Annotated in this window: 52 protein-coding genes and 1 pseudogene; 33 read left to right on the plus strand and 20 right to left on the minus strand. The window is 42.2% G+C overall.

What is annotated here, in order from left to right; genetic code table 11:
• The first annotated feature begins 45 nt into the window (after positions 1-45).
• From ribF to G327_RS0114805, 10 genes are all read left to right on the plus strand, one after another.
• On the plus strand, positions 46-978 hold the full coding sequence (ribF, locus tag G327_RS0114750) for a bifunctional riboflavin kinase/FAD synthetase (protein WP_019615567.1): 933 nt from the start codon (positions 46-48) through the stop codon (positions 976-978).
• 28 nt (positions 979-1,006) lie between these two features.
• Positions 1,007-3,841: an isoleucine--tRNA ligase gene (ileS, locus tag G327_RS0114755; RefSeq protein ID WP_019615568.1), complete on the plus strand. Its 2,835-nt coding sequence runs from the start codon at positions 1,007-1,009 to the stop codon at positions 3,839-3,841.
• Between the two features lie 88 nt (positions 3,842-3,929).
• A complete protein-coding gene (gene lspA / locus G327_RS0114760; RefSeq protein ID WP_019615569.1) occupies positions 3,930-4,445 on the plus strand; it encodes a signal peptidase II in 516 nt (171 codons plus the stop codon).
• Positions 4,438-4,887: an FKBP-type peptidyl-prolyl cis-trans isomerase gene (fkpB, locus tag G327_RS0114765; RefSeq protein ID WP_019615570.1), complete on the plus strand. Its 450-nt coding sequence runs from the start codon at positions 4,438-4,440 to the stop codon at positions 4,885-4,887. The genes lspA and fkpB overlap by 8 nt, the downstream gene beginning before the upstream one ends.
• Positions 4,888-5,212: 325 nt before the next feature.
• Positions 5,213-6,157 carry a 4-hydroxy-3-methylbut-2-enyl diphosphate reductase gene (ispH, locus tag G327_RS0114775; protein ID WP_019615572.1) on the plus strand — a complete coding sequence of 315 codons (945 nt, stop codon included), beginning with the start codon at positions 5,213-5,215 and terminating at the stop codon, positions 6,155-6,157.
• A 689-nt stretch (positions 6,158-6,846) separates the two neighbouring features.
• On the plus strand, positions 6,847-7,380 hold the full coding sequence (gene pilV, locus G327_RS0114785; RefSeq protein ID WP_019615574.1) for a type IV pilus modification protein PilV: 534 nt from the start codon (positions 6,847-6,849) through the stop codon (positions 7,378-7,380).
• The gene (locus tag G327_RS0114790; protein ID WP_019615575.1) at positions 7,380-8,396 is read left to right on the plus strand and encodes a PilW family protein; all 1,017 of its coding nucleotides are present in this window, start codon (positions 7,380-7,382) and stop codon (positions 8,394-8,396) included. The genes pilV (G327_RS0114785) and G327_RS0114790 overlap by 1 nt, the downstream gene beginning before the upstream one ends.
• Positions 8,389-8,838: a hypothetical protein gene (locus tag G327_RS0114795; protein WP_019615576.1), complete on the plus strand. Its 450-nt coding sequence runs from the start codon at positions 8,389-8,391 to the stop codon at positions 8,836-8,838. Before G327_RS0114790 ends, G327_RS0114795 begins: the two co-directional genes overlap by 8 nt.
• A gap of 85 nt (positions 8,839-8,923) precedes the next feature.
• Positions 8,924-12,385 (plus strand): pilus assembly protein, encoded by a 3,462-nt coding sequence (locus G327_RS0114800; RefSeq protein WP_245542701.1) that lies wholly within the window; start codon positions 8,924-8,926, stop codon positions 12,383-12,385.
• 66 nt (positions 12,386-12,451) lie between these two features.
• Positions 12,452-12,766, plus strand: coding sequence for a TapY2 family type IVa secretion system protein (locus G327_RS0114805; RefSeq protein ID WP_019615578.1), 315 nt, complete (start codon positions 12,452-12,454; stop codon positions 12,764-12,766).
• A 79-nt stretch (positions 12,767-12,845) separates the two neighbouring features.
• Here G327_RS0114805 and G327_RS26140 read toward each other — a convergent pair whose 3' ends face one another.
• A complete protein-coding gene (locus tag G327_RS26140) occupies positions 12,846-13,364 on the minus strand; it encodes a GspH/FimT family pseudopilin (protein ID WP_019615579.1) in 519 nt (172 codons plus the stop codon).
• 436 nt (positions 13,365-13,800) lie between these two features.
• Here G327_RS26140 and pilV (G327_RS0114815) point away from each other — a divergent pair, with 436 nt between their 5' ends.
• From pilV (G327_RS0114815) to G327_RS0114840, 6 genes are all read left to right on the plus strand, one after another.
• Complete coding sequence (gene pilV, locus G327_RS0114815; protein WP_019615580.1) at positions 13,801-14,382, plus strand: type IV pilus modification protein PilV; 582 nt, start codon at positions 13,801-13,803, stop codon at positions 14,380-14,382.
• Complete coding sequence (locus tag G327_RS0114820; protein WP_019615581.1) at positions 14,379-15,380, plus strand: PilW family protein; 1,002 nt, start codon at positions 14,379-14,381, stop codon at positions 15,378-15,380. The genes pilV (G327_RS0114815) and G327_RS0114820 overlap by 4 nt, the downstream gene beginning before the upstream one ends.
• Positions 15,373-15,849, plus strand: a complete 477-nt coding sequence (locus G327_RS0114825; RefSeq protein WP_019615582.1) for a hypothetical protein — start codon at positions 15,373-15,375, stop codon at positions 15,847-15,849. Before G327_RS0114820 ends, G327_RS0114825 begins: the two co-directional genes overlap by 8 nt.
• Positions 15,850-15,932: 83 nt before the next feature.
• Positions 15,933-19,358: a pilus assembly protein gene (locus tag G327_RS24820; protein WP_019615583.1), complete on the plus strand. Its 3,426-nt coding sequence runs from the start codon at positions 15,933-15,935 to the stop codon at positions 19,356-19,358.
• 29 nt (positions 19,359-19,387) lie between these two features.
• Entirely contained in the window at positions 19,388-19,795 is a 408-nt protein-coding gene (locus tag G327_RS0114835; RefSeq protein WP_019615584.1) for a type IV pilin protein, read from the plus strand.
• 69 nt (positions 19,796-19,864) lie between these two features.
• On the plus strand, positions 19,865-20,179 hold the full coding sequence (locus G327_RS0114840) for a TapY2 family type IVa secretion system protein (RefSeq protein WP_019615585.1): 315 nt from the start codon (positions 19,865-19,867) through the stop codon (positions 20,177-20,179).
• A gap of 53 nt (positions 20,180-20,232) precedes the next feature.
• On the opposite strand, the gene G327_RS24825 is transcribed toward G327_RS0114840, so the two are convergent.
• The gene (locus G327_RS24825) at positions 20,233-20,739 is read right to left on the minus strand and encodes a pilus assembly FimT family protein (protein WP_019615586.1); all 507 of its coding nucleotides are present in this window, start codon (positions 20,737-20,739) and stop codon (positions 20,233-20,235) included.
• Between the two features lie 143 nt (positions 20,740-20,882).
• On the opposite strand from G327_RS24825, the gene G327_RS0114850 reads away from it, so the two are divergent.
• A complete protein-coding gene (locus G327_RS0114850; RefSeq protein WP_019615587.1) occupies positions 20,883-21,221 on the plus strand; it encodes a P-II family nitrogen regulator in 339 nt (112 codons plus the stop codon).
• 68 nt (positions 21,222-21,289) lie between these two features.
• Here the strand turns inward: G327_RS0114850 and G327_RS0114855 are convergent, their stop codons facing one another.
• Complete coding sequence (locus G327_RS0114855) at positions 21,290-22,078, minus strand: outer membrane protein assembly factor BamD (protein ID WP_019615588.1); 789 nt, start codon at positions 22,076-22,078, stop codon at positions 21,290-21,292.
• A 172-nt stretch (positions 22,079-22,250) separates the two neighbouring features.
• Between G327_RS0114855 and rluD the strand changes: the two genes are divergently transcribed.
• The 3 genes from rluD (at position 22,251) to clpB (ending at position 26,727) form a co-directional block, all read left to right on the plus strand.
• Positions 22,251-23,219 carry a 23S rRNA pseudouridine(1911/1915/1917) synthase RluD gene (gene rluD / locus G327_RS0114860; protein ID WP_019615589.1) on the plus strand — a complete coding sequence of 323 codons (969 nt, stop codon included), beginning with the start codon at positions 22,251-22,253 and terminating at the stop codon, positions 23,217-23,219.
• Positions 23,212-23,973 (plus strand): peptidoglycan editing factor PgeF, encoded by a 762-nt coding sequence (gene pgeF / locus G327_RS0114865; RefSeq protein ID WP_019615590.1) that lies wholly within the window; start codon positions 23,212-23,214, stop codon positions 23,971-23,973. Before rluD ends, pgeF begins: the two co-directional genes overlap by 8 nt.
• Positions 23,974-24,153: 180 nt before the next feature.
• On the plus strand, positions 24,154-26,727 hold the full coding sequence (clpB, locus tag G327_RS0114870) for an ATP-dependent chaperone ClpB (protein ID WP_019615591.1): 2,574 nt from the start codon (positions 24,154-24,156) through the stop codon (positions 26,725-26,727).
• Positions 26,728-26,816: 89 nt separating this feature from the next.
• On the opposite strand, the gene G327_RS0114875 is transcribed toward clpB, so the two are convergent.
• The 4 genes from G327_RS0114875 to G327_RS0114890 form a co-directional block, all read right to left on the minus strand.
• Positions 26,817-27,224: a cytochrome c3 family protein gene (locus G327_RS0114875; protein WP_019615592.1), complete on the minus strand. Its 408-nt coding sequence runs from the start codon at positions 27,222-27,224 to the stop codon at positions 26,817-26,819.
• A 41-nt stretch (positions 27,225-27,265) separates the two neighbouring features.
• Positions 27,266-27,442, minus strand: a complete 177-nt coding sequence (gene nrfD, locus G327_RS26885; protein WP_019615593.1) for an NrfD/PsrC family molybdoenzyme membrane anchor subunit — start codon at positions 27,440-27,442, stop codon at positions 27,266-27,268.
• A 46-nt stretch (positions 27,443-27,488) separates the two neighbouring features.
• Positions 27,489-28,067 (minus strand): multiheme c-type cytochrome, encoded by a 579-nt coding sequence (locus G327_RS0114885; RefSeq protein ID WP_019615594.1) that lies wholly within the window; start codon positions 28,065-28,067, stop codon positions 27,489-27,491.
• Positions 28,068-28,234: 167 nt separating this feature from the next.
• On the minus strand, positions 28,235-29,281 hold the full coding sequence (locus tag G327_RS0114890) for an ethylbenzene dehydrogenase-related protein (RefSeq protein WP_019615595.1): 1,047 nt from the start codon (positions 29,279-29,281) through the stop codon (positions 28,235-28,237).
• A 554-nt stretch (positions 29,282-29,835) separates the two neighbouring features.
• On the opposite strand from G327_RS0114890, the gene G327_RS0114900 reads away from it, so the two are divergent.
• Positions 29,836-30,750, plus strand: a complete 915-nt coding sequence (locus tag G327_RS0114900; RefSeq protein WP_019615597.1) for a hypothetical protein — start codon at positions 29,836-29,838, stop codon at positions 30,748-30,750.
• Positions 30,751-30,812: 62 nt separating this feature from the next.
• Here G327_RS0114900 and G327_RS0114905 read toward each other — a convergent pair whose 3' ends face one another.
• Entirely contained in the window at positions 30,813-32,408 is a 1,596-nt protein-coding gene (locus G327_RS0114905) for an ABC-F family ATPase (protein WP_026339375.1), read from the minus strand.
• A 235-nt stretch (positions 32,409-32,643) separates the two neighbouring features.
• Between G327_RS0114905 and G327_RS0114910 the strand changes: the two genes are divergently transcribed.
• Both G327_RS0114910 and G327_RS0114915 read left to right on the plus strand, forming a co-directional pair.
• Positions 32,644-33,930 (plus strand): DEAD/DEAH box helicase, encoded by a 1,287-nt coding sequence (locus G327_RS0114910; protein ID WP_019615599.1) that lies wholly within the window; start codon positions 32,644-32,646, stop codon positions 33,928-33,930.
• Positions 33,931-34,052: 122 nt separating this feature from the next.
• On the plus strand, positions 34,053-34,529 hold the full coding sequence (locus tag G327_RS0114915) for an NYN domain-containing protein (RefSeq protein ID WP_019615600.1): 477 nt from the start codon (positions 34,053-34,055) through the stop codon (positions 34,527-34,529).
• 91 nt (positions 34,530-34,620) lie between these two features.
• On the opposite strand, the gene G327_RS0114920 is transcribed toward G327_RS0114915, so the two are convergent.
• The 5 genes from G327_RS0114920 to G327_RS0114940 all read right to left on the minus strand — a co-directional run bounded on the left by G327_RS0114920 (position 34,621) and on the right by G327_RS0114940 (position 39,137).
• Complete coding sequence (locus G327_RS0114920) at positions 34,621-35,943, minus strand: CoA-disulfide reductase (RefSeq protein WP_019615601.1); 1,323 nt, start codon at positions 35,941-35,943, stop codon at positions 34,621-34,623.
• An 80-nt stretch (positions 35,944-36,023) separates the two neighbouring features.
• Positions 36,024-37,424 carry a cation:dicarboxylate symporter family transporter gene (locus tag G327_RS0114925; RefSeq protein WP_019615602.1) on the minus strand — a complete coding sequence of 467 codons (1,401 nt, stop codon included), beginning with the start codon at positions 37,422-37,424 and terminating at the stop codon, positions 36,024-36,026.
• Positions 37,425-37,456: 32 nt separating this feature from the next.
• Entirely contained in the window at positions 37,457-37,840 is a 384-nt protein-coding gene (locus G327_RS0114930) for a RidA family protein (protein ID WP_019615603.1), read from the minus strand.
• Positions 37,841-37,869: 29 nt separating this feature from the next.
• Positions 37,870-38,571: a helix-turn-helix transcriptional regulator gene (locus G327_RS0114935; protein ID WP_019615604.1), complete on the minus strand. Its 702-nt coding sequence runs from the start codon at positions 38,569-38,571 to the stop codon at positions 37,870-37,872.
• A 386-nt stretch (positions 38,572-38,957) separates the two neighbouring features.
• The gene (locus G327_RS0114940; RefSeq protein WP_019615605.1) at positions 38,958-39,137 is read right to left on the minus strand and encodes a hypothetical protein; all 180 of its coding nucleotides are present in this window, start codon (positions 39,135-39,137) and stop codon (positions 38,958-38,960) included.
• A 76-nt stretch (positions 39,138-39,213) separates the two neighbouring features.
• Here G327_RS0114940 and G327_RS0114945 point away from each other — a divergent pair, with 76 nt between their 5' ends.
• The 4 genes from G327_RS0114945 to bamJ all read left to right on the plus strand — a co-directional run bounded on the left by G327_RS0114945 (position 39,214) and on the right by bamJ (position 43,180).
• On the plus strand, positions 39,214-39,912 hold the full coding sequence (locus G327_RS0114945; RefSeq protein WP_019615606.1) for a DNA alkylation repair protein: 699 nt from the start codon (positions 39,214-39,216) through the stop codon (positions 39,910-39,912).
• A gap of 318 nt (positions 39,913-40,230) precedes the next feature.
• Positions 40,231-41,400 carry an amino acid permease gene (locus G327_RS0114950; RefSeq protein WP_019615607.1) on the plus strand — a complete coding sequence of 390 codons (1,170 nt, stop codon included), beginning with the start codon at positions 40,231-40,233 and terminating at the stop codon, positions 41,398-41,400.
• 393 nt (positions 41,401-41,793) lie between these two features.
• Positions 41,794-42,549, plus strand: coding sequence for an FCD domain-containing protein (locus G327_RS0114955; RefSeq protein WP_019615608.1), 756 nt, complete (start codon positions 41,794-41,796; stop codon positions 42,547-42,549).
• Between the two features lie 175 nt (positions 42,550-42,724).
• Positions 42,725-43,180, plus strand: a complete 456-nt coding sequence (bamJ, locus tag G327_RS0114960; protein ID WP_425413793.1) for a BamJ family beta-barrel-assembly machinery protein — start codon at positions 42,725-42,727, stop codon at positions 43,178-43,180.
• A 56-nt stretch (positions 43,181-43,236) separates the two neighbouring features.
• Here the strand turns inward: bamJ and G327_RS0114965 are convergent, their stop codons facing one another.
• From G327_RS0114965 to G327_RS0114975, 3 genes are read right to left on the minus strand one after another with little or no spacing between them, the layout of a single operon-like run.
• Positions 43,237-44,607 carry an L-serine ammonia-lyase gene (locus G327_RS0114965; RefSeq protein ID WP_019615610.1) on the minus strand — a complete coding sequence of 457 codons (1,371 nt, stop codon included), beginning with the start codon at positions 44,605-44,607 and terminating at the stop codon, positions 43,237-43,239.
• Positions 44,608-44,627: 20 nt separating this feature from the next.
• Complete coding sequence (locus G327_RS0114970) at positions 44,628-45,674, minus strand: nickel/cobalt transporter (RefSeq protein WP_019615611.1); 1,047 nt, start codon at positions 45,672-45,674, stop codon at positions 44,628-44,630.
• Entirely contained in the window at positions 45,664-46,368 is a 705-nt protein-coding gene (locus G327_RS0114975; RefSeq protein ID WP_019615612.1) for a DUF1007 family protein, read from the minus strand. Before G327_RS0114975 ends, G327_RS0114970 begins: the two co-directional genes overlap by 11 nt.
• Positions 46,369-46,599: 231 nt before the next feature.
• Between G327_RS0114975 and G327_RS0114980 the strand changes: the two genes are divergently transcribed.
• A complete protein-coding gene (locus tag G327_RS0114980) occupies positions 46,600-47,589 on the plus strand; it encodes a phosphotransferase (protein WP_019615613.1) in 990 nt (329 codons plus the stop codon).
• A 31-nt stretch (positions 47,590-47,620) separates the two neighbouring features.
• Here G327_RS0114980 and G327_RS0114985 read toward each other — a convergent pair whose 3' ends face one another.
• Positions 47,621-48,520: a LysR substrate-binding domain-containing protein gene (locus G327_RS0114985; protein WP_019615614.1), complete on the minus strand. Its 900-nt coding sequence runs from the start codon at positions 48,518-48,520 to the stop codon at positions 47,621-47,623.
• A gap of 126 nt (positions 48,521-48,646) precedes the next feature.
• Between G327_RS0114985 and G327_RS0114990 the strand changes: the two genes are divergently transcribed.
• A complete protein-coding gene (locus G327_RS0114990) occupies positions 48,647-49,594 on the plus strand; it encodes a glutathione S-transferase family protein (RefSeq protein ID WP_019615615.1) in 948 nt (315 codons plus the stop codon).
• A gap of 16 nt (positions 49,595-49,610) precedes the next feature.
• Positions 49,611-50,324: a pirin family protein gene (locus G327_RS0114995; RefSeq protein ID WP_026339376.1), complete on the plus strand. Its 714-nt coding sequence runs from the start codon at positions 49,611-49,613 to the stop codon at positions 50,322-50,324.
• 19 nt (positions 50,325-50,343) lie between these two features.
• On the opposite strand, the gene G327_RS0115000 is transcribed toward G327_RS0114995, so the two are convergent.
• The 3 genes from G327_RS0115000 to queG form a co-directional block, all read right to left on the minus strand.
• Entirely contained in the window at positions 50,344-50,745 is a 402-nt protein-coding gene (locus G327_RS0115000; protein ID WP_019615617.1) for a DUF2750 domain-containing protein, read from the minus strand.
• A 119-nt stretch (positions 50,746-50,864) separates the two neighbouring features.
• The gene (locus G327_RS0115005; RefSeq protein WP_019615618.1) at positions 50,865-51,194 is read right to left on the minus strand and encodes an antibiotic biosynthesis monooxygenase family protein; all 330 of its coding nucleotides are present in this window, start codon (positions 51,192-51,194) and stop codon (positions 50,865-50,867) included.
• 141 nt (positions 51,195-51,335) lie between these two features.
• Positions 51,336-52,520 carry a tRNA epoxyqueuosine(34) reductase QueG gene (gene queG / locus G327_RS0115010; protein ID WP_019615619.1) on the minus strand — a complete coding sequence of 395 codons (1,185 nt, stop codon included), beginning with the start codon at positions 52,518-52,520 and terminating at the stop codon, positions 51,336-51,338.
• A 24-nt stretch (positions 52,521-52,544) separates the two neighbouring features.
• Here queG and G327_RS0115015 point away from each other — a divergent pair, with 24 nt between their 5' ends.
• The 3 genes and pseudogenes from G327_RS0115015 to G327_RS24830 all read left to right on the plus strand — a co-directional run.
• Complete coding sequence (locus tag G327_RS0115015; protein WP_019615620.1) at positions 52,545-54,047, plus strand: NAD(P)H-hydrate dehydratase; 1,503 nt, start codon at positions 52,545-52,547, stop codon at positions 54,045-54,047.
• On the plus strand, positions 54,047-54,505 hold the full coding sequence (tsaE, locus tag G327_RS0115020; RefSeq protein ID WP_019615621.1) for a tRNA (adenosine(37)-N6)-threonylcarbamoyltransferase complex ATPase subunit type 1 TsaE: 459 nt from the start codon (positions 54,047-54,049) through the stop codon (positions 54,503-54,505). Before G327_RS0115015 ends, tsaE begins: the two co-directional genes overlap by 1 nt.
• Positions 54,502-55,839 (plus strand): annotated as a pseudogene (locus tag G327_RS24830) (N-acetylmuramoyl-L-alanine amidase); the annotation flags it as partial. The gene tsaE and the pseudogene G327_RS24830, both read left to right, overlap by 4 nt.
• Between the last annotated feature and the right edge of the window lie 639 nt (positions 55,840-56,478).

A 56,478-nucleotide genomic window follows, 5' to 3' on the forward strand; every position in this document is an offset into this window, starting at 1 on the left:
TCGGCTGAAGTGCATTTTTAGTGCAGAGAATAATGGTTAAATAGCATGAAATTACTGCGTGGTATTCACAATCTAAAAAATGAGCACCGAGGCTGTGTATTAAGTATCGGTAACTTTGATGGAATACATTTAGGCCATCAAGCGGTTCTGAATCGTTTACTAATAGAGGCGCAGCGCCTTAATGTACCAGCCGTTGTTTTGACTTTTGAACCTCAGCCGGCGGAGCTGTTTGCTGGAGATAATGCACCGGCGCGTTTAAGCCGCCTGCGTGATAAGTTCGTGCAGTTAGATAAACAAGGCCTAGACCGTTTATTATGCGTCTCTTTTACGCATCATTTTGCCAATTTAAGTGCTGAAGATTTTATTGCAGAACTACTGATTAAGAAACTGGATATAAAATATCTGGTGGTTGGTGATGATTTCCATTTTGGTTATCAGCGTAAAGGTGATTTTGCACTGCTTCAAGATGCCGGTAAAAAGTATGGGTTTGAAGTGATTGATACACAGAGTTTAATGCAGAGCGAGCTGCGTATCAGCAGCACCCGTATTCGTGATGCTTTAGCGCAGGGGGACTTACAGCGTGCCTCTGAAATGCTGGGACGGAAATACAGCATTGCCGGCAGAGTTGTGCATGGTCAGAAGCTTGGCCGTACAATCGGTGTGCCGACTGCAAACCTGCTTTTAAAGCGTCGTGTTTCGCCTGTCTCCGGCGTTTACGTTGTATCGGTTGCGGGTATAAATGAAAAAGTTTATCAGGGCGTTGCTAATATCGGCCAGCGTCCGACTGTACAGGGAGTTCGCCAGCAGTTAGAAGTGCATCTGTTTGACTTCAACGCGGATCTCTACGGACAGCAGTTAGAAGTAATATTAGAAGAAAAACTGCGTGATGAAGTACGTTTTGATTCATTCGCAGAATTAAAAATTCAAATAGATAAAGATATTGAGCTGGCCAGACAGTGGCACAATAAAAAATCGTAATTACACATTATGTTAATGGAAAATTAAAATGAGTGACTATAAAAAAACGTTAAACCTACCTAAAACAGGTTTTCCGATGCGTGCAAACCTTGCCAATCGTGAACCAAATATGTTGAAAAACTGGTACAGCAAGGATCTTTACGGAAAGATCCGTGCAGCGAAAAAAGGTAAAAAAACATTCATTCTGCATGACGGTCCTCCGTACGCAAATGGTGATATCCATATCGGTCACTCGGTTAACAAAATTCTTAAAGATATTATTATCAAATCAAAAACGCTTGCTGATTTTGATGCGCCGTACATTCCCGGCTGGGATTGTCATGGTCTGCCGATCGAATTAAAAGTAGAGCAGAAACACGGTAAGCCGGGTAAAAAATTAACGCCGGCTCAGTTCCGTATTAAGTGTCGTGAATATGCCGCTCGTCAGGTTGACGGTCAGCGTAAAGACTTTAAACGTCTTGGTGTGTTAGGTGAATGGGAAAACCCATATCTGACCATGAATTTTGACACAGAAGCAAATATTGTACGTGCTTTGGCTAAAATTATTGAAAATAAACATCTGCACAAAGGCTCTAAACCTGTGCACTGGTGTACAGACTGCGGCTCTGCCTTAGCTGAAGCAGAAGTTGAATACGAAGATAAAAAATCACCTGCGATTGATGTTGCATTTACAGCGGTTAATCCGGATCAGGTTGTCAGCGGCTTTACTCCTCAAGCCGATGACTTAGGTACAGGTGATGTTTGTCTGGTTATCTGGACTACAACACCGTGGACACTGCCGGCTAACCGCGCAGTGGCACTGGCTGAAAAAGTTGAATACTCATTAGTTCAGGCAGGCGAGCGCCGTTTAGTGTTAGCATCACATTTAGTTGCTGACTGTATGGCGCGTTATGAGATTGATGATTTTAAAGTATTAGCTATCTGTACTGGTATTGATTTAGAGAAAAAACTATTCAATCATCCGTTCCTTAAAATCGAAGTACCTGCGATTGTAGCCGATCACGTTACTATTGAAGCGGGTACGGGTTGTGTACATACCGCTCCCGGCCATGGTCAGGACGATTACTCGGTTGGTTTACGTTACGATTTAGAAGTGGCGAATCCGGTTGGTGATAACGGTGTATTTAGAGAAGATACTGAATTCTTTGCCGGTTTACATGTATTTAAAGCAAATGACCGTGTTGTTGAAGTACTGCAGGAACATAATGCATTGTTATGTCATAAGCCGTTATTACACAGCTACCCGCACTGCTGGAGACATAAAACGCCAATCATTTTCCGCGCTACGCCGCAGTGGTTTATCTCAATGGATCAGAAAGGCCTGCGTGACAGTGCATTAGGCGAAATCAAAGATGTTAAATGGATCCCGAGCTGGGGCCAGAACCGCATTGAGAAAATGATCGAAAACCGTCCTGACTGGTGTATCTCTCGCCAGCGTACCTGGGGTGTGCCGATTACACTGTTTGTAAATAAAGAAACAGACGAGCTGCATGAAAACAGTGTTGAGATGATGGAGCTTATTGCCCGTAAAATTGAAAAAGAAGGTATTCAGGCATGGTGGGATTTAGATCCTGAATCACTGCTTGGTTTTGAAGCTGACCAGTACCGTAAAGTAACCGATACCTTAGATGTATGGTTCGACTCAGGTACAACACACTCTGCTGTAGTTGGTGTGCGTGATGAATATACTCAGGAATCCGGCGAACAGTCTGACATTGATCTGTATCTTGAAGGTTCAGATCAGCACCGCGGCTGGTTCCAGTCGTCGCTGATGACCAGTATGGCAATTAAAAATAAAGCGCCGTACAAAGAAGTATTAACACACGGTTTTGTGGTTGACGGACAAGGCAAAAAAATGTCGAAGTCTTTAGGCAATGTAATGTCTCCGCAGACGGTAATGAACGAGCTGGGCGCCGATGTGCTGCGTTTATGGGTTGCATCAACTGACTATACTGGTGAAATTACTGTTTCTGATGAGATCTTAAACCGTAGTGCAGACAGCTATCGTCGTATCCGTAATACATCACGTTTCTTACTGGCAAATTTAAACGGTTTTGAGCCGAGCACGGATATTGTACCTAGTGACGAGATGGTGGCATTAGACCGCTGGATCGTTGCACAGACGCTAACACTGCAAAATGAAGTGATCGAAGCGTACGAAAGTTACAACCTGCATGTGGTTTACCAGAAACTGATGCACTTTTGTTCAATTGAACTGGGCAGTTTCTATCTGGATATCATTAAAGATCGCCAGTACACAGCAAAAACTGACAGTAATGCACGCCGCAGCTGTCAAACGGCATTGTTCCATATTGCTGAAGCACTAGTACGTTTAATGGCGCCGATCTTAAGCTTTACGGCTGATGAGATCTGGGGACGTATGCCGGGTGAACGTGATGAATTTGTTTTCACTGATGTCTGGTATGATGGTTTATTTGGCCTTTCTGATAATGAAGCATTAAGTAATGATGCCTGGGCAAACCTGATTTCTGTGCGTGCAGAAGTGAATAAAGCATTAGAGCTGGCACGTAAAGAAAATGTAATCGGCGGCGGTCTTGAAGCTGAAGTAACACTTTACGCATCACCTGAACTGACCACATTATTAAACACTCTGGAAGATGAGTTACGTTTTGTTCTGATTACTTCTCAAGCTGAGATTAAACCGTTAACGGATGCACCTGACAGTGCAGTTGAAACTGAAGTAGAAGGTTTATCTGTTGCTGTTGCTAAAAGTGCCGCTGAGAAGTGTGACCGCTGCTGGCACCATAATGAAGAAGTAGGTAAGCATGAAGCTCATCCTGAATTATGCGGCCGTTGTGTAACAAATATTGACGGCGCTGGTGAAGTACGTAAATTTGCTTAATCAGTAATAAAGAAAAATTGAATTTAGACGCCTTAGTTATGAAAATGATTTAAGGCGTTTTTTTTAGCTGATTTAATTGAGATAAAAAATGACTGAGATAATACAAAAATCGGGACTGCGCTGGTTATGGCTTTCAGCTGTTATGCTGATACTGGATCAAGCAACGAAATACTGGACAGTACAGGCATTAGATTTATATGAATCCTATGAGGTGCTTTCGTTTTTTAATTTTACCTATGCCCGGAATTACGGGGCGGCTTTCAGCTTTTTAGGTGATGCCGGCGGCTGGCAGAAGTATCTGTTTACCGCTATCGCTTTTGTCGTTTCATCTTTTTTAATTTATTCGCTAAAAAAGAACAGTCAGACGCAGCGCTGGACAAATATTGCTTATGCACTGATTTTATCGGGGGCTGTTGGTAACGTCATGGATCGTTTGATGTTTGGTTATGTTGTTGATTTCTTAGATTTTGATTTAGGTTTTTACCGCTGGCCTACTTTTAATGTTGCGGATATCGCTATTTTTATCGGTGCCGCCATGATTATATTAGAGTCCATTTTTGTACCAGAAACAAAAGAAGAGAATAAAGGGCAGGAAAATGAGTGAGATTAAAAGTAAATCCATTACACAAGACAGTGAAGTTCTGATGCACTTTTCAATTCGCCTGGCTGACGGTTCGGCTGTTGACAGTACCAAGGTTGACAATAAACCGGCAAAGTTTGTGATGGGTGACGGCAGTTTAACGCCTGGTTTTGAAGACTGTTTAGTCGGCTTAAATGAAGGCCAGTCAGAGACTTTTACACTTGCGCCGGAATCTGCATTTGGTCTGCCTAATCCAGATAATATCCATCATCTTGAACTGAGCAAGTTCAGCAGTGATGTACCGGCTGAAGTCGGTACTATTATCAGCTTTACTCAGCCGGACGGCAGCGAAATTCCAGGTATTATTCGTGAAGTGATTGCTGACAGTGTGACGGTGGATTTTAATCACCCGCTTGCAGGGCAGACATTAACATTTGAAGTCGACGTATTAGAAGTTTTAAACTAACGTGCGTTCTGTGTGGCTGTTGATTTTAATCAAGCTGTACCGATGAGTCCGGCCAAGTCGTAATAATTAAAGTAGGCGTGTTAAAAGTTATAAACTAAAGCGTGTGTGCTGTGGCTATTGATTTTAATCAAGCTGTACCGATGAGTCCGGCCAAGTCGTAGTAATTAAGGTAGGCGTGTTAAAAGTTTTAAACTAAAGCGTGTGTGCTGTGGCTATTGATTTTAATCAAACGATGCCGATGAGTCAGGCCAGTTATAATACTGAAATCGATGTGTTAGAAATTTTAAACTAAAGCCTAGTGCTGTAGTTAATTTAGAGGTTACCCATGAAAATAATTTTAGCTAATCCGCGCGGTTTTTGTGCCGGAGTGCACCGTGCGATTTCAATCGTTGAGCGTGCTTTAGATCTGTTTACTCCGCCTATTTATGTTCGCCATGAGGTGGTACATAACCAGTATGTGGTGGACGGTTTAGAAGCGCGCGGTGCTGTTTTTGTGGAAGAGTTAGATGATGTGCCCGATGACCAGATTGTTATTTTCAGTGCTCATGGTGTTTCGCAGGCGGTACGTAATGAAGCCAAGCGTCGAGAATTAAAAGTTTTTGATGCAACCTGTCCCTTAGTAACTAAAGTGCATATGGAAGTAACGCGCGCCAGCCGCCGCGGTCAGGAATGTATTTTAATCGGTCATCATGGTCACCCGGAAGTGATTGGTACCATGGGCCAGTATGATAATCCGGCTGGTGGTATTTATTTGGTTGAGTCGCCTGAAGATGTAGCAAAACTGAAGGTTAAAAATACAAAAAGCCTCTGTTACAGCTCGCAGACCACTTTGTCTGTTGATGATACCGCGAGTATTATTAATGCGCTGCGTGAAAAATTTCCGGAGATTGAGGGGCCGCGCAAAGATGATATTTGTTATGCGACACAGAACCGTCAGGATTCAGTGAAAGATCTGGCACAAAAAGCGGATCTTGTTTTAGTGGTCGGCTCTACTAACTCATCAAACTCTAACCGCCTGCGTGAAAAAGCCAGCTGTGTTGGTGTCAATGCCTATCTTATTGACAGCGATAAAGATATTCATCCAGGCTGGCTTGAAAATGTTAATGTTGTCGGCGTTACAGCAGGAGCATCTGCCCCGGAAGTATTGGTTCAAGCAGTGGTTGATAAGCTCAAAGAACTGGGGGGAAGTCTAGTTGTTGAGAACCCGGGGGTCGAAGAAAATACAGTTTTTGAAGTTCCGGCTGAGCTGCGTGTTAAACAGATCGACTAGAAATAATATAAGAATCAGGTCTTTGTTATGGAAGGCCTGATAAATAATACAGCAAAAATTTTATATCAATATTTTTAACCAAATAGGTCTCGAAAGGAGATTATTCACGATGCTGAATAACTCTTTTTTACTATGATTTAATGTGCAACAAGTCATCGCTAAAACAAATTTAGTTATCTTGTTGTTTTAGCTGAAAATATTTTACCTCTTATCCAGACCAATTATTTCATTAGTATTTCCCCTGCTTAGGCGCCTATAAATGCATGTGCCTATTTTTCTTTACAGCTTACAGTATCTGTTAACTTAATCAGATAGTTAGATGGTAAAGCACTGCTTCGCATAATGATTTGTTGAACAGGTTGTTACTAACTTTTTCTATTGTCATTGAGCGGTTAAGTATTTCACTGTTATTCTATGTTTTGTTATTACCCATAAATAAAATGCTGTTTTTTTCGCCGCTGATTAATAAAAGTATGATGTGTAACATTAAAACCAGATAACTTACTCGATAATATTGGTTTTACATCTGATAAAATTCGAATATATTTATCAACTGCTGTTTGGCCGGGATGTAAAAAGGAATTTTCATCAGCATCTTGATTCTGCTTTTATCAATACTCATTTTACCTGTATTTACAGATTAATATTAAATTTCGCTGTCAATAATGATTGATAGACAAGGATGTTATATGAAAGAAAAGGGATTTAGCTTAATTGAAATAATGGTCAGCTGCTTCATTTTTGCGATCGGCTGCTTAAGTTTGGCCGGTATGCAGTCAGTGGCTGTTAAATCATTAATTGAAGTAGAACAGCGCGCACTTGCAGACTCATTACTGGTTGATATTACGGAACGTATGCAGATGAACAGAGCCTGGTTATCGAACAGTGCCAACAATTACATTGTCAGCAGTGTTCAAGATGATACGTCTGTTCAGCCCGATTGTGCCAAAAAGGGGGCTTTGAGTGATTGTGCCGGTGAAGATATTAAAGCTAATGATCTGTTTGAGTGGAAGAATAAACTTCTCACTGCGCATGTTGCAGGTTCTACTCAAGGTTTGATTAATGCAGATGCATGCATTCTAGATGATGGGAATGGTATTGGCATTGTTGATATTACCATTACTTGGCAGGAACAAGCAGAACCGTCAAAGATAAAAGCATGCGGCATTAAAAGTTCTGACCGCCGTCAGGTTACTACAAAGTATTATATCGGTAATTCATAATGACAGTTCCTGTTAATCTCCCTGCTTTGCAAATTAATAAAGCCCATTCCCTATTTTTCAAACACAAAGGTTATACCATTGTTGAGCTGATGGTGGTGCTGGTTGTTTCTCTATTTTTAGTTGGCGGTATCCTAAGTGTGTTTGTTGCTACTAAAGCACTTACCAAAGAAACTATTTCAGCCAGCGCCCGGCAGGAGAATGCTGCTTATGCTCTGCAGGCATTAAGCCGGGATTTAAAGCAAAGTTATTTTTTTGCCGAAGCATCCGGTGAAAACAATGGTTTATGGCTGTCTCCTCCTGCAATTCTTGCAAAAGATGATTGTTTAGATAATAAAAATATGGGGACGTTTCCTTCCGGTGCCGGCTCGTTTAGAGCTCTGTGGGCCGCTGTAAAAGAGAGCGGGGCTGAACCGACAATGTCTTGTATTAAGGATACAGCCCCTTCGACGGAATTGATTAGTGAAAGTGATTATATTTCAATCAAGCGTGCACGGGGACTGTATCAGACAGGAAACTACCAGGAAGACCGCTATTACTTATCGATAAGCCCCTCTGGTATAACTGTAATACCGGGCAATGCCACTGCGGGCAAGGAAAAACTATGGGAGTACATACACCATGTTTATTACCTGGACAGTGAAGCTGGTGTGCCGCGTTTACTGCGAATGAAGCTTGAACTTGGCAAGATGGGGGATGCGGAGGTCATCGCAGAAGGCATTGAAAAAATGAAGTTTATGTTTGCACTTGATAAGGCACTTGAAGCAGCTCGGGACGGCAGTGCTCATGATTTTGTAAACAGCGCTGCAGTGACTGATGCAGATTGGAATGACGGGCGAGTAATAGGAGTAAAAATATTTTTACTGGTACGCTCAAAGGAAGAGGCTGCTGGTGTGCATGATACGGCAACTTATCAGCTTGGTGACTATGATCATACAGTCACTGGAGATGGTTACAAAAGAGAAGTAGTCTCGCGGACCCTGATGTTTACCAATAATACGAGGTTCAGCGATGATTAAAATAAAAAAACAACAGGGGGCTGTACTCTTTTTTGTACTTATTACCCTGCCTATGCTTGTTGTACTGGGGCTTATGTTAGTTGAAAACTCATCAGTTGATTTAAAAATGGTGGACGCAAGAGTCGTGCGTAATGACTCTAATATTAGATTAACATCCGCTGCCTCGGCACTTTTAACATCGATCAAAACGCCGTCTTTATTTGCTAATGCCGAAAACGGTGAGGGTATTTCAGAGCCGGTTCCTCTTGATGTGAGTAACGTAGTAACAGTCAAAAGTGAAGTTAACTGTATGAGACGTAAAGATGCCAACGGCGATGATTTTCAGTGCCGTTATTTAGAGGTGAAGTTTACGCATCAGTTCGGCAGAGAGAAAAAAGACTCAAGCCGCTGGGGAAGCAACTCAATGGCGATTGGTGTTGAGCAGCCTCATATCGCTCATTAAAGACAATGCTGAATTTGTTGTTCACTAACTGAGTGGCGACGTTTCACAGTATACGGAAATTTAAGTTTTAGTAGGGTAAAGGATTATGTCAATTTTATATAGAATGCTGACCGTTTGTTTTTTGCTGTCAGTCTGTCCACTACAGGCGGATGATACAGAGCTGTTTATTGCTGATATTACCGGGGAAGATGAGATTAGACCGCAGGTTTTAATTATTTTTGATAATTCCGGCAGCATGGGGACCACAGAAGACTCAACGGAGGAGTTTAATCCGAGTCACACTTATACCAATTCTACGAAAGTGTACTGGTCGAAAACATCTAGTATCCCTTCACTTAACAGTTCGCAGTATTTTTATCAGGCTAAAAACTACTGTAATGCTTCAAAATCCCCGCTGACTTTAACTGGTAAATACAGCGGTAACCTACGTTTTTGGTATCCATATAATTATTACTGGTATCCTTTAGAATCTGGTTACCGCGATTATATATTTGACTGCAAAGAGGATGTAACTAACAAAGATACAGCAAACCCTGACGGATATACTGGTTACCCTCAGCAGGGTAAGGCAGAACCTTATAAGAATAAAAAGAAGAATATTTTCGGCAGAGATGATGTTGTTACCTTATATTCTGCGAATTATATTTATTGGAATGAGAATAAGGTTGAAGAAAAAAGAACTCGTTTATCGATTGCGAAAGAGGCTATTACCAGTTTAATCAACAGCACCCCGTCAGTTGATTTTGGCCTGGCCGTTTTTAACCGCAATTACCGGGACAATGATGGTAATGAAAGAGACGGCGGCAGAGTGATCAGTAAAGTGGAAGCTCGAGATGCTCAGGCAACGACCGACTTTATCGACTCTGTCAATGAATTAAAAGCACTGACTAATACACCGCTTTGTGAAACTCTGTATGAGGTTTACCGATATTATGCGGGCAAAGCCGTTTATTTTGGTGATGATGATACGGGAATGAGTCCAGCAAGAGATACTGATGCAGAAGATCCCGATAATGCAGGTGTGTATTTGTCACCCTTTAAACGTTGTCAGAAAAACGCTAATGTTATTTTAATGACCGATGGTGCACCAACGCAAGATTCAGGGGCTGATACTTTAATATCAGCTTTTACCAGTAGAGGTCGAACGAATAACAGTTATATGCCGGCTTTAAGTGAATGGATGTATAACACTGATATTGACGGTGATGCGGCAAATGGAGACCAGCATGTAAGAACGTTTACAGTAGGGTTTGGAGAAACGGTTATTGACTCTTCTAATGATCTGTTAAGTAATACCGCTGTGTTAGGAGGCGGGAAATATTTTCCGGCTAAAAATGCTTCCGAGCTTCAAAGTGCCTTCGGCGAGACTATTCAGTCAATCTTAAGCAGCAGTTCCAGCCTGACTTCTCCGGCTGTTGCAAATAGTAATTTTGATAAAACTAGAAGTCTAGACTCAATTTATTTTTCCATGTTTTTACCAACAAACAAAGCTGTCTGGAAAGGCAATATAAAAAAACTAAAGCTTGATAATCAAGGTGTGTTAAGAGATAGAAATAATCAAGCTGCCATTGGCACTGATGGCAATATTAAAGAGAGTGCATCCACATACTGGGGAGCTGGGCAGGACGGAGATAAGGTTGAGGAAGGCGGCGTTGCCGCTATATTAAGTGCAAGTACATCGAGAGTCATTCTCAGTAATATTAGTGCAGGTGCTGCAACTGTTTCTAATCCGGCACCAGTTGATTTGGCTGAACCTTCAAAAAATAATTTAAAAACATATTATGCGCTGACAGGGACTGAGGCGCAGCAGTCTGCTGCTTTAGCCGTTAAGCTTGGCGTTGAAGCTGCTGAGCTAGATGATGCCATTGACTGGCTTATGGGGAAAAATGTTGATACTAAGGATGATCTCGATGATTACCGTGATGATATCTTTGCTGATCCGCTGCATTCAGCTCCTCTGGCTATTCCCTATACCAAAAAAGGTGTAAATGGGCTGCCGGACACGGAAGTGGTTAGTTTATTAGTCGGAACCAATGCCGGTTTTTTACATATGTTTACCGATAATAAGAATGATGAAGCAAATCAATTGGATGATACCCTTACAGAAAACTGGGCATTTATTCCCGAACAGTTATTAAAAAAAGGGCTCGCATTAAAAGACTCGGCTGCTGATACTGCGCATAATTACGGTATGGATTTATCTCCAATGCTGATTAATATATATGACTCAGATGACAATATTGAGCAGATGATTGCTGTTGTGGGAATGCGCCGCGGCGGTTCAAGCTATTATGCTTTAGATATTACCAAGCCTGCTGAGCCCAGTTTTATGTGGCAGATAAACGGCCCTGGAGCGGGAGTTAGCACAACATCCGGTTTTGAAAATCTGGGACAGACATGGTCTGTACCTGTTTCTGGGAAATTAACCTATAAAGTTGGCACACAGGAAATAACGGCACCCGTTATTATTTTTGGCGGTGGTTACGATATCAATAAAGACACTTGCACTCCTTCCTCTAATGCAGACGGAAGCAGTATTGAAACCTGTGACGACAACATGGGGAATGCGATATATATTGTTAATGCCCTGACAGGAAAAAAAATCTGGTCTCTCGTTGGAGAGAGCTGTGTTACGGGGGACAAGCATTGTTTACGGGACAGCATTCCCGCACAAGTTTCCGCTATCGATAGTGATGGTGACGAAAATATCGATAGAATATATGCAGGTGATAGCGGTGGAAATATATGGCGGATAGATCTTGTCGGAACGGATACAAGTAAATGGACACATATTAAACTGGCTGAACTGGGCGGGGATACTTCTGATAGCGACAGGCGTTTTTTCACCGCCCCCGTTATTGCGCGTACCTATAATGAGCATGATGTGGCTTACGACGGTGTGCTGATAGGTTCTGGTAACCGGGCTAAACCTCTAACTGATAAAACCACGAAAAATGCATTTTATCTTATTCATGATTACAGGATATTTCCGACGGCTTATGGAGAAACGGGTTATCTGGATAAACCTGATCCGTCCAAGGCTTCCGAATTATATAATTTAACAACTGAAGTGACTCAGGTAATCACTATTGGCTCCTCTCCCGGCTGGCAGTACCAGTTTACCGGAGCAGGAGAGAAGGCATTAGGTAAAGGTACATTACTGGAAGGTAATATTTATTTTACTTCATTTATTCCAACAGCCAGTGTGGTTACGGACTGCAGTATCAGTGATTTTGGTCAAGGCTGGTTATATGCCGTTAATATTCATTCTGGTGCTAATCAGCTGCAGCAAAGCGGCCGAACTGTAGATAAAGCAGCGATCGGAGCTCAAGTTCCCGACTCACTTGTTATTCACTCTGGAGTGAATGAAAAAGGTGAGAATGTAATCCGTTTACTAGGGGTTGGGCAGGGGGATGAAATCAATATTGTTGATGATGCTGCGACTGAAAATATAGATGAAACTGAAAAAATTAATTCAGGTACGTTTGATACCGGAACAAATATGATGCCGAGGCGTATTTATAGTTACTTTGAAGAAGGGTTATAAATATCTTGGCCTTTCAATTTTATTATCTATTGAAAGGCTGCAGGGTTTAGTGATTGGGAATTTGAAATGAATAAAATATTATTAAGTTTTTCGTTATGGATATTGTTAGGCAGTATTTTCTCTGTAAATGCGCAAGAAGTTTTGCCAAGAAAGCATTTAAAGTGTTACTTGCAGCTCGAAGATAAAAGTAAAGTGATAGGTCAGTTTGTATATCAGAAAGAGACTAAAAGAATATTTATTGAGAATATTAAGGGCAGTAAGTTCTTCCTTTCCGACGGAGTTAGTTTTATAAAAATATCAAAAACTATAGAGTGTGTTGATTTAAACGATGATTTTAGAAATAGAAAAGCAATGCAATTAGAAAGAATTACCCCATTTTAGTTTTTACTGTTAATAAATTGCAGTAGTGGAGGCTTGAGCTGACAGTTAACTGGTTCTTACAGCCTCTGTCAGTTTATATTTAATCACAATTTGCAAATAAGCTGTCATCAATAACCTCTGTTCGTCCACTTGAAGCAATATCAACACCGCCTCGCTGGCTGCCGCTGCAGTAGCGAAACCTGAGTGTTGTACCTACCGCTACAGAGACGGATACTTGTCCATCTGTGTTGAAAGTTAGACCTTTAGCAGGAAAGCTGATTTGATCTTGAGCATTGACTGCAAAGCCGCCTTTTAACAGCGTATCCGGATCCTCAAGCTTTAGATTTCCATTGTCATCAATAAAGACATCGATTCCCGTTGACCAGTTATTTGAACACTCCTTATTATCCCCAAGCGGGCAGACAGTCACTGGCTTTATATAATTTTGGGAATGGTTACGTGCCAAAATAAGACTTTTTTCTATTTTATTCAGCATAGTATCAACACGGTTTTTCTGTGTTGATGCCTGCATACTGGGCAGGGCAATACCTATGACAATGCCGATAATGACAATAACTATCAACACTTCTAATAACGTAAACCCATTGCTTAAGCGCATCTCTTCTCCATGAGAGTCATAAATTGAAGCGTTATTATATTGTAATGATTCATTCTTTTCCGTTATTAAATATACTTTTTAATGATATACAGCATGCTTTTTTAAAGAAACTTCTATTTTACACCTCTAATTCATGCTCGCTTAAGCTGAAGGCAATACCTGCGGTTAATTACACATTGAAGAGGAAAAATATCTTCATATTGCAGGTGTAATAAAGAAAAGACTGTCGTTTGTAACCATTTGAATTATCAATGCTTAATTTTTATGATGTGCTTTGTTCTTAAAAAGAGGGTTGTTTACTAGCGACAATCTCTGATCTTTTAGACGATTTACTCTTTTCTTTGCGTTAGTTTATTCTTTTGTTGATTTCAATTCTTCAGCAGGAGCTATACTTATTTGCTGGGAGTGTTTATTTTGTTTAGCAATGGACTGGTTTATGAAAATGCATGGTTTTAGTTTAATTGAAATTATGATCACTAGCTTTATTCTTGCCTTGGGGTTGTTAGGCCTTGCCGGTATGCAGTCCACTGCCGTTAAATCTAATATAGAAATTCAACAGCGTACTCTTGCCAATGCATTAATTACCGACATTAACGAACGCATGCAGCTGAATCGAGTATGGCTTCAGGAAGATGGTAATGATTATGCTATAGCCAGTTTAATGGGCGCTGAGTTATCAGCACCAAGTTGTGTGGGATACGACGGGGTTTTTACTAACTGCAGCGGTGCAGATATAAAAAACAATGATCTTTATGAATGGAAGCAAAAATTCCTTGGCGCTGAAATTGACAGCGGCAGTACCACTGAGCATGGCCTGATTGATGCGGATGCCTGTATAGAAGTGACAGAAGAGGGGAATATAGTTGTTAGTCAAATTGTTTTAAGCTGGTATTCAACAATCAAAAGTAAAGATGCAGCCTCCGGCTCTGATGTGCTAAGCATATTTAACAAATGCGGTACCGCCTCTTCCTCCCGACGCCAGCTAACTGCTAAAAGTAAAATAAGTAAGTCATCATGATTAACTTCTATGGTCAATTCCGAACTAAACAGCATGGTTTTTCGATTGTTGAGTGGATGATCGCAATCATGCTGGCTCTGTTTTTAACGGCTGGATTATTAAGTGTTTTTATATCTAGCCAGCGTGCAACATCAGAAGCTTTAGGCGGAGGAGAGCGCCAGGAGAATGCCTCTTTTGCTCTGCAGCTGTTAACTCGTGATTTAAAACAAGCTTACTTTTTTTCACAGGCAACCGGCGAAAATAAGAGTTTATGGAATCTTAATGGTGCTTCTGTTACTGCCAGCTTAGACTGCTTAGATGACATTTCGAGCGGTTCATTTCCTGCTTCAGGTAAATATCGTGCTTTATGGGCTTCAACTATCCCTGCTTCTATCGGCAGCCTGGAAATGGATTGTCTTGATGATAGTGATAGTGATACCAGCCTTATAACCGACAGTGATTATATTTCCATAAAACGTGCTATGGGGCTGCCGCAGTCTGATGACTATATCGCTAAGCGTTATTATCTTGATATTGATACGACCAGTTTGACGGTTTACCAGGGAGATGCCAGTGCTTTAACTAATTCTGTGGTTAGCCCCGTATGGCGTTATATTCATCATGTTTATTATTTAGACAGCGAAGACGATATTCCGCGCCTTCGCCGTTTGAGCCTTGAGAAAGGTAAGATGGTTCGTGAAGAGGTGCTTGTTGAAGGCATTGAAAGCATGCAGTTTATGTTTGCTCTGGATGAGCTGATCGCCAGTGACAGAGATGGAGCGGTTCATTCCTTTGTCAGCGCTTCACAGGTAACCCCCAGTGACTGGGACACCGGGCGGGTAATTGGTATGAAGATATCTTTATTAGTCAGATCGTTAGAAACAAGCCCTAATTATACAAACAGCAGTACCTACCAGCTTGGTGATTTTTCTTTCACCGCTCCGGGGGACGGTTATAAGCGAGAAATCGCTTCAACCGTTTTAATTTTCCAAAACAGCGTGGTATCAGTCGATGACTAGTTTACATAAGCAAAAAGGTATAGCCCTGTTTATTGCAATGCTGATATTACCTTTACTGCTGGTATTAGGTGTCTTAGTGATGAGTAATACTTTTCTCAGTTTAAAAATCACAGATGCACGAGTTATGCAGGGGGAATCGAATATTTTATTAAATAACGCCGTAATGGATATTCTGCATCGCTCCAGCAGTGCTCAGTCATTTGCTCAGGCGACAGATAAAACTACGTTTAGCTCGGATGAGGTGACCGCTAAGGTCGATTTAGATGAAGATGACGAGATTCATTGTAAGCGCAGAATACAGGCGAGCGGCAGTAATTTTAAGTGCAAATACTTAGAGGTCAGTTTTATACACCTTTATGGAAGGGAAAGAGCAGACGGCTCTAAATGGGCGACTAATGAGCTTGGAGTTGGAGTCGAACAGCCGATTATTGTTGATAATGGAACTGCTGGATTATCCGCAGATCAGTAATACAAAGTTATAAATAAGTATGTAGAGAATAATGTCGATAGACAAAGGATAGTTGTCGTATAAGACAGATGGAGTAACAAATTATGTTAATGAAACGATTATTAGTCGGGCTCTTATGTTCATTTTGTTCGATCCTGTTCGCCGATGATACCGAACTGTTTGTTGCAGATGTCAGCGCGCAGAACGGCATTCGCCCGCAGGTACTTATTATTTTTGATACTTCGGGCAGTATGAAAAGTTCCGAAGAGGTGGTTAAGGCTGCTTATGATCCCGCACATGATTACGGCGCCGGCAGCAACGCCAATAAAATTTACTGGACGAAGAATGATGTCCCGGGCACAGGCAGTGACAATTATTTTTTAACCACAAAAAATAATTGTCAGGCTTCTTTAGCACTGCTTAGCTCTAAGGGAATATATAACGGTAATGTCAGGCGCTGGGTTGAGAAAAATAGAAAGAAAAAATCTAGCTGGAAAACGCTGTTTGGCAGCGATGGTATTTACTTTGAATGTAAAGAGGATGTTTTAAATGCAGATCCAACTAACCCGGCCAGTGCGGCTACCCCCGGTTTCCCGAAAGACGGTCGTTCTGGTCCTTATATATCAACGGTTAATAATGTCTTTTCAGATAGTGATGCGGTAACTCTGTTTTCCGCCAATTATATTTACTGGTATAACACTGCAAGTACAACTAGTAAAAGCCGTTTATTGATCGCTAAGGAAGCGATTGGAAGCTTAATTGAAAGTACACCTTCCGTTGATTTTGGTTTAGAGGCGTTTAACTATAATTATGGTACTCCTGCGCGTAATGGCGGGCGTATTGTTGATAAAGTGATGACCCGAGATTCAATGCAGGCACAAGATCTTATTAATGAAGTAAATAGTCTTACAGCCAGTGGTAATACACCACTTTGTGAAAGCATGTATGAAGCCTATCGTTATTATGCGGGTAAAGGTGTTTATTTTGGTGATGATGACTCTACTTCAACGCCGCTACGGGATACTTCCGCAGAAGAGAGCAGTGTTTATTTATCTCCTTTTAAAGCCTGTCAGGAACGTGCTTATATTATTTTAATGACCGATGGGAAACCCACCAGTGATCATGAAGCTGATTCATTGGTTAATGCACTGACTGGCAAGGGGGCTTTCGATAATAATTATATGCCTGCACTAGCAGAGTGGATGAATAACTTTGATATTGATGGTGATGCAGACAATGGTGATCAACATATCAGCACTTATACTATTGGCTTTGGTCAAGGCGCAGTTGATGATGCGGGCATATTATTGACTGAGACAGCAAAGAGAGGAGGAGGTGAGTATTATCCTGCGACTAGTTCCGCTGCATTACAGCAAGCCTTTCAAGCCACTATTCTGGATATTTTAAACAGCTCTTCTAGTTTATCTTCGCCTGCGATTGCTAATAATAACTTTGATCGAACCCGTAGTTTAGATTCAGTTTATTACTCTATGTTTATGCCCAGTAATTTACCTGTCTGGGAGGGAAATATTAAAAAATTAACCATGAATGCATCGGGTATATTAGTTGATAGTCTGGGGGCTTCTGCAATAAATTCCGATGGTAATATTAAAGATAATGCCTCCACCTACTGGGGGGGATATCAAGATGGTAATGCTGTTTCTGACGGCGGTGTGGCTGCTATGCTTGCCGAGGTCACTTCCCGCACGGTATTAAGCAATATCAATGCCGGTACGTTAAAAGCGCCGACGCTTGATAACCTAAAAGCATATTACGGAGTCACCACTAGCGCAGAGGTTGCTTCAGAATTAAGTGTTGCTGAAAGCGACTTGACGGGGTCATTAAACTGGTTAACCGGGCTGGATGTAGATGATGAGAATGGCGACAGCTCAGTGACTGATTACCGCAGTGATATATTCGCCGATCCGCTGCATTCTAAGCCGCTTGCGGTCACTTACATTGAAAATGGAAAACAGGTGGTTCGTCTACTGGTGGGAACCAATGCCGGATTTTTACATATGTTTACCGATAACGTTAATGTTGAAGCAGATCAGACCGATGATACCATCACCGAAAACTGGGCATTTATTCCCGAAGAGTTATTGCCGTTCGGTTTATCGTTACGAGATGCACCAGCCTCCAGTGAGCACCAGTATGGAATGGATCTGTCTCCCATTGCCATTAAGATTTATGAGTCTGAATCACTGAGTAAAATTATTGCAATAATCGGTATGCGCCGTGGCGGCGGCAGCTATTATGCCCTAGATATTACCAATCCAGATGTACCCAAACTTGCCTGGAAAATTGACGCCGGCACTTCTGATTTCGCCGAATTAGCACAAACATGGTCGATGCCGAGTTTTGGTGTTTTTAAATATAAAGTGGGAAGTGTCGAAAAGACGGTTCCTGGTTTAGTATTCGGCGGCGGCTATGATACCAATAAAGATACTTGTGTCCCTTCTGATACGGAAACATGCAATGATGTAAGCGGCCGGGCTGTATATATCGTTAATGCAGAAACCGGGGAAAAGATCTGGTCGGTTGACGGTGCTGACTGTGCAGAAGATGATAAACACTGTATTCGTGATAGTATTCCCAGCCAGGTCAGCTTATTAGACAGCGATGGTGACGGTGTTATTGATCGTTTGTATACGGGAGATACAGGAGGGAACATATGGCGTATGGACTTTGCAGGGATGGATACCAGTAAGTGGTCCAGTATTAAACTTGCCGCCCTAGGTGGTGATACAACAAGTACTGACCGGCGTTTTTTCGTTACCCCGGTTGTTGTACGTACTTATGAAAATCATGTAACCAAAAATGACCAGGGTGTCTTCACTTATACTAAGGTCCCCTATGACGGAATACTGCTCGGTTCGGGCGACAGGGCGCACCCTGCATCAAGCATCGTTGTAGACGACAGTTTCTTCTCTGTACACGATTATAATATTAACCCTACATTATTCGGCGTTACAGGTTATCCGGATAAACCAACCTCAATATTAAATTCGGAACTTTTTGATATTACGGATGATCCTGTTGGAAATTACGATGGTTCGCAAATACTTAATGTTTTTGCTGATATGAGTGGTTATAAAGGCTGGAAATATCAATTAACTTCTTCAGGAGAAAAATCTTTGGGTCAGGCTGCTGTATTAGAAGGTACGGTTTATTTCACTTCTTTTGTGCCTAATTCAACTGTAAATATCGGCTGCGGGGTAGGGGATTTAGGCACCGGTTGGATATATTCAGTTGATTTGCACTCAGGCGAGAAAAGATTCACTAATGAGCAGGGCGTTGCTGTAGCGAAAAAAGATATCGGCTCCCGTGTTCCTGATTCGCTGGTAATTCATGCTGGTGAGGATGAGCAGGAAGATAGTGTGATTCGTCTACTGGGTGTTGGCCAAGGTGATGAAATAACAGTCTTTAATGAAGAAACGCAAGAAGAAGAGAAAGTTTTCACTGGTACTGTTGATACAAATACCGATATGATGCCTCGGCGAATTTACAGCTACTTTAAAGAAAAATAGCAGATCATAATTGACAAAAAGAGACAGTAATGAAGAAAAATGGATTTACCTTAATAGAACTATTAGTGACCATAGCAATTGTGGGCATACTTGTGGGGGTTGCTTACCCGAGCTACGTGAGTTACGTGCAGGATACAAGGCGCAGTGAAGCGCAGGCTGCGCTGATTGATTTAGCCAATCGTCAGGAGATGTATTATCTGGATCATCATCAGTATGCTGAAGATTTAACGGATTTAGATAAGGATGCAGATCCGTTTATTACTAAAAATGGTTATTATTCGATTGAAACCAGCTCAGCAGTAAAAACAACGGTTGATTTTACCTTAACCGCTACGGCAATAAACCAGCAGGCGGCCGACACAGACTGTCTTAAGATGACCATAACACATGAACTCAATAAAGGTGCCACCAATGATAATTCTTTTTGCTGGAATTAACTTACTTATAAAGCCTTAAGAAGCAAAGGAAATGCTCAATGAAAACAGCGCGTTTAACAGGAGGTTAAAATGAAACAGAAACTTTTAATAATGATACTTGCCGGTCTGATATTTTCGCCTTCTTTATTGGCAGATAATAAGGATGTGCAGCGCAGGCATCTAAAGTGTTATTTACAGCTCGAAGATAAAAGCAGCGTTGTGCACCAGTTTGTCTATAGCGAACAAACGCAGCAGAATTTTGTGGATAATCTGGTTGGAGAAAAGGTATTTCTTCAGGACGGGGTTTCATTTTTGAAGATAAAATCCGTATATGAATGCGTAGAGGCAGGTAAGTCTTTTAAAAATCGTCAGGCAAAAGAGTTAGAAGCAGCCACTCCTTTTTAGTGATTTAATATTTAAGCGTTTCAATTAGTCAGGGACAAGTTAATTGAAGCGTTTTAATTACAATCAGTGAATTCACTACCGTCAATAACTTTAGCCCGTCCGCTGTAAGCTACGTGCACACCAATCCTTTGTTCGCCAGTGCAGTAACGAAAATTTTCTGAAGAGCCGGTTATTTGCCCGTCTGGTGAATAAGTCACATTTTTTCTAGGAAAAACCAGCTGATCGCCGGCGTTAAAAGGCTCCCCTGTTTTTAGTAAAATATCATTGCCGTCTTTGGTATATTTATCCCCTGTATCAGTAAATACATCTATTCCGGAAATCCAGTTATTTGTACACTTGTTTGTATTGTCATCCAGCGGGCAGACGGTGACATCAGTAATCAAATTAAAAGATTGATTACGCGCAAATAAGAGGTGGTGCTGAATCGTGCCGGCAACGCTGGTTAAGCGATTATTTTGAATTAATGTTTGAAATCCTGGAATACCGATAGTAATCAGCAGCATGCTGATTATTAATACAATGATAAGTTCTAAAAGAGTGAAACCCTTCACTGGGTACATATTATCGTCCTGAAGATGGAGTAGGTGCGAACTATTAGTGTAATATTCTTTTCAATTTTCTGCCTGTATATTTGTCTTAATTCGTATTACAGTAGATACTTATTCCTATTCATATTTTTTGCAGACAACATAAAGAGACCATGATGAAAAAAATAGAAGCAATTATTAAACCGTTTAAAATGGATGATGTTCGTGAAGCGCTTGCCGATATTGATATTACAGGGATGACTGTATCTGAAGTAAAAGGTTTTGGTCGTCAGAAAGGGCATACGGAGTTATACCGTGGTGCCGAGTATATGGTTGATTTTCTACCAAAAGTTAAAATTGAGCTGGTTGTAAAAAAAGAAGATGTAGACCGTTGTATTGAAGCGATTATGGGAACGGCGCAAACGGGTAAGATTGGTGATGGTAAAATATTTGTAATGCCTGTTGAGCGGGTGATCCGTATTCGTACTGGTGAAGAAGACGGTGAAGCGGTATAAGCTTCATTATTACTGAGTTATAAAAAAGGAGAGCTAGGCTCTCCTTTTTTATGCTTTAAACAAAGTGATTAATCCTCTTTATTCCAGCGCTCATAGCGTCTAACGGTTCTATTTTTAGGGAAGTTTAACTTTAATACCGTCATCGCATTAACTTTCGGCTCTTCAATATCAAGTGCATCATAAGCTTCGATCATGATCTCTAGGGCATTTTCAACAGAAGTAGTATCCGGGTAATTATTTAAAACAGTTTTACTGCGGTTAACGGCAGCAATATAAGCTTCACGTTCGATATACCACTCTGCAATTGCAATTTCATAACGTGCTAAACGATCCTTAAGAAAAATAAGTCGTAGCTGAGCATCGGCCGCGTACTGGCTGTCTGGATAATACTTTATCAAGTGTGCGAAGTCTTTAAACGCCTGCTGTGAATGACTTGGATCGCGGTTAAAACGGTCAATTCCAAATAAATTCTGGAAAAACTGCTGATCAGTGGCCATATGTGTTAAACCGCGCATGTAATATAGGTAATCAAGATCTTTATGAGTAGGGTTTAGACGAATAAAGCGATCAATATTAGCAAGGGCTAATGCAGTGTCATTACGTTTGTAATAAGAATAAATAAGATCCAGCTGCACTTGATCTGAATGCGGCCCAAACGGGTAGCGGCTGTCTAAAGCTTCTAATACCTCTATTGCCTTCTCATGACTTGCTGATTCTGAAGCAGCTTTGGCATCTTTATAAAGCTCTACGGGAGGTTTATCATCAACTTTTGGTTTTTCTGATTTTTTGGAAGAACAGCCCGAGCTTATTAAAACAATAAACAGAGAGGTCGTTATTAGTCTGAGGATCTTTTTCATAAGTGTTATAATGCCAGTGCAGATAAAAGCACAGTATCTTCTATAGACTAAAAAAAGAAAAGTTAAAAAAGATAAAATGTGACAAGATCACAGTGCAAACAGTTAAATTAAGCTTATTTATGCAGTTGTGCATAACTAAAGCACTTGGAAATCAGGAAAAGAGAATAAATATATGAGTCAAGAGTTAAAGCTCAGTGCAGAAGTTACTGACGAACAATTAGGGTTTCGTTTAGATCAGGCATTAGCCTCGTTATTTCCTGATTATTCTCGTACGCGTATTAAAGAATGGATTTTGGCTGATATGGTCAAAATTGACGGTGAAGTCATTGCCCGTCCTCGAGAAAAAGTATTTACAGGACAAACGGTAGATGTAAATGCTGTATTAGAAGACGAAGTCGTTTTTAAAGCGCAGAATATTAAATTAGATATCGTTTTTGAAGACGAACATATTCTAGTGATTAATAAACCAGCCGGTTTAGTTGTGCACCCGGGGGCTGGTAATCCGGACGGCACGGTTTTAAATGCCTTGCTGCATCATTATCCGGAAATTGTTGAAGTGCCTAGAGCGGGTATTGTGCATCGTCTGGATAAAGATACAACCGGACTGATGGTAATTGCTAAAACAGTACCAGCGCAAACGCATCTGGTCGCAAGCCTGCAGGCTCGTGAAATAACGCGTGAATATGAAGCGATTGCAATGGGCTGCTTTACTGCTGGTGGACGTGTAGAAGCGCCGATTGGACGAGATAAAGTGCACCGTATTAAAATGGCGGTTAATGCAACGGGTGGTAAACATGCCGTTACACATTACCGAGTGTCTGAAAAATACCGTGCGCATACTCGTTTACGTCTGCGCCTTGAAACCGGCCGAACTCACCAGATTCGTGTGCATATGATGCACATTGGGCATGTTCTTGCCGGTGATCCCGTTTACGGCGGCCGTCCACGTCCGCCTAAAGGGGCTTCTGAAACATTGTCTGAAACACTACGTGGTTTCAGACGCCAGGCATTACATGCAACCATGCTGCGCCTGGAACACCCGATTACAGGTGAAATGATGGAATGGCATGCGCCGCTCCCTGATGATATGGCTGAGCTGGCTGCCGCATTACGTGCAGATATGATTAAACACGGTGGCTGATCACCTGCCTGCAGTGCAGTTAATCAAACCACAATGGTCTGCACCAGAGCACATCAAAGCATTTTCGACTACCCGTGGCGGTGGTCGAAGCCTGGGACCCTATAAAGGTTTAAATTTAGGTACTCATGTTAATGATGCAGATTCTGCGGTAACGCAGAATCGTGCTTTATTAGCCGAATATTTAGCCTTAACTGCTGATTTATGCTGGTTAAGTCAGACACACAGCACTACCCTGCTGAAGCTTGAACAACAGACGGCTAGCGAGGTTGAAGCAGATGCGAGCTGGACGATACTTAAAAAACAGCCCTGCATTGTGATGACTGCGGACTGCTTACCAATATTAATTACCGATAAACAAGGCAGTTTTGTTAGTGCTGTGCATGCCGGCTGGCGTGGTTTGTGTGACGGCATTATTGAAAAATCTATCCACTCTATCTGCACTGAGTTAAATATTAACTCTACGGAATTATTAGTGTGGTTAGGACCGTGTATCGGCAGAAGTGCTTTTCAGGTGGGGGATGAAGTCCGCGCTGAATTTATGGCACAAAATACACTTGCTGAATCAGCTTTTACTGCCGACAAGGACCGCTGGCTTGCTGATCTGCAGTTGTTGGCTAAGCAGCGTTTAGCGCCATTGAATGTTGCTGAAATAAGTGCAAGTGAACATTGTACGTTTACTGAGCCAGAACTGTTTTACTCTTACCGCCGTGACGGTATTACCGGACGTATGGCAAGTTTAATCTGGATTGATTAACTCTTCTGTTCTGCTTTTAAATCAGCATATTGAAGTGGATTAGTTATGTAATACAATGAATTGTAAATAGTAATAAATTAACTGAAAAGTCACGTTTCAGACTATTTTCTAGCCCTTATCCTTGAAATTTCCCATGTAAAGCTCCATCTTCTAAAGGTATATGATTTAGGGGAATTGAGTATGCGTTTAGACAAATTAACCAGTAAGTTTCAATTAGCGATTTCAGATGCGCAGTCATTAGCACTCGGGCGTGATCATCAGTATATTGAAGCGACTCACCTGATGCTGGCACTATTAAATCAAGACAGCGGCTCCATTCGCAGGATACTGGCTGATTTAGAAGTTGATATTAATTTACTGCGTTCGCAGCTTTCCGCTGAATTAGAAAAAATTGCCAAGGTTACAGGTATCGGCGGAGAGGTTCAGCTTTCCGCACAGCTGGGAATTTTGTTTAATCTCTGTGATAAATACGCCCAGAAATCCAAAGATAAATTTATCTCTTCCGAACTGTTTCTTGTGGCCGCCTGCGAAGATAAAGGCCCATTAGGGGCTATTTTAAAACAGCTGGGTTTAAGTAAGCAGAAAGTTGAAAAGTCGATAGAAAAAATTCGTGATGGTCAAAAAGTAAATGATCAAAATGCAGAAGGACAGGAGCAGGCATTAGATAAGTACACCATAGATTTAACCGAACGTGCAGAGCAGGGCAAGCTGGATCCAGTTATCGGCCGTGATGACGAAGTACGCCGTATGGTGCAGGTTCTACAGCGTCGAACTAAAAACAACCCGGTGATTATCGGAGAGCCAGGCGTTGGTAAAACTGCCATTGTTGAAGGGCTTGCACAGCGGATTATCAATGGCGAAGTGCCGGAAGGTTTGAAAAACAAACGGGTATTATCACTGGATATGGGCTCATTGATTGCAGGGGCAAAATATCGCGGAGAGTTTGAAGAGCGTTTAAAAACGGTATTATCCGAACTTGCCAAGGAAGAAGGTCAGGTTATCCTGTTTATCGATGAGCTTCATACTATGGTGGGAGCCGGAAAGAGTGATGGGGCGATGGATGCCGGTAATATGTTAAAACCAGCCTTAGCACGTGGTGAACTGCATTGTGTCGGTGCAACCACGCTTGATGAATACCGTCAGTATATTGAAAAAGATGCGGCCCTTGAGCGCCGTTTTCAAAAAGTGCAGGTGGACGAGCCCACAGTTGAAGATACTATTGCGATTTTACGCGGCTTAAAAGAGCGTTATGAACTGCACCATAAGGTTGAAATTACTGATCCTGCCATTGTTGCCGCCGCCACACTGTCACATCGTTATATTTCGGATCGGCAGCTGCCCGATAAAGCGATAGATCTGATTGATGAAGCTGCATCCAGTATTCGTCTGCAGATGGACTCCAAGCCGGAAGGCCTGGATAAATTAGAGCGTAAGATTATTCAGTTAACTTTAGAGCAGAAAGCGCTGCACAATGAAAATGACGAAGCCAGTGTTAAACGTCTGTTTGATTTAGAAAGTTCTCTGAAGGATAAAAATAAACAGTATAAAGTGCTGGATGAAGTCTGGAAAACAGAAAAGGCGGCCCTTTCCGGCACACAGAATATTAAACAGGCACTTGAACAGGCGCGTTTAGATCTTGAAGTGGCTAGCCGTGCCGCTGATTTAACGCGTATGTCAGAGCTGCAGTACGGAAAAATCCCCGAATTAGAGAAGCAGCTGGATCTTGCAACACAGGCTGAAATGCAGGAAATGACCCTGTTAAAGCACAGTGTAACAGAAAATGAAATCGCAGAGATTCTTGCGCACTGGACGGGGATTCCTGTGGCGAAAATGCTCGAAGGTGAGCGTGATAAACTGCTGCAGATGGAAAAACACCTGCACACTCGGGTAATCGGTCAGAACGAAGCCGTTGATGCCATTGCAAATGCGATTCGCCGCAGCCGTGCAGGTTTAAGTGATCCTGATAAACCCATTGGTTCATTTTTATTTTTAGGTCCGACCGGGGTTGGTAAGACGGAGTCATGCAAAGCCTTAGCTAACTTCCTGTTTGACAGTGAAGATAATATGGTGCGCATTGATATGTCTGAATTTATGGAAAAACACTCGGTTGCACGCCTAGTGGGAGCGCCTCCTGGTTATGTGGGTTACGAAGAGGGCGGCTATCTGACCGAAGCTGTGCGCCGTAAGCCATATTCTGTGATCCTGCTGGATGAAATAGAAAAAGCGCACCCGGATATTTTCAATATATTACTGCAGGTCTTAGATGACGGGCGTTTAACGGACGGGCAGGGCAGAACAGTTGATTTTCGCAATACGGTGATAATCATGACCTCCAATATTGGTTCTGATTTAATCCATGAGTCTTTTGACAGGGTAAGTTATGAGGAGATTAAGTTAACCCTGTTAGAGGTGTTAGGTCAGCAGTTTAAACCTGAGTTTTTAAACCGGATTGATGAAACAGTGGTATTTCATCCGCTCGGACAAAGGCATATAAAATCGATTGCTACGATTCAGCTGCATTCGCTGCAGCAGCGCCTTAAAGCACGCGATTACCAGTTAACCTTTAAGGATCAGTCCATCGATCTGTTAGTTGAAGCCGGATACGATCCTATGTATGGTGCACGGCCGTTAAAACGCGCTATTCAGCAGTTATTAGAGAATTCATTAGCACAGCAGATTCTCTCGGGTTCTTTAACCACGGGTAAGAATATTATAGTTGTTGTCAAAGAAGGCAAAATAGAGTTTATCCAGTAAGGGGCTTTGTGTTTACTTAAGTTCGATGAAGTCGGCAGGTGAGGTATAACCTCACCTGTTTCTATTTGACGAGTACTTGCGATTGTTAGTTATTCTGTTTTTAGAGACTGCAGGAGTTGTTTATCGATCTCCTGGGGGTTAAATACCTCTAGCGCTTCGTGTCCTTCATCATGACAGTCGGCGCATAACTCTTTAGGATCTGTTTCTTCATGCGGCATATGACACTCAATACAGGGCATCTCTTCATCCAGATGTTTCTGGTTATGCTGTTTTCCTTCCACTTTTCCCAGTTCATCATGGCACTCGCTGCAGCTGTTAGTTTCAAATTCAAGATCTTCTGATGGACCTTCATTTTCATGGCAGCCGCCGGCACAATCTTGATCTTTAAGATGTAAGTTAGCCAGGGTGTCGCCATCTGGATTCGGTAGATCTTCTGCCCAGCTGGCTGTACTCAGAGTAAGGACAAAACAAAATAACAAGTTTTTTAATGGTTTCATAATATGGCTTCCATAATTAATTATTTACCTGTGAGCTGCATCTATTTGAACCGGGTCATCTGTCCTGCATAGAGAGTAAACATTATTAATGACATCACCCCTAACAGAGTCAGAACGGCACTGCCTGCTATAAAAGTACTGCTGTGTTTGAGTTTTACACTGGAAAACTGATTCATAAGTACAGGTATAAACAGATCAAAGCCCACTGTACTGAACATTGCCGCTGCACCAAGAGTTCTAAAAATTTTCTTCTGGAATGACCCATTACAGCTCTCCTTTCGACTTGTCTGCCGAACTGTGACAGTCAACACAAAGCTTAATCCGATCTTTGCGTGAAATGTCGTGGATTGGATCTACCGGAGCGAGCAACTGATGGCAGGAAACACAGTTAATTTGTTTAAAATGTACGTCATGTGTCCATTCAGACTGGCGTAGTTTTTGCGGAGTATGACATGCTATACATTGACTGTTCTGCTTCTTTAGCGGCGTTGGAGAGTGCTCTGAAAAAATAACGACGCTTGCTCCGTCTTTTGGATGTTTGCCCTTGATACCATGGCATGCTGTGCAGTTATTATAAAACTCCTCGCTGGCATGAATCCCCTGCATTTTTTTTGCAGGGATTTTTTTTATCTTACGCTCCATTTTATGGCAGCGGATACAGCGTTTATTTTCCTTGATAAGCTTGTGCATTGCCGCATCGTTGTCAATCTGCAGCCTAAAACTAGGCTCCAGAACTACTTCGGCTGGCGCTGTAGGAGCGGTTGTGCTGCTTGCAAAACCTGGCTGATTTATAAAACATAAACCGAAAAAAATGAAAATGAGCGCCCGCTTCAGTTCTCCCATAATGCCTCTTTGTATCGAAAGGTTAACTTCTATGTAGGTTCGTTTTGTTCGAATAAAGAATTTTGCTGATAAAAAGCAATAATGGATTTTATTAAATATCCACGCTACAGATAAGCAGAATAACCAGCCCTTGCTTCCTGCTGGTATCCTGCTTACAACTTAGTTAACTATTTGAATTTCAGATTCAGTACCCCGCGGTGGAATATGTGATTAATCTGAGAGTTGTCAAATACGGCGATACCAAATGGATATACCTTATTCATATCGTTAAACTGTACATCCTGAGTGTCTGCATGTTTACCTGTTGTCACTAATTTACGTTTCATTTCAAGCGTCCAGACACCGTCCTTCCATACACCGACGGTGGTAATATCACCACGAGAACCAGTGAACGGTTTAGTTATAATACCGGGAATACGCTTGGTTTTATTGTAGCCAGCAGTGAACGGCTGTTTTTCTGAATCAAAGATAACAACAGCATCTTCTGTTGGCATAGGAGCAACGAACTTAGGCTGCTTGTTATCTACGTTGTTTACGTAACCGCCGCCGGTTTTATGATCGCCTTTTCGTCCCCAGCCTTTATTTTTCTTTGGATCCTTATTGCTGTCGATATATTGATCATCCTGCTGACCGTTAGGGTTTGTACGCACACCTTTCCAGTGCCACATATCAATGGTTTGCCCCGGCTTAGTATATTTACGGGCAGGGGATTTCGTTTTTATGCCGTCAATTTCTCCATCGCTTGCTCTATGACAGGCTGCATTACAGCCTTTCTTCGCAAATCCATCACTATTGATATCCCAAAGGATAGCGAATTTATCTTCGTAAAAGGTATTGTCGTGACCGGTATCATCTATATTTTTTAACTGTTTCCAACTGCCGTCTTCCTGTTCCATCCATGGAAAGCGATTCATGCTGTGGGTGGGGTCTTTGTAGGTCATTAAGAAATATATATATTGATCATCATAAAGTGATTTCATTTCTACGGTTGTTTTCTTAATGCCTGTGTAGCCGTTATTGGGTTTGTAAGGCAGTTTCTTAAGTTTTACCTTAACACCGGGCGCCTTATTCCAAGCCGCATCGGCGACACCATCGATATTAACTGCCGACATGCTTTTAACGCTTTGTAAAGTTGTCGTTTTTGCTTGAGCAGCAAAGGGGAGTATTGAAAATGCTATAACGGTGCTTGCAATTATTGAGGTTGATCGTTTCATAGCTGTTATTTCCTTTTACAGTAAAAACTTAAATAGCTCACATGCTGTTGTAACCGGTATTTACGTAGCTATTTCAGAAGGAACAAAGGTGAATAAAGAAAAACTACTTCTGTTTTTCACCAGTGAAATTATCGATGCGTTAATAACTTTTTATGCCGTGTATTTGAACTGTATTTAATACAGTAAAATTGTTTTGTGCTGCATATAACGAACGGTCCTCAGGCAGCGACTAATTTATATTTAGTTATTTTTCACTGATATATCTTCGGCTGTCCATTAAGACCACTTAAAACTAAGTTAAACGTAGTTATCGGGGGAAAAATTGCTAATGAGATAAATCAAAAAAACTTGAGCAGCTTGTGTAAACGTTTAACTTTGCATTAAACTGTGACCTATGTCACCTTTGTTGTGGTGGTTTGCTCAAAAAGTGGTTTAGTTTTTATCGGCAAATACTGCAGACCCAAGCATTCGGAAGATGTTCTGAATTTGCATCTTGAAGTCGTTTGGGTATAAATTAACAATTAGATCTTTGCTTCTTAATTAACGGACTTAGCATGCTTGATGCAATTTGTACCTATGACCTGGATAATCCTAAAACCTACTCTATTTTTGAATTTAAGGTTCTGCCGGAAACAGAAATAGATAAGCTGCGTTATTCGCTGCTGTGCCCTGTTTGTAAACAGAAAGCGTATTTCCGTAAAGCCTCCAGAGATGGTAAGCAGGCTTGTTTTGGTTCGCGTTATCACCAAACGGATTGTGAGGAATTTAACCCTTCAGCGTCTAAAAGCGAAGAAGAAAAACAGATCGCAGAAGTGGAACAGATTGTCCTCGAGCAGGATTCGCTGGTGATTGATTTTAGCAAACCAGTTATCAGCAGGAAGAAGCCACCTGAAACAGAGGCGGTCGAAGAAGTTGAAGCGCAGAAAAAACAGCCGGCCGTTCTGGAAAGCCGCTTAAGCAAAGCCGTGCAGTCTCCTAAAAGCAATAATGCAAAGCTGAACAGCGCAGGTTTGGATGAAGAAAATATACCGCCTAAGGCAGCCAGGCAGGGGCTGGCTAAACTGCTGACTAGTTTATTGCGGGGCAGCTCTTTAGCTTCATCAGATCTTTGGATCTACACCAGTGACAAGCATAAATGGCGAGCTAAAAATTTATTCGTCAATATTAAAGATGCACAACCCACCGAAAACAATGCGCCGAGAATGTACTGGGGCACGATATCCCATGCGGACAAGACCCTTAACTGGTTAAATCCAGCAGAGGACCGTTGTGTTGGTTTACCTGTCTCCAAATATCGCGAGCAGCTGCTGAGTTGTTTTGATATTGAAGATCCGGCTGATGTAGAAGGGGCGGGTTTTATTCTGTTCGGCAAATGTGTTTTGAGCAAAGATAAAAAGCGTAAATACATTCATTTATGGGGAAATGACTTGCAGTATTTTTACTTGTCGAAAGTTCGGGAAGGCCGCTAATAATATGATACAGATACAAAAAAAGGGCGCTAGGCCCTTTTCTGATTGATATAGAAGTTTGTTTAAGCTTCTATAATACCCTGGCTTTTCAGGTATTCACTGTACGGGCCGTGGAAATCAACAACTTCGTTTTCCTTGATTTCAATAATACGGGTAGCAAGTGAAGATACAAACTCACGGTCATGGCTTACGAATAGTAAAGTACCTTCGTAGTTTTCAAGTGATAAGTTAAGCGCTTCAATCGATTCCATATCCAGGTGATTGGTAGGCTCATCCATTAGCAGGATGTTTGGCATGTTCATCATTAACTTACCAAATAACATACGTCCCTGCTCACCACCGGAGATGATTTTTACTGATTTACCGATATCGTCAGAGCCGAATAATAAACGTCCTAATGTACCACGCACAGCCTGTTCGTCATCACCAGGTTTCATCCATTGCGCCATCCACTCCATTAGAGTCTGATCTTTTTCAAAATCAGCAGAATGATCCTGCGCGTAATAACCTAAGTTGGCATTTTCAGACCATTTAAATTCACCGGCATCAGGTTGAATTTCGCTCATTAAGGTACGCAGCAGTGTTGTTTTACCTGTACCATTCTGACCGATAATCGCAATACGTTCACCCACTTCAACCATCAGGTTAAGATCTTTAAACAGCGTTGTATCAAAGCTTTTAGTGATATTTTCCATTTCCAGAGCATTACGGAACAGTTTTTTCTCTTGTTTGAAAACAATGTACGGATTAACACGGCTGGATGCTTTAACTTCATCAAGTACAATTTTATCCATCTGCTTAGCACGTGATGTTGCCTGTTTTGCTTTTGATGCGTTGGCAGAGAAGCGGCTTACGAACTCCTGCAGTTCAGAAAGCTGTGCTTTTTTCTTAGCATTTTCAGAAAGCAGACGTTCACGAGCCTGTGTAGCGGCTGTCATGTATTCGTCATAGTTGCCCGGGTATAAACGCAGTTCACCGTAATCGATGTCGGCCATATGTGTACATACAGAGTTTAAGAAGTGACGGTCATGCGAGATGATTACCATAGTACACTGGCGTGCATTTAATTCTGTTTCTAACCAGCGAATAGTGTCGATGTCCAGGTTATTGGTCGGCTCATCAAGCAGCATGATATCTGGATTTGAGAAAAGAACCTGTGCAAGAAGTACACGCAGTTTCCAGCCCGGAGCAACTTCAGACATTAAACCGTAATGCTGTTCAAGTGGAATACCAACGCTTAGCAGCAGCTCTCCGGCACGAGAATCGGCGGTGTAACCGTCCATCTCTGCGAATTCAGTTTCAAGATCAGCAACTTTCATGCCGTCTTCTTCGCTCATCTCTGGAAGGCTGTAGATACGGTTACGTTCAGCCATCACTTCCCACATCTCTTTATGACCCATTAACACGGTATCTAAAACAGAGAATTCTTCGAAAGCGAACTGATCCTGGTGCAGTTTAGCAATACGCTCATTAGGATCTTTAGTAACATTACCAGCACTTGGTTCAAGATCACCCGTTAAGATTTTCATAAAGGTTGATTTACCACAACCATTTGCACCAATCAGACCGTAGCGGTTACCAGTACCAAATTTAACGGAGATGTTTTCAAATAATGGTTTTGCACCAAACTGCATGGTGATGTTGTTAGTACTTAACAAGGTTAGCGTTCCTAATTCAATGTCATACCGACAGATGCCCGGCATCTGAATATGACTGTATTTATATTGGTGATGCAGTGTTTAATAATTCACTACATTTTTTAAGTTGCGCTATTATACAGAGCAATTTGACTATTTATAGAGCAATGGTGATTTAAATCACACCTCTTTCTTAGTTTACTGTAAGCTACGCACCTTATTTATACCCCTTACCCTTTATAGAAGAGACCCGTTTATGAGCTTTGATTCCTTAGGTTTGCCCGATTCATTAGTAAAAGCAGTTAAAGAACAGGGGTATACTGAACCGTCTCCGATTCAGGCTCAGGCGATCCCGGCTGTGTTAGAAGGGAAAGATGTTATGGCAGCCGCTCAGACGGGTACTGGTAAAACTGCTGGTTTTACCCTGCCTTTATTAACATTGCTGGAAAACGGTGAGCGTCCGAAAGCGAATCAGGTGCGTGCACTTATTTTAACGCCGACGCGAGAGCTGGCCGCTCAAGTACATGCGAGTGTTGCGGCTTATGGACAGCACACTAAACTGCGCAGTGCAGTTGTTTTTGGTGGTGTTAAAATTAATCCGCAAATGCAGACCCTGCGCGGCGGTGTCGATATATTGGTGGCAACACCGGGTCGTTTATTAGATTTGTACAACCAGAATGCGGTACGTTTTAAGCAGTTAGAAGTTTTTATTCTAGATGAAGCTGACCGTATGCTGGATATGGGATTCATCCATGACATTAAACGTGTTATCGGATTTTTACCTAAACAGCGTCAGAACCTGCTTTTCTCTGCAACCTTCTCCGATGACATTCGTAAACTGGCAAAAGGCTTAGTCAACAATCCGGTTGAGATTTCAGTAAGTCCGCGTAATACCACTGCAGAAAGTGTGACGCAGTTTATTTACGAAGTAGATAAAACTAAAAAATCGATTGTTTTAAGTACCTTAATTAAAGAACAAAACTGGAAACAAGTATTGGTGTTTGTCAAAACCAAGCATGGTGCTAACCGTTTAGTTAAAAACTTAGATGCGCGTGGTATCCGCTCTGCAGCTATTCACGGCAATAAAAGTCAGGGCGCACGCACCAAAGCGCTAGCCGGATTTAAAGAAAGCCAGATTCAAGTATTAGTGGCTACCGATATCGCTGCCCGTGGTATTGATATCGACCAGCTGCCGCAGGTAGTGAACTTCGATCTGCCGCATGTCAGCGAAGATTATGTGCATCGTATCGGTCGTACCGGCCGTGCAGGTAATGACGGACAGGCTGTTTCATTGGTCTGTCAGGAAGAGTTTAAACTGCTCAAAGATATTGAAAAACTGATTAAAAAAGTTATTCCGCGTAAGACGCTGGAAGGTTTTGAACCTGGCGAACCTCTGCCGCCGTCAGTATTAGATACACGTGCACCTAAGCCTAAAAAACCGAAGAAAGCTAAACCAGGTCACCGTGACGGTCAGCGCTCTGGGCCAAGTACGGGCAGTAACAAAAAACAACGTTCAGCACGTAATAACTTTGTTGGTGAATAAAAGAGCCTTTTTACAGTTAATTAACAGATAAAACTAAAAGCCTTAAATAACCTTGTTGTTTAAGGCTTTTTTGTATCTATTTGTATGCCATGATGTAGAAAAATAATCGAGTGAAGTTTTTTATGAAAAAAATTGCTGTATTTGCAGATGTTCAAAATATCTATTACACATCCCGCCAGGCTTACGGAAAACAGTTTAACTATCGTAAACTCTGGCAGATTATCGAACAGCAGGGAGTTATTGTGAATGCTTTTGCATATGCCATTGACCGTGGCGATAACCAGCAGAAAAAATTTCAGGATGTACTTAAACATCTTGGTTTTGAAGTGAAGCTTAAACCTTATATTCAGCGCAGTGACGGCTCTGCGAAAGGTGACTGGGACGTTGGAATTACCATTGATATTATGGAAATTGCGAAACAGGTGGATACGGTTATTTTACTGTCCGGGGATGGTGATTTTGCGATTCTTCTGGATAAAGTGAGGGACAGTTTCGGCGTGCAGACCGAAGCCTACGGTGTGCCTCAGCTTACCGCTAAAGCATTAATTGATTCCTGCACAGTATTTAACCCGATAGACCAGAATCTATTACTTAGCTGATTATTTACAGCGCTTTTTATAAAGCCCGGCTTTCTTAAAAACCGGGTTTGATTAATAACTTCAAAGATTTAGACCTCTTTGAAATACTCTCTTATTTAGCGACATTACCGGCTACATTTAATGCATCCCAGGTGCGCGAAAAAGGCGGTGCATAACAGAAGTCAAGATAACCTAGTTGAGAAGTGGTCATTTTTGCGGTAATTGCCACTGCTAAAGCATTGATACGGCTGACCGCTCCTTTTTTACCGATAATCTCACCACCAAGCAGCTGCTTTGAGCTTGGATCGTAAACCAGTTTAATTTTTATCGGCTCCTGACCCGGGTAATAATCTGTCTGGTTCTGATCTTCAATAATGGATGTTTTATAAGAGATATTATGCTCTTTGGCGACTATCTCAGAAATCCCGGTACAGGCCAGCTCCTGATCTAATACTTTTAAACAGGAAGAACCCAGCATACCCTCTAAGAAAGTCTCTTTTCCGGCAACGTGATCCGCCATCATACGGGCTTGTTTATTCGCTGTTGTTGCCAGCGGCAGATAAACCATTTTATCAAGCGCTATATGGTAGCTTGCTGCACAGTCGCCTACCGCACTAATATGCTCATCTTCGGTCTGGCCTACTTTATTCACCACTAATGAGCCGTTCGGCAGTTTAGGCAGGTCAAAAGCTTCGGTATTGGGTTTAAAGCCAAGCGATAAAATAATGATATCAGCACGAATTTCACCGTCAGTGGTGTTGATTATGTATCCGCCCTCGCTATGATCCGAAATACTTTCTACGGAGCAGCTGGTTTTTAATGTACCGCCGTTGGTTCTTATGTCCTGCTCAACGGTATTGATCATCTCCGGGCTGAACTGACGGCTCATAATGTGCGTTTCACGCTCAACAATAGTGACGTTTTTATTTAAATGATGGGCCGCGTCAAATACTTCTAAACCGATAAAACCGGCACCGATAATACATACATTTTGTAATGCCGGGTTTTCAAAGGCATTTTTAACATCAAAGCCGTCTTTTTTGCTGGTTAATGTATAAACATGTTCCGGGTTATACTGACCGAAATTAGGTACTATCGGACGTGCACCGGTACAGATAAGCAGTTTATCGTAATCCTGCTGATAGGTTTCTTCGCCGGACTTGATTAATACGCTTTTGTTTTCTTTATCAATACTGATCACTTCTGAATTTACGCGCATATCTAAACCGGATTTGATCGCCTGCTCCGGGCTGCGCGAGATCATTCTGTCGGTATCATGAAACAAACCCGCCGTGAAGTAGGGCAGTCCGCACCCGCCGAAGGAGACATAGTCACGTTTCTCAATCACTATTACTTCATCTTCAGGGCTGTTTCTTTTGTATTTTGCGGCAAAACTCATGCCGGCAGCGTTGCCGCCGATAATTAAATATTTCATATATGTCTGTTACCTAATAACTGTTGTTTCAAATAAAAACAGCACTTTTGTAAAGTGCTGTTTTATTAATTCAGGCGGGATTAAACAATCGCTTCTGCTTCACCTGTCTGCTCGCCGTTATATGCATCAACATCTAAGGTTTTATTCTGCTTAGAGGTGATTACGCCGGAAAGCATTGAACCTGAGATATTAAGCGCGGTTCTTGCCATATCGATAAGTGCTTCGATGGAAACTAGAATAGCGACAACCGTAATATCAAGACCCATAATGGTTAATACCGCAACCGCTGCAAACGTTGCGCCGCCGCCTACACCGGCAATACCGAAAGAGGCAATGGCAATGACAGCAACAAGCTGAAGCATAAAGCTCAGATCAATCGGCATACCCATTACCTGGGCAGCCATAATCGCCAGCATCGCCGGGTAAATACCCGCACAACCGTTCTGACCGATACTGGTACCAAATGTTGCTGACATATTTGCTGTTTCTTCATCAACACCTAAACGTTCTGTTTGTGTCTGCACATTCAGAGGAATGGCGGCCATACTTGAACGAGAACCGAAACCGAATACAAGAACTGGCCATGTTTTCTGTGCAAATTGAATAGGAGATAAGCCGAATACTGCGACCATAATTAAATGGATGGCGTACATAACAAAGATTGCAGCGTAACTTGCTAACAGGAAGCGTCCCATCTCTGCAAGTGCAAACAGGTCATTAGTCATCATGAAGCTGGTCATTAATGCAAACACGCCGTAAGGTGTCAGCTTTAAGATTTCACGTACCATAGACAGTACAACTTCTTTAGCTGCATTGATGAAATCAATAAAGTTTTGCACTTTTTCAGGGCGGCGTTTTTTAACCTGCAGGATGCTGTATCCTAAGAACATACCAAACAGTACCGTTGAAAGTGTAGAGGTACGTTCAGAGCCGGTCAGCATATCAAAGATATTTCCCGGGATAATTGACAGGAACAGGCCGGATAGTCCCAGGCTTTCCATAGATGTCTGCGTAGATGCAAGCGAGTGTTCACGCATATGTATATCACTGTTAGAGCCGACAGTCGTAACCAGCGCATTTGCGTCAATACCAAAAATATAAACTGCGGCAACACCGACAACTGCAGAAATAGCAACCGTAAATATCAGCGTCGCTAATACTTTTGGTGCGATTTTAGATAGTGCACCGCCGCCGTCAACATTCATGATTGCAGATATCATCGCTACAAATACCAGCGGGATAACAATCATCTGTAGTAATTTAATGTAACCTTTGCCGAAAACAGAGATAAGCTCAGTAAAGCCGGTTAGCATTTCGTTATTAAAACCAAGAGTGAGCTGGATTGCACCGCCGAACATTAAACCGCCGACCAGCGCGCTTAATACTCTGAAGTTAAATGATTTACGCTGTTTTTTAAAACGGCTTAACATGGCATAAAAGCCTAAAAACAGGGCGCTTAATATAATAAATGTGATACTCATAGGAACTCCTAAAAATACAGCTTATAGTGTGATTATTTAATAAAAGCGACAGCTTCAACTTCAACGAGTGCATCTTTTGGTAAACGGGCCGCTTCAACACATGAACGTGCAGGCGCTGCGTCTGTACCAAAAATTTCCAGGTACACTTCATTAAATGCAGCAAAGTCTTCCATATTTGCTAAGAAGCAGGTTGTTTTCAACACTGAATCCAATGCTGCTCCGCTCTCTTCCAGTACTGCTTTTAAGTTGTTTAATGACTGAGCTGCCTGCTCTTTAATACCGCCTTCGATAAACACCATGGTCTCCGGGACAAGCGGAAGCTGTCCTGATGTGAATACCAGATTACCCAGAGAAACCCCCTGAGAATATGGACCGATGGCTGCCGGAGCGTGTTTTGTATCAATTATTTTTTTCATTTTTAGACCTTATGATTAATGTTGATTATTTAATGTTGTAAATGTGAAATTGTTTGTTTTAATTCTTCGGCTTTAAACTCGCGGATATATTTATATATCGCATGACGTGTTATACCTAAGCGTTCAGAAACCAGTGAAGTGGTCTCTTTTAGCTCAAAAACGCCGTTTTCAAATAAGCGTTTAGTGATTGCTTTATTGGTGCCCTTTAGTCTGATGCTTGAGTCCTTCTCTGTATCCTCAATCGCATTATCGAGAGCCTGAGTGATAACATCTGCCGCGTTAGAGCTGAAATTTTCGTTAACCACGGTATTAGCAATTGAGGTATCCGGCATGAGGGTTTTGATGATTTCTGGAAAAGGATATGAGAGGTTCATATTGATACAGAACATACCGATCGCTTGGCCGTTATCACCGGCTAAAACACAGGTTGTTGATTTTAATATTGAACCGTCTTTGCTATTAGTAAAATAGCATTTCGGAGATACGTCACCGGTTTTCTCAAATGCATTAAGCATTTTCAAACCTAAATCAGTAATAGGAGAGCCTACTTTACGACCGGTATGGTGGCCGTTAACAATTTTCAGCACTGATTTTTCATAGCTTTCAAAAGAGTGGATCACCACTTCACAATGCGGGCCGATAAAATCGGCAATGGTATCTGCTAAACGAAAATAAGCCTTCAGAGCTTCCTTGTCGTTTTCACTGTATTTATTATTTATTATATCTTTCATCTCGGCTCACTATTGTTAACTTTGCGGAGGGATTCTGCTCTTTATGTGTTTTATACACAAGGTAAAGTTAACAAAATGTAACCTTTTCGTTGTGGTTGTGCGAACTTTGTCACTGTTTGTTGTAGGTGATTTATTTGTACTCATAACGTCAAATGGGTAAGTGGTTGTTTTTGTTGTTTGTTGTTGGTGAAGTGTTGATGTTTTTGTTGTTTTTGTCACGTTTGAGGTTGTGTTTTGTTAACTGTGTTTCTGTTAACAAAATGTAACTGTATCGATGTGTTTGCCGCTTATAAATAGGTTATGGATATCATGCAGTTATGCTGAATTATTGTTCTTTCAGCTTCTGAGAGTACCGCTAGCCCTGCTCGCAGATCTGTTTTATTCCTTTATTTTCTCACTGCTTTCTGCGATCCGCTGTTTTTTGCTGCTAATGCACGCCAGTCTGTCGCAGCATTAGCCAGCTCTGTGAATTTTACTCTTGCCTGCTTATCTACCCCTGACATTATGCCGCCGTAGTGAGCTTTTAATACTTTTGTTGAACCGTGTGATTTAGGGCTGCTGCACATATACTTCTCCTAATCTCTATTGTTAAATGACCTGTCTTTTACTGGTAAAATTTCCAAACTAATTAAAGGTAATAAAGTGGACCAGTTACTTGATGAATTAAAAACTTATATTGAACCGCAGAAAGCGGCTTTTTTTCCAACGTTTTTTAAAGCTTTTCCTGGTGGTTACGGAGAAGGAGATCTGTTTTGGGGAATACGCGTTCCGCCGCTGCGCCTGCTGGCTAAAAAATATAATAATCTGTCACTGGATGAACTGATCCCTTTGATTACTTCAAAAATACATGAACAGCGGATGCTCGCTTTGTTTATCTTACGTTTGAAGTTTGAAAAATCGTCAGCCGATCAGCAGCTGTTAATTATCACTTTTTATCTGCAGTACCTTGAAGGAGTAAATAACTGGGATCTGGTTGACAGCTCTGCACATTATTTATTAGGCACCTGGTTACTGGATAAAGAGACACAGCAGATATGGAAGCTTGCCGACAGTGATAACCTATGGTTTCAGCGTATCGCGGTTATGAGCAGTTTTGCGTTTATCAAAGCCGGACGTTTTGAACTGACCCTGCAGTTAGCTGAGCATTTATTAAATCATCCGCATGATTTAATGCATAAAGCTATCGGCTGGATGCTGCGTGAAATTGGTAATCGTGATTTAATGGTGGAGATGCAGTTTCTAGATAAGTTCTATTCAATAATGCCGCGCACTATGCTTCGTTATGCGATTGAAAAATTTCCACAGCCGTTAAGGCTGGATTATTTAAAAGGTCACCGTTAAGCGGCTGCCGGCACTCTTAAATATCTCAGAACAGTTATCCCTGTATTTTCAATGGTTTTGTGAAACTGATTTTATTTAAGTGAAATCAGTAATACCAAAGTGCGCCGTGCTGTTTTATGATGTCGCCCCTGAATAATCTGAAGCGCTTAAGCAGGAAATTTGAGGCGCGACAAAAACACCAAGGTTAAGCTGAACAAAGTCAGTTTAATATGATTTTTATAGGCTGCGTTTTAGCAGCGATACAGGCGCGGGCTGGAGTACTGTCATAAGGAATGACTTTCTAATCCCGCGCGGTAAACAATCGATAAGGCAGATATTTTGAATTTAAAATTAACAGGCGGGACTTTGCTTATTGCAGGGACTGCATTAGGCGCCGGTATGCTGGCAATTCCTATGGTATTAGCGCAGTTCGGGCTGCTTTGGGGAACAGTATTAATGCTCCTTATCTGGCTTGGTACTACCTATGCAGCGCTGCTGCTGCTTGAAGCTACAATAAAGTCCGGCGGTGGTATCGGCATGAACAGCATTGCCCGTAAAACACTAGGTAAACAAGGGCAGCTGCTGACCAACGCCTTATTATATTGTCTGGTAACCTGTTTAATGATTGCTTATATCGTCAGTGCCGGGGATCTGCTGCGCCAGGTTTTAGGGAATTATGGTCTTGAGTTAAATTTACTGCAGAGTCAGATTCTGTTTACCTGCATTACCGGTATTTTTGTTGCTCAGGGCACGGCCGCGGTTGATAAACTTAACCGGGTATTATTCTTTGTGATGCTGGTTGTATTGACGATTACTCTTATTTACCTGGTTCCAAATATATCATCGGAGAATTTTTCGCTGGTAAGCAATGACAGTAAAGTCGATCTGATAAAAAACAGTGCTGTTTTATTTACCAGTTTTGGTTTTATGGTAGTTGTACCGTCTGTAGTGAAATACAACAGTGAAGCAACTCATAAGCAGCTGAGAAATATGGTGGTAATCGGGGCGACCATTCCACTGTTCTGTTATCTGCTGTGGTTGTATGCGGTTGTAGGTAATCTACCTGTGGAACAGTTAGTGAAGTTTTCTAATGTATCTGAGCTGATCAGCGTATTAAGCCAGCGCTACGAAAATATCGGACCTGTTTTATCATTATTTACTGGACTGGCACTGCTGACTTCTTTTCTTGGTGTGGCTATGTCTTTGTTTGACCAGAACCGTGATCTGTTTAATAAAAACAAATCAGTCACCTTTGTGATTACTTTTATGCTGCCGTTAATGGGCGCGTTATTAGCTAAAGACGAGTTTATCGGTGTATTAGCTTATGCGGGGATTATCTTAGTTTTCCTGGCTGTTTTTGTACCGATGGCAATGGTATTAAAGGTGCGTTCAAATAAGTTTAAAGATTTATTAGAAGAAGGTTCACATTACCAGGTAGCCGGTGGACGAGCAGCGCTGCTTGCAAGTTTTACCTTTGGTGGTTTCTTACTGGTTTCACAGCTTATTTAGTAAATTTCAGGTCACCTATAAGCTTTATGGGTGACCTGTATTCTTATTCATTTATAGGTTATCTGGTCCTAAACTGACTAGCCGCTTATCGAAGTTTTTACCCTCAAGCCGCTCCATAAATGCCTGCTGCGCATTACTCAAGCCGACAACCATCAGTTATTTATACTGAATTCTACCTGCGCTGAATGACTATCAACTTAATGATATTGATATTTACGCGTTTTTTCCGCCGGGATCTGCGGGATCCCAAAAACTACGTTTATGGATTTCTTAAAGGCGTTTTTTAATAAGGAGGCTCTTTAAAGTTTGCAAAGCGATAGTGCAGAGTTGGTTAATCAGTTAGCATTTTGTTATTATTCGTTTAATTTGTTTGGCTATCTAATAAGAAGTGTTATGGAAAGAATTCAACGAAGATATGTTGCGCTTGGTAATGAGCTCATTAAGCAGCTTAAAACTAAAAACTATAAGATTGGTGATCGCCTGCCTACTGAACGGGATATTGCAGAGTCTTTTGCTGTCAGCAGAACCGCTATTCGTGACGCAATTATCATGCTGGAACTGCAGGGCTTGGTTGAAGTTCGTAAAGGATCCGGGGTTTATGTCACAGCGCTTCCCGATGATATTTCACAGGGCTCGTCAACCGAAAATTCTGATCATGAGGAAGAGGATCTAGGGATCTTTGAGATGCTCCAGGCCAGGCAGCTTTTGGAAAGCAATATTGCTGAATTTGCCGCCATCCATGTTACCCGTGCACAGATAGTGCGCATGAAACATGTACTGGATAATGAAAGAAAAGCAATCGAAGCGGGTAATACGGAATATGATTATGATAATGAGTTTCATGTTCTAATTGCGAAATCAACCCAGAATAATTACCTGGTAGAAGTGGCTAATAATTTCTGGAAACGCCGTGCTGCCAGTAAAATGTGGGCACAGCTGCACACTCATATTCACACTGACAGTTATAGAAAACAGTTCCTTGACGATCACGCTAAGATCCTTTCTGCCCTGCAGAAAAAAGATCCGGCTCTGGCAAAGCAGGCCATGTGGCAGCATATGGAAAACGTTAAAGATGTATTATTTTCACTTTCTGATGTAGATTCAAAAGATTTTGACGGTTACCTTTTTGATTCTTACAAAGTTGATTAATTTTCAGCACCGTCTTTTTGCTCAGTCTGTTTGTGTCGAATAACGGCGTTTTTATTAACGCCGAAGCCTTCCCGGTTTTCTTAAGTCAATTAAGCATTTCCCCTAGCTCTGTAAATTTAGTAAAGTCAGTTTTTTAATCATTTAAAAGGTCTGCATCGTGGCAAAGTTTATTATTATCGCTTTTGTTTTAGTTGGTCTGTTTTTCATTTTTCAGCGTTTCAGCAGTAGTAAAAATGCACCGCAGAATATTGAGATTGGTATTGAATTTCTTGAGCAGAATGCGCTCAAAGAAGGTGTTAAAAGCACCGAATCTGGTATGCAGTATGAAGTATTAACTAAAGGTGAAGGCACGCAGAATCCAACAGCTAAAAGCAGCGTAGAAGTGCATTATCATGGTACCTTAATTGACGGCACGGTATTTGACAGCTCAGTCGAGCGCGGTAAGTCGATCTCATTCGGTTTGAATCAGGTTATCCCCGGCTGGACTGAAGGTGTACAGCTGATGGCTGCCGGTGATAAATTCCGTTTCTATATTCCAAGTAATTTAGCTTACGGGAATCGTGGTGTTGGTAAAATTCCAGCCGGATCTCTGCTGATTTTTGATGTTGAATTAATTGCCATTAACGATTAGTTATTAAGAGCTGCTGGTCACGGTTTGATTTCCGTGACCTTTTAGTTTTTTACAAGCTATTCACAAGGTGGAGCAATATGAATGACAGCCAGTCCGCCTAAAGATGTTTCGCGGTATTTTTTATTCATATCCTTACCTGTCTGATACATAGTATCAATCACTTTATCTAATGAAATAAGTGACTTACTGTTCCTTTTTAAAGCCATACGTGAAGCATTAATCGCTTTCATTGCGCCCATTGCATTACGCTCAATACAGGGGATCTGTACTAAACCACCGATTGGATCACAGGTCATGCCCAGAGAATGCTCCATGGCGATTTCAGCTGCAATACAGATCTGCTCATTACTGCCGCCGCGAATGGCGGTTAATCCAGCCGCCGCCATAGAGGAGGATACGCCGATCTCTCCCTGGCACCCGACTTCAGCACCGGAAATTGAAGCATTCATTTTATAGAGCATGCCGATAGCCGCCGACACGGCTAAAAAGTCTTTCAGCTGTTTTGTATCTAATTCACGAATGAACTTATTGTAATACATCAGCACAGCCGGAATAACGCCGGCCGCTCCGTTGGTTGGTGAAGTAACCACCTGCCCGCCAGCTGCATTCTCTTCACTGACAGCAAAAGCATAAAGGTTAACCCAGTCAAGAATGGTCATTGGATCGCTGTCAATCGCCTGATTAGATTCCAGGGTTTTTAATAATGCCGGCGCGCGTCTGACAACCTTTAATCCGCCTTCAAGGATCCCTTCCGTCTGCAGCCCTCGTTCAATGCATAGATACATGACTTTCCATATCTGTGCTGTTTTTGCATCTAATGTTTCAGCGTCACAAAAAGCCAGTTCATTTTTCTGTACTAAAGCGCCGATGCTCAGCCCCTGCTGTTCCGCGAAATCCAGCATAGTTTCTGCTGAGTTAAACGGGAAGGGCACTGCTGTGTCGGTCTGTGTTGTAGCGTTTTTTAATTCTGCTTCGGTATTGATGAAACCACCGCCGGTGGAATAATAAGTTTCGAAAGCCAGGCGCTTATTATCGCTGTCAAAGGCGCTGATGGTCATGCCGTTTTCATGCAGATCCAGGCTTTTCTTATGAAAAACAATCGCAGTGTCAGGGTTGAAGTGAATAAGATGTTTATTTAAAACGCTCAGCTGTGCGCTGTCGGTTATTTTATTAAGCAGTTTTTCTGCACTGCCGGTTTTGATTGTTTCAGGTTTGAAGCCTAATAACCCCAGCATAACTGCACGGTCGGTATGGTGACCTTTTCCGGTTAAGGATAAAGAGCCGTACAGATCTACAGTGATGCTTTTCACCTGCGGCAAATCCTGTTTAAGCAGTAAAGCAAATTTATATCCGGCAATCATAGGGCCGCTGGTATGAGAGCTTGAAGGGCCAATACCGATTTTGTAAATATCAAAAATGGATAACATATTTCATTCCTATTGCACTCTTATAATACCGGGGACAGTGAGAGTGTCTGTGAATTAATTAATAATAAACCAAGTAGAAAAAGTGCGCTGCCGCCGCTTAACTGCAACAGTAAGCTAAACAAGGATAGTTTAAACGCGGCAGTATGCGAACGCAGATAACGGCGAATCAGATGTTTTCCTGAAATGGTTAACAGGGCAATGCTGGAGATAGTTGCTGCTGTACCTATTGCCATTACAAAGGCGCTGATAATGCCCAGCCAGTAGATATCCAGCATGTTTGCAAAGAGCAATACCATAATCGCGCCGGTGCAGGGACGAATACCGATACTAAAAATAACGGCTGCATATTCGCGTAAAGAAGAGGACTGATTTATCTGCGCCGCATCAGCCAGGTGTTTATGGCCGCATCCGCAGGCGCTGTGCTTTTCACAATCAGCAGCTTTTATACCAGCAGTTCTTTTTAGCTGGTAACTGTCTGCTTTGTTTTCTGCTTGTATCTGCTTGAGAGAGTTGAGGGTCAGTATTTGCTTTTCACCTGTAACTTTTGATTTTTTATTAAACAGAACTATCTGTTTTAACGCCCGGTAACTAATAAACAGACCCAGTAAAATCAGGGCGAAAAAACTAAAACCGATTAATAATTCTGCTTTATGATTTATTTCACGCATAGATGATTGATAAACAAGCAGTAAAACTGAAACTAAGAGAACGGCAACAACGGCCTGCATCAGTGAGGCTAAGGCTGACAGGATCAGGCTGACTTTTACTTTTGTCGGATGAGTTGCTAAGTAAGTCGTTACTATTATCTTTCCGTGCCCGGGGCCGGCTGAATGCAGTACTCCATAGATAAAACTTAGTCCGGCTAAGGAAAAGCCTGCCTCAAAGAGATTTTCTTTGGCTAAATATAAGAGCTCGCTAAGCTGGTTATTAATTTCACCCTGCCACCTGATACTGGAAATGACCAGTGACGGCCAAAGCTGCCAGAGGGAGTAGGCACCCCAAAAAAACAGTGTTAGAAAAACTAACAGGCTTAATTTATTAAAGCTGAAAAATTTATTAGTGTGCATTTTGTTCCCGGCATTTAAGTTTAACTGTCTGAGTGAATAACTGCCCCAGTTCATTATCGGGATCGGCATCATCGGGCAGAGAAAGTGCGTAGCTCATCTGCTCTGCTGTCGGGTTTGGTGCAATTAAGTCAATTAAGCAGGACCGGGTTAACGCTTCGGAAAGCTCTATATCAGCGCTTTTTTTCCAGGACATATCAATGTAATAACTCGGTTCAAATATTAATAAACGCAAAGAGTCGGCTGTTAACGGCTGCGGTTTGGAAAGCGGCAGATCAAAGCTTAAAATCAGCTTTGCCTTGTCTTGTTTCAACTGAGCATTCTGCGCTGTTTTATATTTAACCGGTTTTTCATCATCATAGAAATAGGTGAAATAATGCTCGTTGTACATATTTTCAATAACGGAATCGGCTAGTTTCTGCAGTGTTTCAGCCCTGTTTTCTGGAGACAGATCTTCGCCGTCAAGCATATACATCGAGGTCATTGCATCAAAGCTCCAGCTCATATGAAAGCCGCTTATATGTGAGTCCGATCCCTGAATAACTGTTTTGGTATCTACCCAGGAGTGAGGGTGTGCCTGGACAGAGGCCGCTGCAAACAGGCTGAGACACAGCAGCAGTACCTTTAATTCTCCTGAATTGTTAAAAAATCCATTTACCCAAGGTTTGTTCTGTTGTTGAACAATAGGTAATTTCACGCTTTAATTTCTCCTAAGCTTATAAAGTGATTAGAAAGGCTGAGTTGTACTGCAGTCTAGCTAATTTGAATATACAGTAAATTAAGTACAGAGCATATGTGAATAGAGCCTGCGTATCCGCTTTGCCGCTTATTGAAACCAAATGTGTATTTCTAGAAATACTCATTAGTCGATTCATTTTATTTATTATTAACGTACCATTGGAAAATCCCCCTATTATTCGAGTTATGTATGTTAATCGACCATTCGTTACAGACTTACCTGTTATCTCTCTGTCATGCCGATCAGATAACCGACATAAGCTTAATTCAAGGTGTCTGGGGCGGTTATGGAGAACTGTTCAGGGTTACTTTTGCAGGAGGGAAAGTTAACTCTGTTGTAGTTAAGCAGGTTAACACCCCGCGCCCGCAGTCGCATCCCAGAGGCTGGAACACCTCCCTTGCACATCAGCGTAAATTGTTTTCTTATCAGGTCGAATCTAACTGGTATTCATATTACGCTAGTTCGGCTAATGAAAATTGTTATTCACCCCGCTGCTTAGATGCCCAGAACAGTGAGCAGAAAATATTACTGGTATTAGAAGATTTGGCTGAGGCCGGCTATCCGCTTGTTAAAACTGAAGTCACCCTAGAGCAGGCGAAAATCTGTATCAGCTGGCTGGCTAGTTTTCATGCTCATCATCTGCAGGAAAATGCACAGGGCTTATGGCCTATTGGTACCTATTGGCACCTGGGCACCCGGCCAGATGAGCTAGATGTTCTGCAGGATAAAAAGCTTAAAAACGCAGCCGGGAAAATAGATAAGATCCTGTCTCAATGTGAATTTCAAACCATTGTGCATGGCGACGCCAAACTTGCTAATTTCTGCTTCTCCGAAGACGGCAAAAAAGCGGCTGCTGTTGATTTTCAATATGCGGGTAAGGGCTGCGGTATGAAAGATCTGATTTTGTTTATCAGCAGCTGTATCCCCCCAGATAAATGCTTTCAATTGGAATCATTACTTATTGATTACTATTTTAAAGCTTTAACTGAAGCTCTCGTAAAAGCACAGCCGCAAATAGATGCAGAGCAGGTTGAGCTAGCCTGGCGGCCTTTATATGGAGTAGCGTGGGCTGATTTTCAGCGTTTTGTAAAAGGCTGGTCCCCGGACCATTGGAAGATTAATGATTACACTGAGCAGTTAACCCGAAAAGTCTTAGATTCGTTAGATCAGTTCGAGTAGATGCTAAACGAACTTAAGCCTGTCTTCTGCGCTAATACTCAAGCTGCTCTTTTTTTTCTAAGAGCATCTCTTTAACCGCCTTGAGTGCTTTGCCTTGATTAACCACTTTCCAGGCCAGATGCAGCTGTACCGGCTTTCTCGGCATGTCTAAAGTCAATTCTACTAATTCACCCGAATCTAAATATTGTCGAATCCGGTTTCTCGGGAGAAATCCACAGCCTATACCGGCAAGCTGCGCGTTAATTTTATATTCAATACTCGGGACATAAAAGAAGTGATCCTGCGCGAATACGGCATGTGTTAATGGTACCCACTGTGATGCGGTATCATGTGCAACAACGGTGCGGTACTTACTGACCTGTTCAATGCTTAACGGCTGCGGTTGTTTAGCTAGTTCATGATTTGGGCTGACCACAAAAACCGGATCAAAAGTACATAATGCCACGGTTTGTATGCCTTTCTGCTTAGGGATCGGCTCAGATGCGCCGATAATCAGATCTATTTTATCATCAGCCAGTGACTCCCAGGCGCCGTTTAAGATCTCTTCACGAATATCCATTTCAACTGTTGGATGATCCTGTAAAAAAGCACTAAAAACATTAAATATTTCTGGAGTTTTTAATATCGAGCTGATAGCGATATTAAGTTTTGGCTCCCAGCCGTTGGCAATTGTCCGGGTTTTTTCGGCAAGACGTTCCGTTGCTTCTAGAATCAGGCGTCCTTCGTTAAGCAGATTTTTACCTGCCGGCGTTAATACGGCGCGTCTTCCCTGCTTTTGAAAGATGGTAACAGCAAGCTGCTCTTCTAATTTTTGTATTATATAAGAGAGTGCAGACGGGACTTTATTGAGCTGTTCAGCGGCCGCCGCATAACTACCGCGCTTATCGATTGCATCTAATACAACTAACGCTTCCAGTGTAATCGGACTCATAGATCTCCCCGTATAAAATTAATTGTTCAAATATTCTGAATAAACCAAGCAGATTAAAGCCCTTATTTAAAACTAAAGCAATTCCTATAATTACTACATCAGTTAAAAAGTGATTAGGAGCGGAAAATGGGATTAATAGTTAAAGGTAAATGGGTTGATAAATGGTATGACACAGAAAGCAGTGACGGCGAATTTATTCGCCAGGAAAGCCAGTTTCGTTCGCTGATAAGTAATGTCCCCGGCAGCCGATATAAACCAGAAGCAGGCCGTTATCATTTATATGTATCTCTTGCCTGCCCCTGGGCACACCGTACCCTTATTTTTAGAGAATTAAAACAGCTCCAGAATATTATCTCAGTCTCTGTCGTTGAGCCGCAGATGCTGGATAAAGGCTGGACTTTTCCTGCACAGGGTGAAGATCTTTATCAGTTAAAGCATCTATTTGAAGTGTATTTAAAAGCGGATAAGCATTACCAGGGGCGGGTTACGGTTCCAGTATTATGGGATAAAAAGACCCAGTCTATTGTTAATAATGAATCAAGCGAGATTATCCGAATTTTCAACAGTGCGTTTAATGAGCTGACTGGCAATAATGCTGATTATTACCCGCAGGATTTACGTCCTGAAATAGATACGGTTAATGAACGTATTTATAATGATATTAATAATGGTGTTTACCGTGCTGGTTTTGCAGCAAATCAAGAGTCCTATGAAAAAGCCTATACAGCACTGTTTTCATCACTGGACTGGTTAGAAGAGCGCTTAGCTGTGCACAGGTATTTAAGCGGCAAAAAAATAACGGAAGCGGACTGGCGTTTGTTCACTACCTTAATACGTTTTGATGCGGTTTATCACGGTCATTTTAAGTGTAACCGTCAAAAGCTCAGTGAATTTAAACATATCAGCGCCTATCTGCGTGAGTTGTATCAAGTGCCGGGTATTAAAGGCACGATTAATTTTGAACATATAAAAACCCATTATTATAACAGCCATACCATGATTAACCCGACGGGTATTGTCCCTCTAGGACCTGACTTGGATTTTGAAGCTCAGCATCTACGTGATCTTTTATAAAGCAGAGGATTGTATTTTGATTAAACATATTCGTTTTGAAGAACTCGGCACTGAAAATTACGGCTGGCTGCAGACGCGTTACCATTTTAGCTTTGCTGCTTATTACAACCCGCAGCGTATGGGCTTTGGCAAGTTACGGGTTATTAATGATGATATTGTCGCAGCCGGTCACGGCTTTGATCCGCACCCGCACAAAAATATGGAAATTATCAGTTATATCCGCAGCGGCTCTGTCTCTCATGAAGATAGTGAAGGTAATAAAGGCCTGACTGAAACGGGGGAGGTTCAGGTGATGAGTGCGGGAACCGGTATTATGCACTCAGAGTATAATTTAAGTGAGCAGCCGTTAACGCTTTATCAAATATGGATTGAAACGGATAAACCTAATGTGCAGCCACGATGGGAAAGTAAAAAATTTTCTACAACCCCTGTTACGCAGAAACTGCCTTTGTTAGTGTCCGGCTTTGCACAGGATAAAGATTCAGCTTTATTTATTCATCAACAGGCGCGAATTTTTGGAGGGTGTTTAAAACAGGGCTCCGTCATAACACAAGAGATTGCCGCTCAAGCTTATGTTTTAGCATCAAAGGGACAGTTTATTATTAGCGATCGTGATAATAAGGAAGTTTTTCTTAATCAGGGAGACGGTGCACAAGTGACGGAAACAGATTTATTAACTGTGTTGGCCGTAACGGATTGTGAACTTGTTATTATTGATGTGCCGAGTTGATTCAGCACATTTATGCGGTTTATTTTTTATGTTTGATTTTTTTTACCTGCTGGCGCAGTTCAAAATCAAATTCATCCGGGAAGAAAATTAAACCTTCACTGTTCTGGTCCGGGAAAACTACTAATGCCAGCTCATCGTCTTCTAAACCGTGTGTCCAGCGGTCAAACCACTTCTGCAGGGAAATGGCTTCGGCTTTACAGTGCGACCATTCTTCTGTAGCCCAGGCCTCCGCAAACTCCTGATTCGGCCAGACTGGCACACAGTCTTCATCTTCGGTGTTAAGCATGACACAGCCATGCTCATCAACTAACAACCAGATTTGTGAATTTTTAACGACTTCTTTAAGCAGGTATGAGTAACGCTGCTGGGCATCATATTTTTGAATTTTTTTTATCTGCTGCTCGTCTAATTGCTGACTCATAGGTTTTCCTGTTGCTAGAGTATGGGAATAAGGGCTAAGGATAATCGAAATAAAGAGGCAGGTCTGTAATTATTGCAAAAAACAGCGATTGCGGACAACCGCTGTGATAATCGAGGGGATTACGGTAGTAACTGCAGCTGCGTAGTCTCGCTTGCTATTAAATGATCAAGCATCGGCACCATGACTATTGGTTCATAAGCTTTACTGATGGCGCGGATCATTTTAGCCCGCGCCTCTTCATGTCTGTCCTGCAGGTTACGTGACTGCAGGAAATGCTCTTCACTAATCCACTGACTGTAGGATAACCATTGATTGTCATGTGTCTTATGCAAACGAGAGCCAAGTGCTCCATATTTTTCAATGTTACGGTGGATAATCTCAGACCAGCCTTCTTTAAAAGACTGCTCACATCCCGGTTTAATTTCCCAGCGAAAAAGTACGGCGATCATAAAACCTCCAAACTGCGTTTAGCAGATACTTATCAGATACTTTAAGTTTTTTCGACAAAGGCCTTTATGTCAAGTAACTACCGCGCTATAAAGCAATTAAATGACCTTATTTTCCGCTGATTGATGCAGCCGTTACTGCAATTATGCATCTCTGGGTAACCCTTTTTCAACTGCTTTAATTAAGCGCTGTTTAAGACGTTCATTAACAAGCGGAATCTGTTCTTTATGCTGGGTTAACGCCCATTCAATATGTTCGTTTAATAACTCGGATTCGCTGTTTATCAGCTTGGCATTTAAAGCTGTAACAAGTGCTTCACTGGTGGGGGCATTGCCTAAGGCAACGGCAATATTACGCAGCCAGCGCTGATAACCGATACGGCGGATAGGCGAGCCTTCGGTATTAGTTAAAAACTGCGCTTCAGTCCAGTTAAAAAGATCTAATAACGGCTGTTTGTGCAGCTGCTGACGGACCTGGTAATCGGCTTCCTGAGTGGTATCTGCAAAACGATTCCACGGGCAGATTAACTGACAGTCATCACAGCCGTATATACGGTTGCCGATCGCTTTTCTAAACTCAGCCGGGATCGGGCCCTGAAGTTCGATGGTGAGGTAAGAGATACAGCGGCGCCCGTCAACAATGTAAGGTGCAACAATCGCATCTGTTGGACAGATTTTTAAACAGGCGACGCACTGCCCGCATCTGTTTTCCACCGGTTTATCAACGGGCAGCGGTAAATCGACCATTAACTCGCCGATAAAAAACCAGGATCCCGCTTTGGCATCAATTAACAGTGAGTGTTTACCTACCCATCCGAGGCCGGCTTTCTCTGCCAGCGGGCGTTCTAATACTGGTGCGCTGTCAACAAACGGCCGGTAGCCAAGACTGCCGACCTGCTGCTCGATTTTTTGTCCTAACTGTTTGAGTCTTTTGCGTAAGACTTTGTGATAATCACGGCCTAGTGCATAACGGCTGATATAGGCGTTATTTTTATCTTTTAAGGTACGTGCAAACTGAGCATTGTCAGGTAAATAATCCATGCGCACCGAAATGACCCGTAATGTGCCGGGGTGCAGTTCATCTGGACGAGCGCGTTTCATACCGTGCTTTTCCATATAATCCATTTCACCGTGATAGCTGTTATCTAACCACTGCTGTAATTTGCTTTCATGCTGCTTTAGATCTATATCTGTGATGCCCACTTCCTGAAAACCTAGTTCTTTTCCCCACAGTTTGATATTTTCAGAGAGTGCTGATAAATCAAGCAGCTCAATTTTAGTGTTGGTTGTAACAGCTGGACTTTTTGATGAATTTACAGGACTTGTCATTTGAACTCTCAATAGGATAAAACAATGCTTTCTGATCAGATAAAAACGAAGGACAGTTTACCACATTCTTTATACCGTGCTCAGCAGATCCAGGATTTTGAGGGGCAGGCTGCCGAGTTAGCCGGAACCGAATTATATACATTAATGGAACGTGCCGGACAGGCCTGCTGGCAAGTATTTAAACAGCACTTTCCAGATGCCGGGCGGGTATTAGTTTTATCGGGTAAAGGTAATAACGGTGGTGACGGTTATATTTTTGCAGCTGCAGCCAAGGACGCCGGATTAGATGTACAGCTCTGTCAGATGGGGGAACCTGTTGATTTAAAAGGTGACGCAGCCCGGGCGAGAAATGCATGGTCTATAGCCCAAGGTACTATTGACGGCATTGAGCATGCAGATTTTGAAGGCGCCGATGTTATTGTTGATGCATTGTTAGGGACCGGACTGCTGGGGCCGGTACGCGCTGAATATCAACGCCTGATTTACAAAATAAATCAGGCCGGTAAAGCGGTTTTAAGTGTTGATATTCCCTCTGGTTTAAATGCTGACAGTGGTGCGGTGAGTGATGTTGCAGTTAAGGCGGATATTACGGTTAGCTTTGTTGGATTAAAGCAGGGGTTATTTACCGGTTGTGCACCTGAGAACTGTGGAGAAATCTATTTTTCCGGACTGGGCATCACTAAAGAGTTTGAATCTATATGTGAAAGCACAGTCTCACGTGTGTTATATGATGATTTCAGTGACTTGTTAGTGAAGCGCAGTCGTATCAGCCATAAAGGTTTTTTTGGCCGAACATTAGTGCTAGGCGGTAATACCGGCATGCCGGGAGCGGTTCGGCTGGCCGGCGAAGCCGCTTTACGTACCGGCTCTGGATTAGTTAAAGTCTTAACTCGACCTGAAAATCAGTTAACGGTGACTGCCGGGCGTCCGGAGCTGATGGTTGAAGCTTTTCATCTGGATAAAATGGATGACAGTACAATTCGAGACTGGGCAACTAATTTGGTGATTGGTCCAGGGCTGGGTAAAGACGAGTGGGCAGAGAATTTATTTAACTATGTTCTGGCCAGTGATTTAGCAACAGTGGTTGACGCAGATGCTTTAAATTTACTGGTTAGTAAACCAGCCTGGAAAGACAACTGGATATTAACGCCGCACCCGGGAGAAGCCGCCCGTTTACTGGGCTGCTCGATTACTAAAGTTGAAAATGATAGATTTAGTGCAGTGCGTAGTTTACAACGTAGTTTTGGCGGAATTGTGATTTTAAAAGGCGCCGGCACGTTAATTTGTGACGGAAAGCAAATCTATATAGCAAATGTCGGCAATCCGGGCATGGCAAGTGGTGGCATGGGGGACGTGCTTTCTGGTATTATCGGAGGCTTATTAGCACAAGGGATAGATCCGCTGCACGTGGCCGCACTTGCCGTAAATATTCATGGTTTAGCTGCCGACTTAGCCGTCAAGCAGGATGAACGTGGTTTATTAGCAAGCGATCTGTTCCCGTATATTAGGAAATTAGTAAATCCATAATGTTTGATTTGTTTAAAGAAAAGTTAGCTGATGCCGAGCAGACCGTCGCTTTCGGCAGCCGTTTAAGCGGCGCCTGTGAATCACCTGTTTGTATCTATTTACATGGGGATTTAGGGGCAGGGAAAACGACGTTAACACGTGGTTTTATCCAGGGATTAGGACATAAAGGTAATGTAAAAAGCCCGACTTATACTTTGGTAGAGCCCTATGAACTGGCAGAATGGCAAGTTTATCATTTTGATTTGTATCGACTGGGCGATCCTGAAGAACTAGAGTTCATGGGGATTCGTGATTATTTTTCTGATACCAGCCATTGTTTAGTTGAGTGGCCTGAGCGTGGGGAGGGGGTATTACCTCCTCCTGATATTGATCTGACTCTCTCTTATGTGGGGGAGCAGCGGGTTATTGAGCTTCAGGCAAACTCAGAAGCTGGTTTACGAGTTTTAAATAAATTATGAAATTAACAACACGACTGTTTATCCGTTCGCTATTTGTATCTGTTTTGTGTGTATCTGGGCTTTTCTCGCTTGCTTTAGCTGCCCAGAGCAACCAGTTAAAAGGAGTGCGGGCATGGCCTTCTCCGGATAATACGCGTGTTGTATTAGATCTGACTAATAAACCAAATTATGAAACTCACTATTTAAAACATCCTGACCGCCTGGTTATCGACCTTAAATCAACCTCAACAAAGGTTAATTTAAAGAAAATCGTGAATGACGGCCCTTTAGTTAAAGGGTTACGGGAAAGCGCCAGCGGCAAAGCAGGTACATACCGTTTAGTGGTTGATTTAAATAAAGCCAGTAAAGCCAAAATATTCTCACTGCCGCCTGCAAAACCTTACGGGCATCGTTTAGTGGTAGATCTGCCGCATAGTGGACTGAGTAAACCAGCTACTAAGCCTAAACCGCAAATTAGTTCAACTCCCGCCGGACGAGATGTTATTGTTGCCATTGATGCCGGTCATGGTGGAGATGATCCCGGCGCATTAGGAAAATATACCTACGAGAAAAAGATCACTTTGCAGATCGCAAGGCGTTTACAAAAGAAAATAAATGCACAGAAAGGTATGAGTGCATTTTTGATTCGTACCGGTGATTATTTTGTTAATCTCAATAAACGCTCCAGCATCGCACGAAAAGGTAAAGCAGACTTTCTGGTTTCAATTCATGCCGATGGTTTTACCTCCAGCCAGCCGCGCGGCGCATCCGTATGGGTCTTATCGAAACGTCGGGCGACAACCGAACAGGGGCGCTGGATGGAAAACCACGAAGCCCGTTCTGAGCTGATCGGCGGCACCGGGGATATGATGCAGGACTCCAGCAATATGCCTTATTTTCAGAAAATGGTGCTGGATATGTCCATGGATAAATCCATGGATGTCGGTTATAAAGTCGGGGATCTGGTTGTTAAGGAGTTAAAGAAGGTTACTAAGCTGCATAAGAAAAAACCCGTGCATGCCAGCCTGGCTGTTTTAAAATCGCCGGATATTCCTTCAATACTGGTGGAAGCTGGATTTATTACCAACCGCAGTGAAGAACGCCTGTTAAATCAGGCTGACCATCAGGATAAAATTGCCAATGCGGTATTTAAAGGTATTTATAAACATTTTACCCGCTCACCGCTGCACGATACTATGTTTGCTCAGAAAAAACGTGCCATTAAACATACCGTCCGCAGCGGCGAATCTTTATCTGTTTTATCACAACGTTACAGTGTGAGTTCTAAGCAGTTAAAAGAATATAACAACCTTAGATCAAGCTCTCTGCGTACCGGTCAGGTATTAAATATTCCGCCGGACTATCAGCTGGTGGTCAAGCATGAGCCCGCTCGTCAGGCAACGGCCGTTAAGCAGGAAGCGCAAATTCATAAAGTCAAAAGAGGGGAGTCACTATCGGTGATCGCCTCTCAATATGGCAGCAGCGCGAGCGCATTAAAATCTTTTAATAATCTGCGCAGCACGTCTCTGGCGGTCGGCCAGAAAATTAAGATCCCCGGCGGTTATGTTGTTACAACGCAGACGGCTAATTCACGCTCTGTTGTCTCTCAGCCAGAACGTGTTCATCGAGTAAAAAGCGGCGAGTCTTTATCGGTGATTGCCTCAAAATACGGCAGCACAACTAGTGAGCTGAAAAGCTATAATAAGCTCCGTTCTACTTCTCTGCGCATCGGCCAGAAAATAAAAATACCAGGCTCTGCAGTGCAGACGGCACAAGCCGCTCCCAAAGTCGTGGTCAGCAAACCGATTGTGCATAAGGTAAGAAGCGGTGAATCGTTATCGGTTATTGCGGCAAAATACGGCAGCAGCAGCAGAGAGCTGAAAAGCTATAATAAGCTCCGTTCTACTTCTCTGCGTATCGGCCAGAAAATAAAAATACCAGGCTCTGCAGTGCAGACGGCACAAGCGGCTCCCAAGGTCGTGGTCAGCAAACCG

Origin of the sequence: Psychromonas ossibalaenae ATCC BAA-1528 (genome assembly GCF_000381745.1) — a bacterium.
In the GTDB taxonomy this organism is placed as follows: Bacteria; Pseudomonadota; Gammaproteobacteria; order Enterobacterales; family Psychromonadaceae; genus Psychromonas; species Psychromonas ossibalaenae.

Coding starts and splice junctions, on each gene's coding strand:
- ribF (WP_019615567.1), top strand. CDS start 46: ATGAAATTACTGCGTGGTATTCACAATCTAAAAAATGAGCACCGAGGC.
- ileS (WP_019615568.1), top strand. CDS start 1,007: ATGAGTGACTATAAAAAAACGTTAAACCTACCTAAAACAGGTTTTCCG.
- lspA (WP_019615569.1), top strand. CDS start 3,930: ATGACTGAGATAATACAAAAATCGGGACTGCGCTGGTTATGGCTTTCA.
- fkpB (WP_019615570.1), top strand. CDS start 4,438: ATGAGTGAGATTAAAAGTAAATCCATTACACAAGACAGTGAAGTTCTG.
- ispH (WP_019615572.1), top strand. CDS start 5,213: ATGAAAATAATTTTAGCTAATCCGCGCGGTTTTTGTGCCGGAGTGCAC.
- pilV (WP_019615574.1), top strand. CDS start 6,847: ATGAAAGAAAAGGGATTTAGCTTAATTGAAATAATGGTCAGCTGCTTC.
- G327_RS0114790 (WP_019615575.1), top strand. CDS start 7,380: ATGACAGTTCCTGTTAATCTCCCTGCTTTGCAAATTAATAAAGCCCAT.
- G327_RS0114795 (WP_019615576.1), top strand. CDS start 8,389: ATGATTAAAATAAAAAAACAACAGGGGGCTGTACTCTTTTTTGTACTT.
- G327_RS0114800 (WP_245542701.1), top strand. CDS start 8,924: ATGTCAATTTTATATAGAATGCTGACCGTTTGTTTTTTGCTGTCAGTC.
- G327_RS0114805 (WP_019615578.1), top strand. CDS start 12,452: ATGAATAAAATATTATTAAGTTTTTCGTTATGGATATTGTTAGGCAGT.
- G327_RS26140 (WP_019615579.1), bottom strand. CDS start 13,364: ATGCGCTTAAGCAATGGGTTTACGTTATTAGAAGTGTTGATAGTTATT.
- pilV (WP_019615580.1), top strand. CDS start 13,801: ATGAAAATGCATGGTTTTAGTTTAATTGAAATTATGATCACTAGCTTT.
- G327_RS0114820 (WP_019615581.1), top strand. CDS start 14,379: ATGATTAACTTCTATGGTCAATTCCGAACTAAACAGCATGGTTTTTCG.
- G327_RS0114825 (WP_019615582.1), top strand. CDS start 15,373: ATGACTAGTTTACATAAGCAAAAAGGTATAGCCCTGTTTATTGCAATG.
- G327_RS24820 (WP_019615583.1), top strand. CDS start 15,933: ATGTTAATGAAACGATTATTAGTCGGGCTCTTATGTTCATTTTGTTCG.
- G327_RS0114835 (WP_019615584.1), top strand. CDS start 19,388: ATGAAGAAAAATGGATTTACCTTAATAGAACTATTAGTGACCATAGCA.
- G327_RS0114840 (WP_019615585.1), top strand. CDS start 19,865: ATGAAACAGAAACTTTTAATAATGATACTTGCCGGTCTGATATTTTCG.
- G327_RS24825 (WP_019615586.1), bottom strand. CDS start 20,739: ATGTACCCAGTGAAGGGTTTCACTCTTTTAGAACTTATCATTGTATTA.
- G327_RS0114850 (WP_019615587.1), top strand. CDS start 20,883: ATGAAAAAAATAGAAGCAATTATTAAACCGTTTAAAATGGATGATGTT.
- G327_RS0114855 (WP_019615588.1), bottom strand. CDS start 22,078: ATGAAAAAGATCCTCAGACTAATAACGACCTCTCTGTTTATTGTTTTA.
- rluD (WP_019615589.1), top strand. CDS start 22,251: ATGAGTCAAGAGTTAAAGCTCAGTGCAGAAGTTACTGACGAACAATTA.
- clpB (WP_019615591.1), top strand. CDS start 24,154: ATGCGTTTAGACAAATTAACCAGTAAGTTTCAATTAGCGATTTCAGAT.
- G327_RS0114875 (WP_019615592.1), bottom strand. CDS start 27,224: ATGAAACCATTAAAAAACTTGTTATTTTGTTTTGTCCTTACTCTGAGT.
- nrfD (WP_019615593.1), bottom strand. CDS start 27,442: ATGTTCAGTACAGTGGGCTTTGATCTGTTTATACCTGTACTTATGAAT.
- G327_RS0114885 (WP_019615594.1), bottom strand. CDS start 28,067: ATGGGAGAACTGAAGCGGGCGCTCATTTTCATTTTTTTCGGTTTATGT.
- G327_RS0114890 (WP_019615595.1), bottom strand. CDS start 29,281: ATGAAACGATCAACCTCAATAATTGCAAGCACCGTTATAGCATTTTCA.
- G327_RS0114900 (WP_019615597.1), top strand. CDS start 29,836: ATGCTTGATGCAATTTGTACCTATGACCTGGATAATCCTAAAACCTAC.
- G327_RS0114910 (WP_019615599.1), top strand. CDS start 32,644: ATGAGCTTTGATTCCTTAGGTTTGCCCGATTCATTAGTAAAAGCAGTT.
- G327_RS0114915 (WP_019615600.1), top strand. CDS start 34,053: ATGAAAAAAATTGCTGTATTTGCAGATGTTCAAAATATCTATTACACA.
- G327_RS0114920 (WP_019615601.1), bottom strand. CDS start 35,943: ATGAAATATTTAATTATCGGCGGCAACGCTGCCGGCATGAGTTTTGCC.
- G327_RS0114925 (WP_019615602.1), bottom strand. CDS start 37,424: ATGAGTATCACATTTATTATATTAAGCGCCCTGTTTTTAGGCTTTTAT.
- G327_RS0114930 (WP_019615603.1), bottom strand. CDS start 37,840: ATGAAAAAAATAATTGATACAAAACACGCTCCGGCAGCCATCGGTCCA.
- G327_RS0114935 (WP_019615604.1), bottom strand. CDS start 38,571: ATGAAAGATATAATAAATAATAAATACAGTGAAAACGACAAGGAAGCT.
- G327_RS0114940 (WP_019615605.1), bottom strand. CDS start 39,137: ATGTGCAGCAGCCCTAAATCACACGGTTCAACAAAAGTATTAAAAGCT.
- G327_RS0114955 (WP_019615608.1), top strand. CDS start 41,794: ATGGAAAGAATTCAACGAAGATATGTTGCGCTTGGTAATGAGCTCATT.
- G327_RS0114965 (WP_019615610.1), bottom strand. CDS start 44,607: ATGTTATCCATTTTTGATATTTACAAAATCGGTATTGGCCCTTCAAGC.
- G327_RS0114970 (WP_019615611.1), bottom strand. CDS start 45,674: ATGCACACTAATAAATTTTTCAGCTTTAATAAATTAAGCCTGTTAGTT.
- G327_RS0114980 (WP_019615613.1), top strand. CDS start 46,600: ATGTTAATCGACCATTCGTTACAGACTTACCTGTTATCTCTCTGTCAT.
- G327_RS0114985 (WP_019615614.1), bottom strand. CDS start 48,520: ATGAGTCCGATTACACTGGAAGCGTTAGTTGTATTAGATGCAATCGAT.
- G327_RS0114990 (WP_019615615.1), top strand. CDS start 48,647: ATGGGATTAATAGTTAAAGGTAAATGGGTTGATAAATGGTATGACACA.
- G327_RS0115000 (WP_019615617.1), bottom strand. CDS start 50,745: ATGAGTCAGCAATTAGACGAGCAGCAGATAAAAAAAATTCAAAAATAT.
- G327_RS0115005 (WP_019615618.1), bottom strand. CDS start 51,194: ATGATCGCCGTACTTTTTCGCTGGGAAATTAAACCGGGATGTGAGCAG.
- queG (WP_019615619.1), bottom strand. CDS start 52,520: ATGACAAGTCCTGTAAATTCATCAAAAAGTCCAGCTGTTACAACCAAC.
- G327_RS0115015 (WP_019615620.1), top strand. CDS start 52,545: ATGCTTTCTGATCAGATAAAAACGAAGGACAGTTTACCACATTCTTTA.
- tsaE (WP_019615621.1), top strand. CDS start 54,047: ATGTTTGATTTGTTTAAAGAAAAGTTAGCTGATGCCGAGCAGACCGTC.